This is a genomic window from Stutzerimonas stutzeri, assembly GCF_024448955.1.
Classification (GTDB): Bacteria; Pseudomonadota; Gammaproteobacteria; order Pseudomonadales; family Pseudomonadaceae; genus Stutzerimonas; species Stutzerimonas stutzeri_AQ.
Genome location: NZ_JAMOIH010000016.1, coordinates 56,314 through 112,107, shown reverse-complemented (window position 1 = coordinate 112,107; position 55,794 = coordinate 56,314). Strand labels below are relative to the sequence as shown.

The 55,794-nt window shown below is 60.0% G+C and carries 58 protein-coding genes and 1 other RNA gene (2 of these 59 cut by a window edge); 38 read left to right on the top strand and 21 right to left on the bottom strand.

All coding sequences use genetic code 11. The features are described from left to right. The 8 genes from mreB to tldD form a co-directional block, all read left to right on the top strand. On the top strand, positions 1-651 hold the 3' portion of the coding sequence (mreB, locus tag NA645_RS16880) for a rod shape-determining protein MreB (RefSeq protein ID WP_131649891.1). The gene continues 387 nt to the left of window position 1, outside the view; the window shows 651 of its 1,038 coding nt (coding positions 388-1,038); its start codon lies beyond the left edge, outside the window; its stop codon occupies positions 649-651. Positions 652-779: 128 nt separating this feature from the next. Then, entirely contained in the window at positions 780-1,754 is a 975-nt protein-coding gene (gene mreC / locus NA645_RS16875; protein WP_423836586.1) for a rod shape-determining protein MreC, read from the top strand. After that, positions 1,751-2,239 (top strand): rod shape-determining protein MreD, encoded by a 489-nt coding sequence (gene mreD, locus NA645_RS16870; protein WP_131649893.1) that lies wholly within the window; start codon positions 1,751-1,753, stop codon positions 2,237-2,239. Before mreC ends, mreD begins: the two co-directional genes overlap by 4 nt. Positions 2,240-2,316: 77 nt before the next feature. Then, a complete protein-coding gene (locus NA645_RS16865; RefSeq protein ID WP_256049909.1) occupies positions 2,317-2,907 on the top strand; it encodes a Maf family protein in 591 nt (196 codons plus the stop codon). 248 nt (positions 2,908-3,155) lie between these two features. Beyond that, positions 3,156-4,613 (top strand): ribonuclease G, encoded by a 1,458-nt coding sequence (gene rng / locus NA645_RS16860; protein WP_256049908.1) that lies wholly within the window; start codon positions 3,156-3,158, stop codon positions 4,611-4,613. A gap of 417 nt (positions 4,614-5,030) precedes the next feature. Continuing rightward, positions 5,031-8,831, top strand: a complete 3,801-nt coding sequence (locus NA645_RS16855; protein ID WP_256049907.1) for a YhdP family protein — start codon at positions 5,031-5,033, stop codon at positions 8,829-8,831. Between the two features lie 38 nt (positions 8,832-8,869). Continuing rightward, positions 8,870-9,715: a carbon-nitrogen hydrolase family protein gene (locus NA645_RS16850; protein WP_256049906.1), complete on the top strand. Its 846-nt coding sequence runs from the start codon at positions 8,870-8,872 to the stop codon at positions 9,713-9,715. 2 nt (positions 9,716-9,717) lie between these two features. After that, positions 9,718-11,160: a metalloprotease TldD gene (gene tldD, locus NA645_RS16845; protein WP_256049905.1), complete on the top strand. Its 1,443-nt coding sequence runs from the start codon at positions 9,718-9,720 to the stop codon at positions 11,158-11,160. Positions 11,161-11,220: 60 nt separating this feature from the next. Here the strand turns inward: tldD and yjgA are convergent, their stop codons facing one another. After that, positions 11,221-11,742 (bottom strand): ribosome biogenesis factor YjgA, encoded by a 522-nt coding sequence (gene yjgA, locus NA645_RS16840; RefSeq protein ID WP_131649899.1) that lies wholly within the window; start codon positions 11,740-11,742, stop codon positions 11,221-11,223. 106 nt (positions 11,743-11,848) lie between these two features. Between yjgA and pmbA the strand changes: the two genes are divergently transcribed. Then, a complete protein-coding gene (gene pmbA / locus NA645_RS16835) occupies positions 11,849-13,195 on the top strand; it encodes a metalloprotease PmbA (protein WP_256049904.1) in 1,347 nt (448 codons plus the stop codon). A gap of 160 nt (positions 13,196-13,355) precedes the next feature. On the opposite strand, the gene NA645_RS16830 is transcribed toward pmbA, so the two are convergent. The 10 genes from NA645_RS16830 to NA645_RS16785 all read right to left on the bottom strand — a co-directional run bounded on the left by NA645_RS16830 (position 13,356) and on the right by NA645_RS16785 (position 20,473). Continuing rightward, the gene (locus NA645_RS16830; protein WP_181100083.1) at positions 13,356-13,628 is read right to left on the bottom strand and encodes an HPr family phosphocarrier protein; all 273 of its coding nucleotides are present in this window, start codon (positions 13,626-13,628) and stop codon (positions 13,356-13,358) included. 8 nt (positions 13,629-13,636) lie between these two features. Continuing rightward, on the bottom strand, positions 13,637-14,494 hold the full coding sequence (gene rapZ, locus NA645_RS16825; RefSeq protein WP_181100245.1) for an RNase adapter RapZ: 858 nt from the start codon (positions 14,492-14,494) through the stop codon (positions 13,637-13,639). Between the two features lie 135 nt (positions 14,495-14,629). Next, positions 14,630-15,094 (bottom strand): PTS IIA-like nitrogen regulatory protein PtsN, encoded by a 465-nt coding sequence (gene ptsN, locus NA645_RS16820; RefSeq protein ID WP_256049903.1) that lies wholly within the window; start codon positions 15,092-15,094, stop codon positions 14,630-14,632. 6 nt (positions 15,095-15,100) lie between these two features. Then, positions 15,101-15,409 (bottom strand): ribosome hibernation-promoting factor, HPF/YfiA family, encoded by a 309-nt coding sequence (gene hpf, locus NA645_RS16815; RefSeq protein ID WP_131649903.1) that lies wholly within the window; start codon positions 15,407-15,409, stop codon positions 15,101-15,103. A 68-nt stretch (positions 15,410-15,477) separates the two neighbouring features. Then, positions 15,478-16,986: an RNA polymerase factor sigma-54 gene (locus NA645_RS16810; RefSeq protein WP_256049902.1), complete on the bottom strand. Its 1,509-nt coding sequence runs from the start codon at positions 16,984-16,986 to the stop codon at positions 15,478-15,480. Positions 16,987-17,135: 149 nt separating this feature from the next. After that, entirely contained in the window at positions 17,136-17,861 is a 726-nt protein-coding gene (gene lptB / locus NA645_RS16805; RefSeq protein WP_256049901.1) for an LPS export ABC transporter ATP-binding protein, read from the bottom strand. Then, complete coding sequence (gene lptA / locus NA645_RS16800) at positions 17,861-18,409, bottom strand: lipopolysaccharide transport periplasmic protein LptA (RefSeq protein ID WP_256049900.1); 549 nt, start codon at positions 18,407-18,409, stop codon at positions 17,861-17,863. Before lptA ends, lptB begins: the two co-directional genes overlap by 1 nt. After that, complete coding sequence (gene lptC, locus NA645_RS16795) at positions 18,396-18,968, bottom strand: LPS export ABC transporter periplasmic protein LptC (RefSeq protein WP_256049899.1); 573 nt, start codon at positions 18,966-18,968, stop codon at positions 18,396-18,398. The genes lptA and lptC overlap by 14 nt, the downstream gene beginning before the upstream one ends. A gap of 8 nt (positions 18,969-18,976) precedes the next feature. Then, positions 18,977-19,498: a KdsC family phosphatase gene (locus tag NA645_RS16790; RefSeq protein ID WP_256049898.1), complete on the bottom strand. Its 522-nt coding sequence runs from the start codon at positions 19,496-19,498 to the stop codon at positions 18,977-18,979. Then, on the bottom strand, positions 19,499-20,473 hold the full coding sequence (locus tag NA645_RS16785; RefSeq protein ID WP_256049897.1) for a KpsF/GutQ family sugar-phosphate isomerase: 975 nt from the start codon (positions 20,471-20,473) through the stop codon (positions 19,499-19,501). A 260-nt stretch (positions 20,474-20,733) separates the two neighbouring features. Here NA645_RS16785 and NA645_RS16780 point away from each other — a divergent pair, with 260 nt between their 5' ends. The 11 genes from NA645_RS16780 to hisC all read left to right on the top strand — a co-directional run bounded on the left by NA645_RS16780 (position 20,734) and on the right by hisC (position 29,309). Next, on the top strand, positions 20,734-21,549 hold the full coding sequence (locus NA645_RS16780) for an ABC transporter ATP-binding protein (RefSeq protein ID WP_256049896.1): 816 nt from the start codon (positions 20,734-20,736) through the stop codon (positions 21,547-21,549). Next, positions 21,542-22,339 (top strand): lipid asymmetry maintenance ABC transporter permease subunit MlaE, encoded by a 798-nt coding sequence (gene mlaE, locus NA645_RS16775; RefSeq protein WP_256049895.1) that lies wholly within the window; start codon positions 21,542-21,544, stop codon positions 22,337-22,339. The genes NA645_RS16780 and mlaE overlap by 8 nt, the downstream gene beginning before the upstream one ends. Continuing rightward, positions 22,339-22,797 carry an outer membrane lipid asymmetry maintenance protein MlaD gene (gene mlaD, locus NA645_RS16770; RefSeq protein WP_256049894.1) on the top strand — a complete coding sequence of 153 codons (459 nt, stop codon included), beginning with the start codon at positions 22,339-22,341 and terminating at the stop codon, positions 22,795-22,797. Before mlaE ends, mlaD begins: the two co-directional genes overlap by 1 nt. Positions 22,798-22,808: 11 nt before the next feature. Further along, a complete protein-coding gene (locus NA645_RS16765) occupies positions 22,809-23,459 on the top strand; it encodes an MlaC/ttg2D family ABC transporter substrate-binding protein (protein WP_256049893.1) in 651 nt (216 codons plus the stop codon). Beyond that, on the top strand, positions 23,452-23,778 hold the full coding sequence (locus tag NA645_RS16760; protein WP_256049892.1) for an STAS domain-containing protein: 327 nt from the start codon (positions 23,452-23,454) through the stop codon (positions 23,776-23,778). Before NA645_RS16765 ends, NA645_RS16760 begins: the two co-directional genes overlap by 8 nt. Next, entirely contained in the window at positions 23,778-24,260 is a 483-nt protein-coding gene (locus NA645_RS16755; RefSeq protein WP_256049891.1) for a phosphate-starvation-inducible protein PsiE, read from the top strand. Before NA645_RS16760 ends, NA645_RS16755 begins: the two co-directional genes overlap by 1 nt. 99 nt (positions 24,261-24,359) lie before the next feature. Next, complete coding sequence (locus NA645_RS16750; protein ID WP_256049890.1) at positions 24,360-24,599, top strand: BolA family protein; 240 nt, start codon at positions 24,360-24,362, stop codon at positions 24,597-24,599. Between the two features lie 97 nt (positions 24,600-24,696). Further along, complete coding sequence (murA, locus tag NA645_RS16745) at positions 24,697-25,962, top strand: UDP-N-acetylglucosamine 1-carboxyvinyltransferase (RefSeq protein ID WP_256049889.1); 1,266 nt, start codon at positions 24,697-24,699, stop codon at positions 25,960-25,962. Positions 25,963-26,077: 115 nt separating this feature from the next. Further along, positions 26,078-26,707 (top strand): ATP phosphoribosyltransferase, encoded by a 630-nt coding sequence (hisG, locus tag NA645_RS16740; protein ID WP_256049888.1) that lies wholly within the window; start codon positions 26,078-26,080, stop codon positions 26,705-26,707. A 131-nt stretch (positions 26,708-26,838) separates the two neighbouring features. Continuing rightward, a complete protein-coding gene (hisD, locus tag NA645_RS16735) occupies positions 26,839-28,149 on the top strand; it encodes a histidinol dehydrogenase (protein WP_256049887.1) in 1,311 nt (436 codons plus the stop codon). Between the two features lie 104 nt (positions 28,150-28,253). Further along, the gene (hisC, locus tag NA645_RS16730) at positions 28,254-29,309 is read left to right on the top strand and encodes a histidinol-phosphate transaminase (protein WP_256049886.1); all 1,056 of its coding nucleotides are present in this window, start codon (positions 28,254-28,256) and stop codon (positions 29,307-29,309) included. A gap of 183 nt (positions 29,310-29,492) precedes the next feature. On the opposite strand, the gene algW is transcribed toward hisC, so the two are convergent. After that, the gene (gene algW, locus NA645_RS16725) at positions 29,493-30,650 is read right to left on the bottom strand and encodes a Do family serine endopeptidase AlgW (RefSeq protein WP_256049885.1); all 1,158 of its coding nucleotides are present in this window, start codon (positions 30,648-30,650) and stop codon (positions 29,493-29,495) included. A gap of 215 nt (positions 30,651-30,865) precedes the next feature. Between algW and NA645_RS16720 the strand changes: the two genes are divergently transcribed. From NA645_RS16720 to cysN, 3 genes are all read left to right on the top strand, one after another. Continuing rightward, a complete protein-coding gene (locus tag NA645_RS16720; RefSeq protein ID WP_256049884.1) occupies positions 30,866-31,624 on the top strand; it encodes a Nif3-like dinuclear metal center hexameric protein in 759 nt (252 codons plus the stop codon). A gap of 299 nt (positions 31,625-31,923) precedes the next feature. After that, on the top strand, positions 31,924-32,841 hold the full coding sequence (gene cysD / locus NA645_RS16715; protein WP_256049883.1) for a sulfate adenylyltransferase subunit CysD: 918 nt from the start codon (positions 31,924-31,926) through the stop codon (positions 32,839-32,841). A 12-nt stretch (positions 32,842-32,853) separates the two neighbouring features. Then, positions 32,854-34,752 carry a sulfate adenylyltransferase subunit CysN gene (gene cysN, locus NA645_RS16710; RefSeq protein WP_256049882.1) on the top strand — a complete coding sequence of 633 codons (1,899 nt, stop codon included), beginning with the start codon at positions 32,854-32,856 and terminating at the stop codon, positions 34,750-34,752. A gap of 293 nt (positions 34,753-35,045) precedes the next feature. Here cysN and NA645_RS16705 read toward each other — a convergent pair whose 3' ends face one another. From NA645_RS16705 to NA645_RS16695, 3 genes are all read right to left on the bottom strand, one after another. Continuing rightward, complete coding sequence (locus tag NA645_RS16705; protein ID WP_256049881.1) at positions 35,046-35,486, bottom strand: YtoQ family protein; 441 nt, start codon at positions 35,484-35,486, stop codon at positions 35,046-35,048. Between the two features lie 229 nt (positions 35,487-35,715). Continuing rightward, on the bottom strand, positions 35,716-36,279 hold the full coding sequence (locus NA645_RS16700) for an REP-associated tyrosine transposase (RefSeq protein WP_135265933.1): 564 nt from the start codon (positions 36,277-36,279) through the stop codon (positions 35,716-35,718). A 1,093-nt stretch (positions 36,280-37,372) separates the two neighbouring features. After that, positions 37,373-37,822, bottom strand: coding sequence for a pilin (locus NA645_RS16695; protein WP_272892115.1), 450 nt, complete (start codon positions 37,820-37,822; stop codon positions 37,373-37,375). Between the two features lie 310 nt (positions 37,823-38,132). Between NA645_RS16695 and pilB the strand changes: the two genes are divergently transcribed. From pilB to yacG, 5 genes are all read left to right on the top strand, one after another. After that, positions 38,133-39,836, top strand: coding sequence for a type IV-A pilus assembly ATPase PilB (gene pilB, locus NA645_RS16685; RefSeq protein WP_256049879.1), 1,704 nt, complete (start codon positions 38,133-38,135; stop codon positions 39,834-39,836). 1 nt (position 39,837) lies between these two features. Beyond that, the gene (locus NA645_RS16680; protein WP_256049878.1) at positions 39,838-41,055 is read left to right on the top strand and encodes a type II secretion system F family protein; all 1,218 of its coding nucleotides are present in this window, start codon (positions 39,838-39,840) and stop codon (positions 41,053-41,055) included. A gap of 3 nt (positions 41,056-41,058) precedes the next feature. Further along, positions 41,059-41,925 carry a prepilin peptidase gene (locus NA645_RS16675; RefSeq protein ID WP_256049877.1) on the top strand — a complete coding sequence of 289 codons (867 nt, stop codon included), beginning with the start codon at positions 41,059-41,061 and terminating at the stop codon, positions 41,923-41,925. 446 nt (positions 41,926-42,371) lie between these two features. Next, the gene (coaE, locus tag NA645_RS16670; protein ID WP_256049876.1) at positions 42,372-42,980 is read left to right on the top strand and encodes a dephospho-CoA kinase; all 609 of its coding nucleotides are present in this window, start codon (positions 42,372-42,374) and stop codon (positions 42,978-42,980) included. Then, positions 42,977-43,171 (top strand): DNA gyrase inhibitor YacG, encoded by a 195-nt coding sequence (yacG, locus tag NA645_RS16665; RefSeq protein ID WP_256049875.1) that lies wholly within the window; start codon positions 42,977-42,979, stop codon positions 43,169-43,171. The genes coaE and yacG overlap by 4 nt, the downstream gene beginning before the upstream one ends. A 9-nt stretch (positions 43,172-43,180) precedes the next feature. Here yacG and NA645_RS16660 read toward each other — a convergent pair whose 3' ends face one another. Beyond that, positions 43,181-43,873: an energy-coupling factor ABC transporter permease gene (locus NA645_RS16660; RefSeq protein WP_256049874.1), complete on the bottom strand. Its 693-nt coding sequence runs from the start codon at positions 43,871-43,873 to the stop codon at positions 43,181-43,183. 78 nt (positions 43,874-43,951) lie between these two features. Continuing rightward, positions 43,952-44,989 (bottom strand): NADP(H)-dependent aldo-keto reductase, encoded by a 1,038-nt coding sequence (locus NA645_RS16655; RefSeq protein WP_256049873.1) that lies wholly within the window; start codon positions 44,987-44,989, stop codon positions 43,952-43,954. Between the two features lie 391 nt (positions 44,990-45,380). Here NA645_RS16655 and rplM point away from each other — a divergent pair, with 391 nt between their 5' ends. The 7 genes from rplM (at position 45,381) to NA645_RS16620 (ending at position 50,225) form a co-directional block, all read left to right on the top strand. Further along, on the top strand, positions 45,381-45,809 hold the full coding sequence (rplM, locus tag NA645_RS16650) for a 50S ribosomal protein L13 (protein WP_019342644.1): 429 nt from the start codon (positions 45,381-45,383) through the stop codon (positions 45,807-45,809). Positions 45,810-45,823: 14 nt separating this feature from the next. Then, entirely contained in the window at positions 45,824-46,216 is a 393-nt protein-coding gene (gene rpsI / locus NA645_RS16645) for a 30S ribosomal protein S9 (RefSeq protein ID WP_131649936.1), read from the top strand. 262 nt (positions 46,217-46,478) lie between these two features. Next, on the top strand, positions 46,479-47,072 hold the full coding sequence (petA, locus tag NA645_RS16640) for a ubiquinol-cytochrome c reductase iron-sulfur subunit (RefSeq protein ID WP_256049872.1): 594 nt from the start codon (positions 46,479-46,481) through the stop codon (positions 47,070-47,072). Next, positions 47,072-48,283 carry a cytochrome b gene (locus tag NA645_RS16635; protein ID WP_256049871.1) on the top strand — a complete coding sequence of 404 codons (1,212 nt, stop codon included), beginning with the start codon at positions 47,072-47,074 and terminating at the stop codon, positions 48,281-48,283. Before petA ends, NA645_RS16635 begins: the two co-directional genes overlap by 1 nt. Further along, the gene (locus tag NA645_RS16630) at positions 48,283-49,092 is read left to right on the top strand and encodes a cytochrome c1 (protein ID WP_131649939.1); all 810 of its coding nucleotides are present in this window, start codon (positions 48,283-48,285) and stop codon (positions 49,090-49,092) included. Before NA645_RS16635 ends, NA645_RS16630 begins: the two co-directional genes overlap by 1 nt. 89 nt (positions 49,093-49,181) lie before the next feature. After that, positions 49,182-49,799, top strand: a complete 618-nt coding sequence (locus NA645_RS16625) for a glutathione S-transferase N-terminal domain-containing protein (RefSeq protein WP_256049870.1) — start codon at positions 49,182-49,184, stop codon at positions 49,797-49,799. Between the two features lie 12 nt (positions 49,800-49,811). Further along, entirely contained in the window at positions 49,812-50,225 is a 414-nt protein-coding gene (locus NA645_RS16620; RefSeq protein WP_256049869.1) for a ClpXP protease specificity-enhancing factor, read from the top strand. A gap of 154 nt (positions 50,226-50,379) precedes the next feature. On the opposite strand, the gene NA645_RS16615 is transcribed toward NA645_RS16620, so the two are convergent. From NA645_RS16615 to NA645_RS16600, 4 genes are all read right to left on the bottom strand, one after another. Next, positions 50,380-50,958, bottom strand: a complete 579-nt coding sequence (locus NA645_RS16615) for a BON domain-containing protein (RefSeq protein WP_256049868.1) — start codon at positions 50,956-50,958, stop codon at positions 50,380-50,382. After that, a complete protein-coding gene (locus NA645_RS16610) occupies positions 50,955-51,548 on the bottom strand; it encodes a phosphoheptose isomerase (protein ID WP_131649943.1) in 594 nt (197 codons plus the stop codon). The genes NA645_RS16615 and NA645_RS16610 overlap by 4 nt, the downstream gene beginning before the upstream one ends. 97 nt (positions 51,549-51,645) lie before the next feature. Further along, positions 51,646-52,017: a YraN family protein gene (locus NA645_RS16605; RefSeq protein WP_256049867.1), complete on the bottom strand. Its 372-nt coding sequence runs from the start codon at positions 52,015-52,017 to the stop codon at positions 51,646-51,648. Further along, positions 52,014-53,774 (bottom strand): penicillin-binding protein activator, encoded by a 1,761-nt coding sequence (locus NA645_RS16600; protein ID WP_256049866.1) that lies wholly within the window; start codon positions 53,772-53,774, stop codon positions 52,014-52,016. The genes NA645_RS16605 and NA645_RS16600 overlap by 4 nt, the downstream gene beginning before the upstream one ends. A gap of 120 nt (positions 53,775-53,894) precedes the next feature. Here NA645_RS16600 and rsmI point away from each other — a divergent pair, with 120 nt between their 5' ends. The 3 genes from rsmI to mraZ all read left to right on the top strand — a co-directional run. Next, positions 53,895-54,770 (top strand): 16S rRNA (cytidine(1402)-2'-O)-methyltransferase, encoded by an 876-nt coding sequence (rsmI, locus tag NA645_RS16595; RefSeq protein WP_336605272.1) that lies wholly within the window; start codon positions 53,895-53,897, stop codon positions 54,768-54,770. An 82-nt stretch (positions 54,771-54,852) separates the two neighbouring features. Further along, positions 54,853-55,210, top strand: an RNA gene (gene rnpB / locus NA645_RS16590) — RNase P RNA component class A. 295 nt (positions 55,211-55,505) lie between these two features. After that, positions 55,506-55,794: the 5' portion of a division/cell wall cluster transcriptional repressor MraZ gene (gene mraZ / locus NA645_RS16585; protein ID WP_256049865.1), read on the top strand. It continues 167 nt past the right edge of the window; the window shows 289 of its 456 coding nt (coding positions 1-289); it begins with the start codon at positions 55,506-55,508; the stop codon falls past the right edge of the window.

Below are 55,794 nucleotides of genomic sequence, written 5' to 3'. Positions count from 1 at the left end.
GGTGCTGGTGCGCGTGAAGTATTCCTGATCGAAGAACCGATGGCAGCGGCCATTGGTGCCGGACTGCCGGTCGACGAAGCGCGCGGTTCGATGGTTGTCGATATCGGCGGCGGTACCACCGAGATTGCGCTGATCTCTCTCAATGGCGTGGTCTACGCCGAATCCGTCCGTGTCGGCGGCGATCGTTTCGACGAATCCATCGTCACTTATGTACGCCGCAACTACGGCAGCCTGATCGGCGAATCCACCGCCGAACGCATCAAGCAGGAAATCGGCACCGCCTTCCCCAGCACCGATGTGCGTGAAGTCGACGTTCGCGGTCGCAACCTGGCTGAAGGCGTGCCGCGCAGCTTCACACTCAACTCCAACGAGGTGCTCGAGGCCCTGCAGGAATCCTTGGCGACCATCGTCCAGGCGGTCAAAAGTGCGTTGGAGCAATCGCCGCCGGAGCTGGCCTCCGATATCGCCGAGCGCGGTCTGGTGCTGACCGGTGGTGGCGCTCTGTTGCGCGATCTGGACAAACTGCTAGCGCAGGAGACCGGTCTGCCGGTGATCGTCGCCGAAGAGCCGCTGACCTGCGTGGCCCGCGGTGGTGGCCGTGCACTGGAAATGATGGATCGTCACGCCATGGATCTGTTGTCTACGGAGTGATCCTCAAACCGATTAGCTCCAAGCGCAAGCCGAAAGCGGGGTTAGCCCTGCTCTCGGCTTGTCGCGTTTAGTTTGAAGCCTGCAGCTGCGAGGACCCGTCCATCAAACCACTATTCGCCAAAGGACCCCTGCTCGGAGTGCGCCTGCTGGTGCTTGCCGTGCTCTGTGTCGTGTTGATGGTGGTGGATGCACGCTTCGAGACGCTGAAGCCCTTGCGCAGCCAGATGGGGCTGGTACTTACGCCCTTTTACTGGCTAGCCGATCTGCCGGTGCGAACGTGGCAGCGGGCCACCGAGCAGCTCACCAGCAGCACCAGCCTGGTCGCCGAGAACGAGAAGCTCAAGGCCGAGGCGTTGTTGATGCAGCGTCGCCTGCAGAAGCTGGCGACGCTGACCGAGCAGAACGTGCGGTTGCGCGAGTTGCTCAACTCCGCCGCGCTGGTAGATGACAAGGTGATCGTCGGTGAGTTGATCGGACTCGATCCCAATCCTTTCACGCACCGCATTCTGATCGACAAGGGCGAGCGTGATGGTGTGTTCCTTGGCCAGCCGGTGCTCGACGCCAGTGGCTTGATGGGGCAGGTCGTCGAAGTGATGCCCTATGCCGCCAGGGTGCTGTTGCTGACGGACGTGACCCACAGCATCCCGGTGCAGGTCAACCGTAACGGTCTACGGGCCATTGCGGTTGGCACCGGTAGCCCTGACTACCTGGAGTTGCGTCACGTTGCCGAGACGGCTGATATCAAGGAAGGCGATCTGTTGGTCAGTTCCGGGCTGGGGCAGCGTTTTCCCAGCGGCTATCCGGTCGCTCAGGTCACCGAGGTGGTGCGCGGCTCCGGCCAACCCTTCCTGATCGTTCGCGCCATTCCCACCGCCATGCTTAACCGCAGCCGCTATCTGCTGCTGGTCTTCAGCGATTCGCGAACGCCAGAAGAGCGTGCTACCGACGCAGCGCAGGCGCAGGAGACGGCGGATCGCGAGGCGGCCGATTCAGGCGAATCAGCGGCGGCCGCACCCGCCGAGGCTGAATCCGAGGCGCAAACTCCCGATGCCGCCCCGGCCGCGCCGAACGAAACACCGCCGAATGGCGAGGAGCGGCCATGATCAGCGGACGACAGAACAACGGCTGGGTCATCTGGTTATCGCTGGCGCTGGCGCTGCTGCTCAGCGTGGCGCCCATGCCGCAGAGCTTCGGGCTGGCGCGCCCGCTCTGGCTCGGCATGTTCATCGCCTACTGGGCAATTGCCCTGCCGCACCGTGGTGGCATGGCGGCGGCGTTCTTCTTCGGCTTGATGCTTGATGTGCTGTCTGGAACCTTGCTGGGGCAGAACGGCTTGCCGCTGATCCTGATCACCTTTCTGGTGCTGAGCCTGCAGCAACGTCTGCGGATGTTCCCCTTGCTGCAGCAAAGTCTGGTGTTGATGGTGATTCTAGGGATCGGGCAACTCGTGCAGCTGTGGCTCAATACGCTGACAGGCAATCGCCCGCCGACGCTTCTGTTTCTCATACCCGTGCCGGTCAGTGCCTTGCTCTGGCCCTGGGTATTCGTCGCCCTGCAATGGGCGCGGCGGCGCTTCAACGTCTACTGAGCTGCTGGTGCGCGGCTCCGAGCTGCTTCCGCCCGGCGCGGCCATGAGCGAAACGCCAACAGACCCTAGGAGCTGGCATGCCGACATTGTTTCTCGCCTCCGCCTCACCGCGCCGCCGTGAACTGCTGATGCAGATCGGCGTTCCGTTTTCCGTCCTCTCGGTCTCCATCGATGAAACCCCTGGCCCGGCAGAACCGCCGGAGGTCTATGTCCAGCGTCTGGCCCGGGAGAAAGCCTTGGCGGGCCTGGCGTTGCTCAACGATGCCTCGGCCTGCGTGCTGGGCGCCGACACTACGGTGGTGCTGGACCAGCAGATCCTCGGCAAGCCGGCGGACAGGGCCGATGCGCTGAAAACCTTGCTGGCGCTGTCCGGGCGCGAGCATGAGGTGATGACCGCCGTCGCGCTGGCGAGCCCGTCGGGTTGCGTGGTGCGACTGGTTACCAGCAGGGTGTGCTTTCGAACCATTCGACCTGAGGAGGCCGAGGCCTACTGGGCCAGCGGCGAGCCGCAGGACAAGGCGGGCAGCTATGCCATTCAGGGCTGGGGTGCGGTCTTCGTCAGCGGGCTAGAAGGCAGCTACTCGAGCGTGGTGGGGCTGCCGTTATGCGAAACGGCGCAACTGCTCGGCACACACGGGATCGAGTACTGGACTAAAAGCTCCGCCTAGTGGCCTGTACGGCTAGTTGATTAGCTCAAGTTCGAATGACTGAGGTTCTGAGACAAGGCACTGCGACGAGTCATAGCTGGCTATGGTGAGGAGCGGCAACGCAGTATCAGGGCCTCAGGCGCCGAAATTGACTCATTGAACTAGCCACACAGGCCATTACAGCCCTGTGGCTTGAGGGCGTATGCCGTTAGAATCGAGCCAACTCGTCAGCTTCGGCTGGTTCACCTGCCCATCGGCCGAGAACAACAATGAGCGAAGAAATTCTGATGAACATCACCCCCATGGAGTCGAGGGTGGCGGTGGTGGAGAACGGTGTCCTACAAGAGGTGCATGTCGAGCGCACTCAGCGCCGCGGCATCGTCGGCAATATTTACAAAGGCAAGGTGGTCCGCGTGCTCCCCGGCATGCAGGCGGCGTTCGTCGACATCGGACTGGAGCGCGCGGCCTTCATCCATGCATCGGAAATTTCCAGCCGGGAAGGCAATGCGGTCGAGCCCATCAGCGCGCTGGTCCATGAGGGGCAGGCGCTCGTCGTGCAGGTCACCAAGGACCCGATCGGCACCAAGGGCGCGCGCCTTACCACGCAGCTGTCGATCCCTTCGCGCTATCTAGTCTATATGCCCAGAACCAGCCATGTCGGCATTTCCCTGCGCATCGAAGACGAGGCCGAGCGGGATCGTCTCAAACAGGTGGTGGCCGAGTGCGTCGCGGCTGAAGGCATCAAGGAGACCGGCGGCTTCATCCTGCGCACCGCCGCTGAAGGTGCCGGCAGCGATGAAATTCTGATGGACATTCGCTACCTGCGCCGCTTGTGGCAGCAGATAGACGGGCAGATGAAAACCGCCGGCGCGCCAACGATCATTTATGAAGATCTGTCGCTGGCCATGCGCACCCTGCGTGATCTGGTCAATCCGCGCATCGAGAAGATTCGCATCGACTCGCGCGAGAATTTTCAGAAGGTCAGCCAGTTCGTCGATGAGCTGATGCCCGAGCTGAGCGAGCACCTGGAGCATTACCCCGGCGAGCGGCCGATATTCGATTTGTACAGCGTCGAGGACGAAATCCAGAAGGCGCTCGAGCGTAAGGTCATGCTCAAGTCCGGTGGTTACCTGATCATCGACCCGGCCGAGGCGATGACCACCATCGATGTGAATACCGGTGCCTTCGTCGGCCATCGCACCCTTGAGGAAACCATCTTCAAGACCAACCTCGAGTCAGCCACCGCCATCGCTCGTCAACTGCGACTGCGCAATCTCGGCGGGATCATCATCATCGACTTCATCGACATGGAAGACGAAGAGCACCGTCGCCAAGTCCTGCGCACGCTGGAAAAGCAGCTGGAGCGCGATCACGCCAAGACCAACATCATCGGCATCACCGAGCTGGGGCTGGTGCAGATGACGCGCAAGCGTACGCGCGAGAGCCTTGAGCAGGTGCTATGCGAACCGTGCATGTGCTGCCAGGGACGCGGCAAGCTGAAAACCCCCGAGACCGTCTGCTACGAGATTTTCCGCGAGATTCTTCGCGAGGCCCGCGCCTATCAGCCCGAAGGCTATCGGGTGCTGGCGAACCAGAAGGTCATCGACCGGTTGCTCGACGAGGAGTCGGGAAACGTTGCCGATCTCGAGAGCTTCATTGGACGCTCGATCAAGTTCCAGGTCGAGACCATGTATTCCCAGGAACAGTACGACGTGGTGTTGCTCTGACTAGGGTCTGTTGCCGTTTCGCTGCGAGCCGCGTTGCTGCGCCAAATCTCGCCAGGCAAGGCAGCGCCCGCTCCCGGCGGGCCTGCTGCATTCACCACATCCATGTGGATCGCGCGGGGCGCAGGTAATGGTTGCTCCCTTACCAAGTCCCGCAACGCCGCATGGCGAGATTTGCCGCGCAACCCCTAGGGACGGGCCGGTTTTTGTGCGATACGGCGTTTCTCGTCGCTTATTTGGAACGACCAAACTGCGCGACTCGTGCGATCTCCATGGATGGAGTGAATTCCGCAAGCCCGCCGGGAGCGGGCGCGGCCTTGTCTCGCGTAAAAACCAGCTCCGTCGCGGCCGCGACGAAACGGGAACAGACCCTAGGTGCAAGCCTGGCCACCTGGGTTCGGATGAGCGGAGCGTATCCGTATGAGTCGGCTGCTGGCGGTGGTTCTCGTCTTCCTACGTCGTTGCCTTTGGTTGGGCGCGATCGGCCTGATGCTGCTGGCACTCTACGTGAGTCTCGGTCGTCAGCTGGTTCCGCTGGTCGCGGAGTACCGTCTGGAGGTTCAAGACAAGGCGCGTGAGTTGCTGGACATGCCGGTGGCGCTCGGAAAGCTTGAAGGCCGCTGGGATGGTTTTGCACCGCAGTTGCTGGCGCAGGATGTGATTCTGGGAGCGGGCGATGCGGCGGTGCGGCTGGATCGACTGACGCTGGTGCCGGACGTGGTCGCGAGCCTCCTGTCTCGTCAGTTGCACTTCAACGCAGTGGAATTCGCCGGCGTACACCTGAGCCTGGTGCAAAGCGCCGAAGGCAAATGGCGTGTCGATGGGCTGCCCGAGCGCGCCGACCAACCCGCGGCGGACCCACAAAAGCTGCTTGCCGAGCTGCGGAAGATTCGGCACCTACGGCTTTTGGACAGCCAGATCACCTTCGAAGCCCATGCCGAAGCGCCGCTGACCCTGACCTATGCCAATCTCGAATTGCGCACCGTGGACGAAAAACTGCGCCTGGACGGCCGCGTGCTGTTACCGAATGGTCAGCCCTTGAGCCTGCGGGCCCAGGCGCGAGTCGCCGCGAATGACTGGCGTGCCAGCGAGGCCAGGCTCTACCTCAGCCTGCCGCAGAGCGATTGGGCCGCCTGGATACCGGCGAGTCTGACCGGCAACTGGAACCTCGCACAGCTACAGGCCGGCGGAGAGGTTTGGCTGGACTGGCGTGACCGGGGTGTGTCCCGCGCGGTAGCGCGAATGAACGCGCCAGCTCTGCAGGTAGGCCAAGCGCAACGTGAGCTGGTGCAGATTCAGGATCTGGCGGTAAACGCCTATCTCGACCGCGCAAACGAAGGCTATCGCCTGCACCTCGATGGTCTGGCTTTAACTTTCAAAGAAGCTCGCTGGCGGGAGACCGCCGTGGTGTTGCAGCAGAACATCGCTGAGGATCGTTGGCGCCTGCAGGCTGATCACATTGCCATCGCGCCGGTAGCGGCGCTGGTGCATGCCGGAGTCGAACTGCCCGAAGTAGCCTCCGAGTATCTGCTTGGTCTGGCTCCCAGCGGAACATTGCGCAATCTGCAACTCGACTACCGCCCGGCCGCGCCCAGTGCCGAGCGGCTGGCCTTCACCGCCAACCTCGATGAGGTCAGCATCGCTGCGCATAAGTGGATACCAGCTGCGCGTAATGTCAGTGGCGTGGCACAGGGCGATCTTGCCGGAGGCGAGCTGCGTTTCGATAACCGTGATTTCAGCCTGCATCTGGCCGAGTTATTCCCGAACCGCTGGAATTACCCTCGCGCCCGCGGCAGCCTGCGCTGGACGCTCGACGACCAGGCCTTCACGCTTGCCGCGCCCTATCTGCAGATCGATGGAGATGAAGGACGCATCGCCGGCGATTTCCTGATCCGCCTGATGCGTGATCCTGCGGCTGAAGACTATATGGATCTGCGGGTCGGCATCAGCGACGGCGATGCTCGCTACACGCAGAAATACTTGCCGACCCGCTCGCCCGCGTTGAGCCCTGCATTGAGCGAATGGCTGAATACGGCGATACGCGGCGGTATCGTGGAACAGGGTTATTTCCAGTATCAGGGCGCGCTGGGTAAAAGTGCTGACGATAACGCCCGCAGCCTGAGCCTGTATTTCAACGTCAAGGATGCTGAACTCGCGTTCCAGCCCGGCTGGCCGGTGTTGCGTGAAGGGCGTGGCGAGGTACTGATCGAGAACAGTGGCGTGCGGGTACGGCTTGCCGAAGCGCGCATGCTCGACAGCCGTGTGCGTGACGCCACGGCAGACATCCCGTTGGGCAACCCCGCTCCGCCGCGGTTGAATATTCAGGGACGGGTGGACGGCCATCTGCGGGACGCGCTAACCGTGATGCAGGTGGCACCGATCGGCACCGCCGAGCTGTTCGCCGGCTGGGGCGGTGACGGCCCCCTGAGTGGCTCGCTGCAACTGGACATTCCGCTGGGCGGGGGCGGGCGCCCCCAGGTGATTGCTGATTTTTCCAGCACCGATGCTTCGCTGTCGATTACGCAGGCAAAGCTCCAGCTCGAAGCGTTGGCGGGCGAGTTTCGCTATGACAGCGAGCGGGGCTTCAGTGCTAAAACGTTCCGAGGGCGCACGCTGGGTAGTCAAGTGCAGGGAAAGGCCACCGCTACTGGTGAGTCGGGCAAACCTTCCACGCGAATCGAGGCGTCGGGTACCGTGGCCGTGCAGCAGCTGCTGGGCTGGGGCGGGATCGAGCAGTCCATGCCGGTATCTGGACAGCTGCCGCTCAGGCTGAATCTTTTCCTAGGGAGCGAAGGCAGCGAACTGCAGGCGGATTCTTCGCTGCTAGGCGCCGTGCTGGCGCTTCCCGCGCCGTTTGGCAAGACAGCCGAGGAGCGGCGCGACACCACGCTGCGGATGACATTCGGCGGTGAGCGCCAACAGTACACGCTCAGGCACGACAGGCTGGCGGCGCTGACCTTCGTCGCGCCGGGCACCAACTGGGCCGAGGGCGGCGGTGAGCTGGTGTTGGGCGGCGCTGCGGCAAACCTGCGCACTGATCAGGGCTTGCATGTGCGAGGCAGCGTGCCGCGGCTGAACCTAGGGGAATGGCAGGCGTTGCTGGAATCCTATGGCGATACGTCGAAGAGTGAGGCCGGTGTTTCGATGCTGCGTTCGGTTCAACTCGATATCGGCGTCTTTGAAGGTTTTGGCACGCAAATCGACAACCTGGGTATCGAGCTGCAGCCTGCTTCTGCCGGCTGGTTGTTGGGTCTGAATAGCGAGACGATCGCTGGGACCGTCCGCCTGCCGAATACCGACGGCGAGCCCATCGTGCTGGACCTTTCACGCTTGCGGCTTCCGGCAGCCGACCCGAACACGCCACAGGAGCGGCCACGTGATCCGCTGGCCGCCGTTGACCCCAAGGCGCTGCCGGCAATGAATATCGCCGTGGCCGAAGTACTGCGCGGCGAGGAGCCGCTGGGCGCCTGGTCGTTGAAGATGCGACCCACCATCGATGGCGTAGCTTTTTCGGATATCGATCTGAACCTCAAGGGGCTGAGGATCGGCGGCAATGGCGGTTGGAACGATTCACGAACCTGGTACAAGGGCCGGCTGGAAGGCGAGAATCTTGCGGATGTGCTGCTGGCCTGGGGCTTCGCACCCTCGACCACCAGCGAGGATTTTCGTCTGGACGTGGACGGCAACTGGCCAGGGTCACCGGCATTCTTCGGTATGAATCGATTGTCCGGCCGGCTCGACGCCCGTCTGCGCAGCGGGCAACTTCGGGAAGTGGACGGGGGGGCTCAGGCGCTGCGGGTCTTTGGCCTGCTCAACTTCAATTCGATCGGACGGCGACTGCGGCTGGATTTCTCCGATCTGTTCGGCAAGGGGCTGAGCTACGATCGGATCGAGGCTGAACTGCTTGCGGCCGATGGCATCTACACGACCTCGCAGCCGCTGACGGTTACCGGGCCGTCGAGCAATCTCGAACTCAATGGCCGGCTGGATCTGGTCAATGATCAGATCGACGCCAGGCTGTTGGTGACGCTCCCGGTCAGCAACAACCTGCCGCTGGCGGCGCTGATCGTCGGCGCGCCGGCCATCGGCGGTGCTCTGTTCGTCGTCGACAAGCTGCTGGGCGACAAGGTCGCCCGCTTCGCCAGCGTTCAGTACAAGGTCGAGGGCCCGTGGCAATCGCCGAAGATCACCTTCGACAAGCCCTTCGAAAAACCCAACTGAACACCGTTCCAACGCGGCTAAGCCGCCAGAGTATTCCCATGACATTCGCCGTTATCCAGATGACCAGTCAGGCCGACATCCAGGCGAATCTCGCCACTGCCAGGCGGCTGCTGGAACGGGCCGCCGAGGCTGGGGCAAAGCTTGCGGTGCTGCCGGAAAACTTCGTCGCCATGGGGCGGACCGATCTACCAGCAGTCGGAAGGGCTGAAGCCGAGGGCGTCGGCCCGATACTGCCGTGGTTGAAACAGACCGCACGTGACCTCAGGTTATGGATCGTCGCCGGCACGTTGCCGTTGCCGCCGGATGATCAGCCGCAAGCGAAGGCCAGGGCCTGTTCGCTGCTCGTCGACGATCAGGGGCAGCGCGTTGCGCGTTACGACAAGCTGCATCTGTTCGATGTCGATGTCAGCGATGCGCGAGGCCGCTACCGTGAGTCGGACGACTATGCGGAGGGTGAACGGCTGGTGGTAGTCGACACGCCGGTGGGCCGGCTGGGAATGACCGTCTGTTATGACCTGCGTTTTGCCGAGCTGTACTCGGCGTTGCGTCTGGCCGGCGCCGAGTTGATCAGCGCTCCTTCGGCCTTTACCGAGGTGACCGGTCAGGCTCATTGGGAGATGTTGATACGCACGCGGGCCATCGAGACGCAATGCTATATGCTGGCTGCAGCCCAGGGTGGCGAACACCCTGGCGGACGAATGACCCACGGGCATTCGTCTATCGTGGATTTCTGGGGACGCGTGTTGAGCGAGCAGGCAGCTGGCGAGGCGGCATTGATTGCCAAGCGGGATGCGGCCGAACAGGCTGCGACGCGCCAACGCATGCCGGTGCTTAGTCATCGCCGATTCTGCGCGCCCCGTATTGCCTCGGGCACTTTGGAGTAGATATGAGTGAACTGTTGTTACCCGTCACCGAGCGACTGTTAATACCGGGTGGGCTGGGGCTCGATGACCTGCCGGGTTTGCTTGGCGAACTGGCCGGCCCCGGCATCGATGCTGCGGACTTGTATTTTCAGGACCAAGTAACCGAGTCCTGGGTGTTGGAAGATGGCATCGTCAAGGAAGGCAGTTTCCACATCGAGCAGGGCGTGGGCGTCCGGGCGTTGTCCGGCGAAAAGACCGGCTTCGCCTACAGCAACGCGATCACTGCCGATGCGCTGCGCCAGGCAGCCGAAGCGGCCCGCTCGATTTCTCGCAGTGGCCAGCAGGGCCGTGTCGAAGTGCTGTCGAAGGCGGCCTTTGCACCGTTATACGTGCAGGAAAACCCGCTGGATGGGCTCGGGCGGGCGGAAAAGGTCGAGCTGCTCAAGCGCATCGACGTCGCCACGCGGGCGCTGGACCCGCGCATCAAGCAGGTGACGGTGAGCCTGGCCGGTGTTTGGGAGCATGTTCTGGTGGCGGGACTGGACGGCGCGATGGCTGCCGACATCCGCCCGCTAGTGCGTTTCAACGTCAGTGTCATCGTCGAACAGAACGGCCGTCGCGAACGCGGCGGACAGGGCGGCGGCGGGCGTACCGGCTATGACTACTTCCTCAATGAAGACCGCGCTATGGGCTATGCGCGCGAAGCGCTAAGGCAGGCGCTGGTGAATCTCGAGGCCGTGGCGGCACCGGCTGGTACCCTGCCCGTCGTGCTCGGGCCGGGCTGGTCCGGCGTGTTGCTACACGAGGCGGTCGGGCACGGGCTGGAAGGCGATTTCAATCGCAAGGGCAGTTCGGCCTACAGCGGCCGGATCGGCCAGCAGGTCGCCTCCAAACTGTGCACCATCGTCGATGACGGCACCCTGGCCCATCGCCGCGGTTCGCTGAGCGTCGACGACGAGGGCACGCCCACCCAGTGCACCACGCTGATCGAAAACGGCATTCTCAAGGGCTACATCCAGGACAAGCTCAACGCGCGTTTGATGGGCGTTGCGCCTACGGGTAATGGACGGCGTGAGTCCTATGCGCACCTTCCGATGCCACGGATGACCAACACCTACATGCTGGCGGGCGAAAGCGACCCGGAAGAGATCATCCGCTCGGTGAAGAAGGGCATCTACTGTGCGAGTCTCGGCGGCGGGCAGGTGGACATCACCAGTGGGAAATTCGTGTTCTCGACCAGCGAGGCCTATCTGATCGAAGACGGCAAGATCACCGCGCCAGTGAAGGGTGCGACTCTGATTGGTAACGGTCCGGATGTGATGAACAAGGTGTCGATGGTCGGTACCGACCTGGAACTGGACAGCGGTGTCGGCACCTGCGGCAAGGACGGCCAATCGGTGCCGGTGGGTGTCGGACAGCCGACGCTGAGGATCGACGGGATTACGGTGGGGGGAACGGGAGCTTGAAGCTGAGGCCCGAAGCTGAAAGCCAGTCCAGATCACTTCAGCTTCAGGCTTCAAGGCAGCTTATTTCAAACCGCGCTTGGTTTCATCGAGGTCGCGGATGTATTTAAAGATCTTGCGACTGGCCGCTGGCGGCTTGTTTCGCGCCGCTTCGTGCTGGGCGTGGCGGATCAGGCTGCGCAGTTGCTGGCGGTCGGTTTCGGGATATTCGGTGACGAAGGCTTCGAGGGTTTCATCGTTGCCGGCGATCAGGCGATCACGCCAGCGCTCCAAGGCGTGGAAGCGTTCGTTGTACTGGCGGGTGGAGGCGTCGAGCTGGTCGACCAGAGCCAGGATGCCTTCGATATCTTGGTCGCGCATCAGCTTGCCGATGTATTGCAGGTGGCGTTTACGCGCGATGTTTGCCGTGTGCTTGGGCGCATCGGCCAGCGCCTTGCGTAGCGCATCGGTGAGAGGAAGGCGATCCAGCACGTCGGGCTTGAGTGTGGCGAGGCGTTCACCTAGCTCCTGCAGAGCATGAAGCTCGCGCTTGACCTGGGTTTTGCTTTTTTCCTCGAAGCCGTCGAGATCGGAAATATCAGACATGGGGCTGGTCCAGTAGGAAATGCCGCCATGATAACAGCAGCTTTGCTGCGCAGCTCAGCCGAGCGCTGGCGACTGCGATTTGATCGAATCAATGCTTGGAGTGTTTATGAGTGAAGTTGAGGGGATAGGCCCGCACGCGTTACCCGGATTGCGCGACAGGATTGCGCAGATCATCGAAGAGGCGAGCCGCCAGGGTGCCAGTGCCTGCGAGGTGTCCGTCTCGATGGAGCAGGGGCTGTCGACGACGGTTCGTCAGCGAGAAGTGGAAACGGTCGAATTCAATCGTGATCAGGGCTTCGGTATCACGCTGTACGTCGGTCAGCGCAAGGGCTCGGCGAGTACCACCGGCAGCGGCGACGAGGCGATTCGCGAAACCGTGGCGGCGGCACTGGCGATCGCCAGACATGCGTCGGAAGACGAATTCGCCGGGCTCGCCGATCCTGCTCTGATGGCCAAGGATGTGCCGGACCTGGACCTCTACCATCCCTGGAGCATTGCGCCGGACGAGGCGGTGGAATTGGCCTTGAGCTGCGAGGCGGCGGCCTTCGCGGCTGATTCGCGCATTCGCAATGCAGACGGCACCAGCCTGAGCACCCATCAAGGGTGCCGAGGCTATGGCAACAGCAATGGCTTCATCGGCGCCTACTGCAGTACCCGGCACAGCCTTAGTAGCGTGATGATCGCGGAGGCCGACGGGCAGATGCAGCGCGATTACCACTATGACGTCAGTCGCGTCGCCAGCGATTTGGTCTCTGCCGATTCGATCGGTCGTCGTGCCGCAGAGCGTGCCGTTCGCCGTCTCGGCGCTCGTCCCGTGCCGACATGCGACGTTCCGGTGCTGTTCTCCTCGGAACTGGCGACTGGGTTGTTTGGGCATTTCCTCGCGGCGATTTCCGGCGGCAACATCTATCGCAAGTCTTCCTATCTGGAAGATGCACTGGGGCAAACGCTGTTTCCCGAGTGGCTGAGCCTCGACGAGCGTCCGCACCTGCTGCGCGGATTGGCCAGTTCTGCCTATGACAGCGATGGCTTGGCGACCTACGCCAAACCCTTCGTCGAGAATGGCAAGCTGCTTTCCTATGTGATGGGCACCTACTCTGGACGCAAACTGGGAATGCCCAGCACGGCCAATGCGGGTGGCGTGCACAATCTTTTCGTCACCCACGGGGATGAGGATCAGGCTGCACTGATTCGCCGTATGGGACGTGGTTTGCTGGTCACCGAGTTGATGGGGCAGGGCTTGAACTTGGTAACCGGTGATTACTCGCGCGGGGCTGGCGGTTTCTGGGTCGAGAATGGCGAGATTCAGTTCCCGGTACAGGAGGTGACTATCGCCGGCAATCTGCGCGACATGTTCCGCCAGATCGTCGCGGTCGGCTGCGATGTTGAGACGCGTAGCAGCATTCACACGGGATCGGTGCTGATCGAGCGAATGAAGGTGGCGGGGAGCTAAAGCGGCAGGCTAAAAACCGCAAAGACGATAAAAGCGCTGGAGGCTGGAAAGCTGAACGGAAAAGCAGCCGTAAGCCTGACGCTAGGAGTTGAAAAGGGTTGGGCGGGCTCGACACTGTTAGCCTCCAGCCTCCAGCCTCCAGCCTCCAGCCTCCAGCCTGCTATTCTCCTTCCTCGAAATAGTCTTCGATCAGTGCGATCAGCGCATCGACTGCCTCTTGCTCCTGCTCGCCCTCGGTGTGCAGGTGCAGGTTGGTGCCCTTGCTGGCGGCTAGCATCATGACCGCCATGATGCTTTTGCCATCAACGAGGGTGGCAGGACAACGGCCAATGCGGATGTCGCAGGGAAACCGGTTGGCGACGCCGACGAACTTGGCGGCTGCGCGGGCATGCAGGCCCAGCTTGTTGATGATGGTGATTTCGCACGAGGGCATGTGGGGTCCTAAGCCAGGTCGCGATGGCGTACCTGGACATTCTTCAAAGGTTCGCGCAGCGCCTGGCCGAGTCGCTCGGCCAGATAGACCGAACGGTGGTGCCCGCCGGTGCAGCCGATGGCGACCGTGACATAGGCGCGATTGCTGGCGGCGAAGCGCGGAAGCCATTTGCTCAAATAGGCGAAGATGTCTTGAAACATTTCTTCGACATCCGCTTGTGTGGCGAGATAGTCGATGACGGGCTGGTCCAGCCCGGAAAAATCGCGCAGATCGGCCTTCCAGTACGGATTCGGCAGGCAGCGCACATCGAACACGAGGTCGGCATCAACCGGCATCCCACGCTTGAATCCAAAGGACTCGAAGAGAAACGCCGTGCCCGGTTCCGGCTTGTTCAGCAGGCGTAGCTTCAGCGTGTCACGCAATTGATAGAGGTTCAGATGCGTCGTGTCGACCTTGAGGTCGGCGAGGTCGATGATGGGAGCCAGAAGCAGCTCCTCGTCACGGATAGCTTCGGCCAACGAACGATTCTGGTTGGTCAGCGGGTGGCGCCGGCGGGTTTCCGAGAAGCGCTTGAGCAGTGTCTCGTCTGCGGCGTCGAGGTACAGCACGTCACACTGGATATGCCGGGCACGGGCTTCTTCGAGCAGCTCGGGAAAACGCTTCAGCTGGCTGGGCAGGTTGCGCGCATCGATGGATACCGCAACCTGCGGCTGTATCAGCTCCGTATGCAGCAATGCCCGTTCCGCCAGTTCCGGCAGCAGTCCCGCGGGAAGGTTGTCGATGCAGTAAAAGCCGTTGTCCTCGAGCACGTCGAGCGCGGTGCTCTTGCCAGACCCGGAGCGACCGCTGACGATGATCAGGCGCATGGCGGCGCGACGCCCGGCAGGATACGAGCGTGCTGGCATGAGCCTGGCTGCACGCTGTGCTGTCGAGGTGGTTGGTGCAAGGTTAGGGACACGTCTCTTTCCTCACTCGTCGCAGGGCCAGCGAGATGGTTTCCGCTAGTGGCCGCTCTGAATATCAACGACGGTCTGATACAGATCCTGTCCCGTTCTGGCCTGGCGCAGACGCTCGCGAACGTCTTCGCGGTCGAGCATGCTGGCGATCTGGCGAAGCAGCTCGAGGTGTTCGTCAGTCGCCGCTTCCGGCACGAGCAGGACGAACAACAGATCGACCGGAGCGCCGTCGATGGCATCGAAATCCACCGGATCATCCAGCCTCAGCACCGCGCTGAGCGGCGAGGTGCAGCCGGGCATGCGGCAGTGAGGGATGGCGATCCCGTTGCCGAAGCCGGTCGAGCCGAGCTTTTCACGGGCGATGAAGCTTTCGAAAATAGTTTGAGAGTCCAGATCTGGAAGGTCTCGGCCAAGCACCTTGGCGATCTGTTCCAGTACGCGCTTCTTGCTGCCGCCCGGCACGTTCACGAGGGAACGTGCGGGGGTCAGGATGTTTTCTAGTCGGATCATGATGGGCTAGCGAGCTATTGCACCCTGGTTGTGGTCGAGCTGTTTTTCTTTGTGCTTGATGAGCTGCCGATCGAGCTTGTCGGCAAGGAGATCGATGGCCGCGTACATGTCTTCATGCTCGGCATTGGCGACGACCTCGCGTCCGGCGACGTGCAGTGTGGCTTCGGCTTTTTGCTTGAGTTTTTCGACTTGGAGGATCACCTGGACGGCAATGATGCGATCGAAATGCCGTTCCAGTCGGCTGAATTTCTCTTCGACGTAGTTACGCAGGGCTTCTGTGATTTCCAGATGAAGTCCAGTGATGTTGGTTTGCATACTGCATCTCCTTTTTGCCACGTGCGATTGACGGGATGACCCGTCACCGGAAGAAATCGACCTGACATTTACATCAACCGCTTACGTTCGCTGGATGGTGCGATACCGAGTGATTCGCGGTATTTGGCGACGGTACGGCGTGCAACTTGAATCCCCTGTGCCTCCAGTAAACCAGCGATCTTGCTGTCGCTCAATGGCTTTTTCGGGTTTTCCGCGGCCACCAGCTTTTTCAGGATCGCCCGGATAGCGGTAGAAGAGCACTCGCCGCCCTCCGCCGTACTGACATGGCTGGAGAAGAAGTACTTCAGCTCGTAGATGCCGCGTGGCGTGTGCATGTATTTCTGAGTGGTGACCCGTGAGATGGTCGATTCATGCATGCCTACCGCCTCAGCGATGTCGTGCAGCACCAGCGGTTTCATCGCTTCATCGCCGTGCTCGAAGAAGCCGCGTTGATGTTCGACGATCTGCGTGGCGACCTTCATCAGCGTCTCGTTGCGGCTGAGCAAGCTCTTGATGAACCAGCGCGCCTCCTGCAGCTGATTGCGCATAAAGGTGTTGTCGGCGCTGGCGTCGGCGCGTTTGACGAAGCCCGCATATTGAGCGTTTACACGCAGGCGGGGCATTGCCTCCTGGTTCAGTTCGACCAGCCAGCGACCATTATGCTTGCGCACGATCACGTCGGGCACGACGTACTCCGGCTCGCTCGCTTCGATCTGCGAGCCGGGCCGAGGATTGAGTGTCTGGATCAGGTCGATGACCTGACGGAGCTCGTCTTCTTTGAGCTTCATGCGGCGCATCAGCAAGCTGTAGTCGCGGCTGCCGAGGATATCCAGATGGTCGCTGACCAGCCGCACGGCTTCGACTAACCATGGCGTCCGCTCCGGCAGTTGACGCAGTTGCAGTAGCAGGCATTCGCGCAAGTCGCGTGCACCGATGCCGGCTGGCTCGAACTGTTGAATGCGGCGCAGCACCACTTCGACCTCGTCGAGTTCGATTTCCAGCTCGGGATCGAACGACTCGAGTACTTCCTCGAGAGTTTCGTCGAGGTAGCCCTGGGGGTTGATGCAATCGATCAAGGTGGCGGCGATAAGACGGTCCGTATCGCTCATCGGTGCAAGATTGAGCTGCCAGAGCAAGTGGCTCTGCAGGCTTTCACCGGCTGAGGTTCGGGTGGTGAAATCCCATTCGTCATCATCGCTGCTGGGCAGGCTGCTGGCGCTCGTCTGGTAGATGTCTTCCCAGGCGGTGTCCACCGGAAGCTCATCGGGAATACGGTCACCCCAATCGCCTTCCTCGAAATTCTCCACCGTGTTGATGGGTTCCTCGTAGTGATTGTCAGGCTCGCTCTGTTCGGTCGGCGTGCTTTCCGGCTTCTTCTCGATCGACTCGGCCATCGGATCGGAGTGATCGAAATCCTCTCCGTCCTCCTCACGCTCGAGCATAGGATTGGAATCCAGCGCTTCCTGTATCTCCTGCTGGAGATCGAGCGTGGATAGCTGGAGCAATCGTATGGCTTGTTGCAGCTGCGGTGTCATCGTCAGCTGCTGGCCCATCTTCAGGACTAGCGATGGTTTCATGGCAGAGGACTTCGAACCTTGTTTGCCGGCGCAACCGCGCCTGTTCCGATTTCGCTGGCGCTGGCAGGCGCCAATGTAAGCAAATTATATGCCTGCCAACGAAGCCTTTGCCTAGCCCTGGGCGACTGTCTCAGTGGAAAAAAATGGCATCAGAGACGGAATTCGTGCCCGAGGTAAACTTCCTTGACCAGCTGATTGGCCAGGATCGTCTCGGCGTCACCTTCGGCGATCAATTGGCCGTCGTTGACGATGTAGGCGGTTTCGCAGATGTCCAGTGTCTCGCGTACGTTGTGGTCGGTGATGAGTACGCCGATGCCTTTGGCCTTGAGGTGATGAATGATCTGTTTGATGTCGCCGACCGAAATAGGGTCGACTCCTGCAAACGGCTCATCTAGAAGAATGAACTTGGGGGTGGTGGCCAGGGCGCGAGCAATTTCGACGCGCCGCCGCTCGCCACCCGAGAGACTCATGCCGAGGCTGTCTCGGATGTGGTGGATGTGAAATTCCTGTAAGAGCCCTTCAAGCGCTTGCTGACGTCCGTTGCGATCGAGGTCCTTGCGGGTTTCCAGGATCGCCATGATGTTGTCGGTTACCGACAGCTTGCGAAAGATGGACGCTTCCTGCGGCAAATAACCGATACCAGCCCGAGCACGACCGTGCATGGGCAGATGCGTGACATCCTGCTCGTCGATCAGCACGCGCCCCTGATCGGCCTTTACCAGTCCGACGATCATGTAGAAACAGGTGGTCTTCCCGGCGCCGTTCGGCCCCAGCAGACCGACGATCTGTCCGCTTCCAATGGACAGGCTTACATCACGCACGACTTGGCGGCTCTTGTAACTCTTCGCCAGATGCTGGGCCTTGAGGGTCGCCATTACTCGGTCTGCTCCGCTGCCGGCTGATCTTTCTTGCGCGGCTGGATGACCATGTCCACGCGTGGGCGCGGCGTGGTGACATCGGTATCGGTCGCACGGCCGGCGTTGACGATCTGCCGCTGAGTGTCATAGACGATCTTTTCGCCTTCGAAGGTATTGCCTTCCTGAACGACTTTCGCCTGGTCGATCAGGACGATGCGCTCGTTGGCTGCGAAATACTGGATGGTCAGGCCGTAAGCCTTGACGATTTCCTTGTCTACCGCAGGTTTCTGCTCGTAGTAGGCGGGCTTGCCGATAGAGGTGAATACCTCTACATCACCATTTTCATCCTGGGTGATCGTTACCGTATCGCCGGTGATTTTCATGGTGCCCTGAGTGATCACCACATCGCCGCGATATACGGCCACGCCCTGTCGATCGTCGAGTTCCGCGGTATCCGCCTGGACACGGATCGGCTGGTTGCGGTCTTCGGGAAGCGCATGTGCGGTCGTGCCGAGCAGAAAGATGCTCAAGCCGATCAGGAGGGGGAGAGTCTTAACGCAGCTCATGCTGGCCTCTTACATTGGATAGCAGGAGCATCCTGCCTTCATTCAGATACGCTTTCATGCCCGTGGCGGTCGTCACGCCGTTCGCGGCGACGATTCTAACGGGTTGGCGGGTCTCGGCATAATCCTTCTCGGGGAGCACAGTCATCCGGCTGGTGGTGACGATCGTTGGACGTCCCTCGGCGTCGTTGCGTTCGATCCTGACGTTATTGATCAGCTCGACTTCCTCGCCCTTCGGGCCGACTTCTCCACGCTCGCTGGTGACATGCCACGGCAGCTCAGCGCCCCGATAGGAGCGTAGATCGGGGCGGGTCAGCAGGCTGATATCGCTGGCCTTGACGTGCTCGACCTTCTCGGAGAACAACACGTAGTTGCGCTTGCCATCCGGTTGATACTGCACGGTTCGCGAGTTGATGACGTAAAAGTCGATCGGTGATGTCTCGCCCTGTGTCACCGGGGCTTCCTGCATAAAGCTTTCGGGGCGAATGTTCCAGTAGCCGACAGCGACCAGTAACAGCGCAATTAGCAGCAGGACGGCAGGGAGGCGGATTCTGCTCAGCATTGGAACCTCTAGAGATAGGCGGCCTGGGCAGCTTCGAGGCTGCCCTGGGCGCGCATGATCAGTTCGCAGAACTCGCGCGCAGCACCTTCGCCGCCGCGGGCGCTGGTTACGCCGTGAGCATGATCGCGGACGAAGGTATTGGCGCTGGCGACGGCCATTCCCAGGCCGACCCTGCGGATCACCGGCAGGTCCGGCAAGTCATCGCCCAGATAGGCCACTTCAGCGTAGTCGAGCCCGAGTTCGGCGAGCAGTTCATCGAGGACCACCAGTTTGTCCTCGCGTCCCTGATACAGATGCTGGATGCCGAGGTTCTGTGCGCGGCGCTCAACCACGGGTGTTTTGCGACCGCTGATGATCGCGGTACGTACGCCGGAATTGATCAGCATCTTGATGCCATGACCGTCGAGCGTGTTGAACGTCTTGAATTCGCTGCCGTCGGCGAGAAAGTACAGCTTGCCGTCCGTGAGCACGCCATCGACATCGAAAATGGCCAGGCGAATGTCACGGGCGCGCCGCAGTAGATCGTTCACTTACATCACTCCTGCGCGCAACAGATCATGCATGTTCAGCGCGCCGATAGGTCGGTCATTGTCATCGACCACCACCAGCGCGTTGATCTTATTGTCTTCCATTATTTTCAGGGCTTCGGCCGCAAGCATATCGGCGCTGGCGGTCTTGCCGTGGATGGTCATGACCTGATCGATGCTGGCCTGACGCACGTCGACTCCCTTGTCCAGCGTACGGCGCAGGTCGCCGTCAGTGAATATACCGGCCAGACCGCCATCGGCTTCCACTACCGCCGTCATGCCGAGCCCTTTCTGCGTCATTTCCAGCAATGCTTCGCGTAGTGGTGTGCCGCGTATGACCTGGGGCAGGCGGTCGCCTGCGTGCATGACGTGTTCGACCTTGAGTAGCAGGCGCCTGCCGAGCGCGCCGCCTGGGTGCGAGAAGGCGAAATCCTCGGCGGTGAATCCGCGCGCTTCGAGCAGGGCGATCGCCAGGGCGTCACCGAGTACCAGGCTGACGGTGGTCGAGGAGGTGGGCGCGAGATTTAGCGGGCAAGCTTCGATGGCTACGCTCGCGTCGAGGTTGACCGCTGCCGCTTTTGCGAGCACCGACTCGGGATTGCCAGTCATGCTGATCAAGGTAATACCGAGGCGTTTGATCAGCGGCAGCAGTGTCACGATCTCGTTGGTGGTGCCCGAGTTGGACAGGGCCAGCACGACGTCATCGCGGGTGATCATGCCCATGTCGCCATGGCTGGCTTCGGCCGGATGAACGAAGAATGCCGTGGTGCCGGTGCTGGCGAGCGTGGCGGCAATCTTGTTGCCGATATGCCCGGACTTGCCCATGCCGACCACGACGACGCGGCCCTTGCACTGGAGGATGAGCTCGCACGCCTTGACGAACTGTTCATCGATGCGGGCCTTGAGTTGCTCGACCGCTTCAATTTCCATGCGGATGGTGCGCTGGGCAGTCTCGATCAGCTGGCTGCTCTGATTCATGTCTGTTTCATCGCCTGAATGAAAACGCGGGATTATAGCGGCAAACCCATCGCCGCTCACCGAAAAGCTTTCGAGTGGATCGTCGTCTTTCCAGCTGAACTCAAGCTGAACGAATGTGCGCTCGCTCATGTGCCGATACAGACGCTGGCTTGGGAGGCTTCTGGCGCGGTGCTATAGTTCGCGCCGCCAAAACGGCTCTGCGAAGTATCTCCGAAACATCGGAGGGCGTCAGATTTGCAGACCGTATCCAAGGAGATCCGATGAGCGCCGCCAACGCTAACGCCGTCGAGCTGAAGGGGGTCACCTTCAAGCGCGGCGAGCGGAGCATTTTCAATAATGTCGATATCGTCATACCGCGAGGCAAGGTGACGGCCATCATGGGCCCGTCCGGCTGCGGTAAGACCACGCTGCTGCGCCTGATCGCCGCTCAGCTCAAGCCGACCAGCGGTGAAGTCTGGGTGGCCGGCACTAACCTGCCCACGCTGTCGCGCCGCGAGTTGTTCGACATGCGCAAGCAGATGGGCGTGCTGTTCCAAAGCGGTGCGCTGTTCACCGATCTCGATGTCTTCGAGAACGTCGCCTTCCCGCTGCGGGTGCATACAAAGCTGCCGGAAGAGATGATTCGCGACATCGTTCTGATGAAACTGCAGGCGGTGGGTTTGCGCGGTGCGGTGGAGCTGATGCCCGATGAATTGTCCGGCGGCATGAAGCGTCGCGTGGCGTTGGCGCGAGCGATTGCGCTGGATCCGCAGATCCTCATGTACGACGAACCTTTCGCCGGCCAGGACCCGATCGCCATGGGCGTGCTGGTGCAGCTGATTCGTCTGCTCAACGATGCGCTGGGCATCACCAGTATCGTGGTTTCCCATGACTTGGCCGAAACCTCCAGCATCGCCGACTACATCTATGTCGTCGGCGATGGGCAGGTGCTGGGGCAGGGCACGCCGGCCGAGTTGCGCGATTCCGTGAACCCGCGTATCCAGCAATTCATGCGAGGCGCGGCGGATGGTCCGGTGCCTTTTCATTTTCCGGCGCCGGCCTATGCCGAGGATTTGTTGCGAGGCCATGATGCGTAAGCGTTCTTTGATCGAGCGAGTCCGGATTTTCGGCGAGGCCGGGATGAATGTGGTCGCGGCGCAGGGGCGCGCAACGTTGTTCCTGTTCCACGCGCTGTTCGGTCCCAGTGGGCTGGATAACCGTTTCTCTTTGCTGGTCCGGCAGCTCTATTCGGTTGGCGTGCTGTCGCTGGCGATCGTAGTGGTGTCCGGCATCTTTATCGGTATGGTGCTGGCGTTGCAGGGCTATAGCATTCTCAGCAGCTACGGTTCCGAACAGGCGGTGGGGCAGATGGTCGCCCTGACGCTACTGCGCGAACTGGGCCCGGTGGTTACCGCGCTGCTGTTTGCCGGTCGTGCCGGGTCTGCGTTGGCTGCCGAGATCGGCAACATGAAATCCACCGAGCAGCTGTCCAGCCTGGAAATGATCGGTGTCGATCCGCTGAAATACATCGTCGCGCCACGGTTGTGGGCCGGCTTCATTTCCCTGCCGTTGCTGACCGTCATTTTCAACGTGGTCGGTATCTGGGGTGGTGCGATGGTTGCCGTGGACTGGCTCGGCGTCTACGAAGGCTCGTTCTGGGCCAATATGCAGAACAGTGTTGTCTTCACTTCGGACGTGCTCAATGGCGTTATCAAGAGCATGGTGTTCGCTGTCGTGGTGACCTGGATTGCAGTGTTCCAGGGCTATGACTGCGAGCCCACCTCCGAAGGTATCAGTCGTGCCACCACCCGAACGGTGGTCTACGCCTCGCTGGCCGTGCTCGGCCTCGACTTTATTCTGACCGCGTTGATGTTTGGAGATTTTTGATGCGTATCCGCACCCTGGAAATTGGTGTTGGCCTGTTCCTCTTGGCGGGCGTCCTAGCCCTGCTCCTGCTGTCGCTACGGGTCAGCGGCCTGAGTGTCGATAGCGCCGAAACGTACCGGCTGTACGCTTATTTCGACAATATTGCCGGTCTGAGTGTCAGATCCAAGGTAACCATGGCCGGCGTGACGATCGGCAAGGTGACGGCGATAGATCTGGATCGTGAGAGCTATACCGGGCGTGTCACGCTGGAGGTTCAGCAGGACGTCGACATTCTGCCGATCGATTCCACCGCGTCGATTCTGACCGCCGGCCTGCTGGGCGAAAAATACATCGGCATCAGTGTCGGCGGCGAAGAGGAAACCCTGGGTGACGGCGATACGATTCGCGATACTCAGTCTTCCTTGGTGCTGGAAGATCTGATCGGCAAATTTTTGCTCAATTCGGTCAATAAAGAGTGAGGTACATCCCCATGATGAATGCCCTGCGTCGCAGTTTGCTGGTATTGCTGACCGCCCTGCCTATGCTGGCTCTGGCGGCCCCGAGTGCTCACGAAGTGATCCAGAAGACCACCGACGAGTTGCTCGCCGACCTCCAAGCCAATAAGGATCAGTACCGGCAGGACCCGAATGCTTTTTACGAGTCCCTCAACAATATCCTCGGTCCGGTGGTCGATGCCGAAGGGATTTCGCGCAGCATCATGACCGTGAAGTACTCGCGAAGCGCCAGCCCGGAGCAGATGACCCGCTTCCAGGAAAACTTCAAACGCAGCCTTATGCAGTTCTACGGCAACGCTCTGCTGGAATACAACAATCAGCAGATTCGAGTGCTGCCGGCCAGTGGCAAGCAGGACGCCGAGCGCACCAGCGTTGGTATGGAAGTAACCGGTCGCCAGGGTGAGATCTATCCGGTGTCGTACACCATGGTCAATCAGGGCGGCGAATGGCGGGTGCGCAACGTAATCATCAACGGCATCAATATCGGCAAGCTGTTCCGTGACCAGTTCGCCGACACCATGCAGAAAAATGGTGGTGATCTGGACAAGACCATCGACGGCTGGGGCGAAGTCGTCGCGCGCGCCAAGGACACCGAGGCCGGCCAGCAGGCGACAGGCGATGAGTGAAGGGCGTGTCGAAAGCGGCGCCAACGGTGAGTTGCGGCTCTCTGGCGTGCTTGACTATCAGACCGGGCCGGCCTTGCGTCGGGCTGGTCAGGCCGTGATCCGTGGTGCCAAAGGACAGCCGTTGCTGATCGATTGCTCATCGGTGGAAAAATCCAGCAGCGTCGGGCTGTCGCTGCTGCTGGCCTATACCCGGGACGCAATCTCATCAGGACGCGAAGTGACCATTGCCGGCATGCCCAGCGACATGCGGGAAATCGCCAGGGTGTCCGGTCTGCTGGACGTCCTTTCGCTAGCTGACGAAGCGAGAGGAGCGGTCTGATGACACTGCGCTGGGCAGAAGCGGCGCGCGGCAAGGTGCATGCCGTCGCCGAGTCGCTGGGTAATCTACTGGTCGAGACCTTTCATTACCTGGCGCTGTTCGGCATCGGCGCGGTCACCGCCTGGGCCGGGTTGGTGGCCTTTCTGGGCATGATCGAAAAGGGCAGCATCAGTGTCGACGACATCCTGTTGCTGTTCATCTACCTCGAACTCGGCGCGATGGTGGGTATTTATTTCAAAACCAATCACATGCCGGTGCGCTTCCTTATCTACGTGGCAATAACCGCGCTGACTCGCTTGCTGATCTCGGACGTTTCGCATCATCACCGTCCAGACATGGGAGTTGTCTATATTTCCGGGGCCATTCTGCTGCTGGCGGTGGCGATTCTCGTAGTACGCTTTGCATCTTCTAGATTTCCTGCAGTAGAGGCGGGCAGCCATCACCGGCGTCCGCACAGCAGCGAGGCAGAAACGCTCGAGTAGCGAAGGCTGCTTCAGCTCGAAGGGCTTCGGGGTTCGCAGCCTTCGGGCTTTTTTGTATGATGGCCGGCCGCGCGCGTCCGGCGCCGATAGAGGTTGAACATGCAGGCCTTAGAAGTTAAGAATTTTCTGGAAGAGAAGCTTCCGGACGCACAGGTGGAAGTTGAAGGCGAAGGCTGCAATTTCCAGCTGAACGTGATCAGCGATGAGTTGGCTGGCCTGGGTCCGGTCAAGCGTCAGCAGCAAATCTACGCTCACCTGAACCCCTGGATCGCCGACGGCAGCATTCATGCCGTCACGATGAAGTTCTTCAGCCGTGCCGATTGGCTGGCGCGCAGCTGATAGCTGGTCACGACAGACTTATTCGAGCCGCGCGCTGCACTGACTGGGCGCGGCCCCTCCTCGCAAGCGCTTCGAGCGTGCGGGTTACAGGAATATCATGGATAAATTGATCATTACTGGCGGTGCCCGCCTCGATGGCGAGATTCGCATCTCCGGTGCAAAAAACTCGGCCCTGCCAATCCTGGCGGCCACCCTGCTTGCCGATACCCCGGTAACCGTCTGCAACCTGCCGCACCTGCACGACATCACGACCATGATCGAGCTGTTTGGCCGCATGGGCGTGCAACCGGTCATTGACGAAAAGCTCAGCGTCGAAGTCGACGCCAGCAGCATCCAGACGCTGGTCGCGCCTTACGAGCTGGTCAAGACGATGCGCGCATCGATTCTGGTGCTCGGCCCCATGGTTGCGCGCTTCGGCGAGGCGGAGGTTGCCCTTCCTGGTGGTTGCGCCATTGGCTCGCGCCCGGTGGATCTGCACATTCGCGGCCTGGAAGCGATGGGCGCGCAGATCGACGTCGAAGGTGGCTACATCAAGGCGCGGGCGCCAGCTGGCGGTCTACGCGGCGCGCACTTCTTCTTCGACATCGTCAGCGTGACCGGCACTGAGAACATCATGATGGCCGCGGCGCTGGCCAACGGCCGCAGCGTGTTGGAAAACGCCGCGCGCGAGCCGGAAGTGGTCGATTTAGCGAACTTCCTCAATGCCATGGGCGCGCAGATTTCCGGCGCCGGCACCGACACCATCATCATCGACGGCGTGAAGCGTCTGGGTGGCGGTCGCTACAGCGTAATGCCGGACCGCATCGAGACGGGCACCTATCTGGTCGCCGCTGCCGCAACCGGCGGACGCGTGAAACTCAAGGACACCGACGCCACCCTGCTCGAGGCCGTACTGCACAAGCTCGAAGAAGCCGGTGCCCATATCGATACCGGTAGCAACTGGATCGAGCTGGACATGAAGGGCAACCGGCCGAAAGCGGTGAATATCCGCACCGCGCCGTACCCCGCTTTCCCCACCGACATGCAGGCGCAGTTCATTGCCCTGAACGCGGTTGCCGAAGGCACTGGTACCGTTATCGAGACGGTATTCGAGAACCGCTTCATGCACGTCTATGAAATGAACCGCATGGGCTCGCAGATTCTTGTCGAGGGCAACACCGCCATCGTTACCGGCGTGCCGAAACTCAAGGGCGCTCCCGTCATGGCGACCGACCTGCGTGCCTCGGCGAGCCTGGTGATTGCCGGTCTGGTGGCCGAAGGCGATACGCTGATCGACCGCATCTACCACATCGATCGTGGTTATGAGTGCATCGAAGAAAAGCTGCAGTTGCTGGGCGCCAAGATTCGCCGCGTACCGGGCTAGCTATCGGCAATGGGCCGAAGCCACCAGCTCTTGAGTCGGCGGCTTCGGCTGAGACTGCGCATGCTCGCCCTGCCTGCGCCAGGTCGCCATCAACAGGCTTCAAGGAAAACCGTCCATGCTCACCATTGCCCTTTCCAAAGGCCGCATCCTCGACGACACGCTGCCGCTCCTGGCATCGGCGGGTATCGTTCCCACCGAGAATCCGGAAAAAAGCCGCAAGCTGATCATCCCGACCACACAGGATGACGTGCGTCTGCTGATCGTGCGCGCCACGGACGTGCCGACCTACGTCGAGCATGGCGCGGCGGATCTTGGCGTGGCTGGCAAGGACGTGCTGTTGGAGTACGGTGGCCAGGGACTGTACGAGCCGCTGGATTTGAAAATCGCCAACTGCAAGCTGATGACGGCCGGCAAGGTCGGTGCGCCGGAGCCCAAAGGGCGGCTGCGCGTTGCGACCAAGTTCGTCAATGTCGCCAAACGCTACTACGCCGAGCAGGGCCGTCAGGTCGACATCATCAAACTCTATGGCTCGATGGAGCTGGCGCCGCTGGTGGGGTTGGCGGACAAGATCATCGACGTGGTCGATACCGGTAATACGCTGCGCGCCAACGGGCTGGAGCCGCAGGAACTGATCGCCATGATCAGCTCGCGCCTAGTGGTCAACAAGGCGTCGATGAAAATGCAGCATGCGCGTATCCAGACGCTGATCGATGCGTTGCAGAACGCCATCGAACAGCAGGATTGATCTTCCGCCGGCTGCTGCGCGGCCGGCTCGCCTATTCGTGTCATAGCCTATTTCTCAGGTGCCCGCACGCTTGGCTTGTTAATCTACGGGCGCCTGCAAACCGCTTCGACGTACTCCTCATGAGGCCCGTTATGACCGCTCCCATCGACATCCGCCGACTCAACGCCGCTGATCCCGAGTTTTCGCGACACCTGGATCATCTGCTGAGCTGGGAAAGCGTGTCCGATGACGGTGTTAACCAGCGCGTGCTGGAGATCATTAAGGCGGTGCGCGAGCGCGGCGATGCGGCACTGGTCGAGTTGACGCAGCGTTTCGATGGGTTGGAAGTGGCCTCCATGGCCGATCTGATTCTGCCGCGCGAGCGCCTTGAATTGGCGCTCGAACGCATCAGCCCGGCGCAACGTCTGGCGTTGGAAGCCGCGGCCGAGCGTGTTCGTCGCTATCACGAAAAACAGAAACAGGATTCCTGGACCTACACCGAAGCCGACGGCACCGTGCTGGGTCAGAAGGTCACGCCGCTTGATCGTGCGGGACTTTACGTGCCGGGAGGCAAGGCGTCTTATCCCTCGTCGGTGCTGATGAACGCCATTCCTGCGAAGGTTGCCGGTGTGCCGGAAGTTGTCATGGTCGTGCCCACACCGCGCGGTGAAATCAACGAGCTGGTGCTGGCCGCGGCCTGCATCGCCGGTGTTGACCGCGTGTTCACCATCGGTGGCGCCCAGGCGGTCGCCGCGCTGGCCTACGGTACCGAGAGCGTACCGCCAGTGGACAAGATCGTCGGGCCCGGCAACATCTATGTCGCCACGGCCAAGCGTCACGTATTCGGCAAGGTCGGGATCGACATGATCGCCGGGCCGTCCGAAATTCTGGTGGTCTGCGACGGCCAGACCGATCCCGACTGGATCGCCATGGACCTATTCTCCCAAGCCGAGCACGACGAAGATGCGCAATCGATCCTGGTCAGTCCGGACGCGGCGTTCCTCGATCAGGTCGCGGAAAGTATCACGCGTCTGCTGCCGAGCCTCGAGCGCAACGAGATCGCCCGTGCGTCGCTGCAGAGCCGCGGTGCGCTGATCCAGGTTGCCGACATGCAACAGGCCATCGAGGTCGCCAATCGCATCGCCCCCGAACACCTCGAACTCTCCGTTGCCGATCCGGACCGATGGCTGCCAGAGATCCGCCACGCTGGCGCGATCTTCATGGGGCGTTACACCGCCGAGGCGCTGGGTGATTATTGCGCCGGCCCGAATCACGTGCTGCCCACTTCGGGAACGGCGCGCTTCTCGTCGCCGCTGGGTGTTTACGACTTCCAGAAACGCTCGTCGATCATCAACTGCTCGGCTGAGGGGGCCTCCGAACTGGGCAAGATCGCCTCGGTGCTGGCGCGCGGCGAGTCGCTGACTGCGCATGCGCGTAGCGCGGAATACCGGATAAAGCAGTAAAGCCGTAAAAGCGCTGGAGGCTGTAGGTGGGACGAGGCACTCGATGCCTTTCGGCCAGCCTTCGGCCTTCAGTCTTCAGCGATTTTTGAGAGGAGAGAAGGGCTGTGAGCAAACTCTGGAGCCCCTTCGTCAAAGACCTGGTGCCTTACGTACCGGGTGAACAGCCGAAGCTAAGCAAGCTGGTCAAGCTCAACACCAACGAAAACCCCTACGGCCCCTCGCAGAAGGCTATTGCCGCGATGCAGGCGGAGATCGGTGACAGCCTGCGCCTGTATCCCGATCCCAACGGCGAGCGCCTCAAGCAGGCGGTGGCTGACTATTACGGTGTGCAGCCGGGCCAGGTCTTCCTCGGCAATGGCTCGGACGAGGTGCTGGCGCACGCCTTTCACGGCCTGTTCCAGCACGGCAAGCCGCTGCTGTTCCCTGACGTGACCTACAGCTTCTATCCGGTCTATTGCGGGCTCTATGGAATCGGCTACGAAGCCATCCCGCTGGATGCGCAGTTCCAGATCGACGTGGCTGACTACAGCCGGCCGAACGGCGGCATCATCTTCCCCAATCCCAACGCGCCCACCGGGTGCCTGCTGGCGCTGGAGGCGATCGAGCGGCTGCTGCAGGCGAACCCCGATTCGGTCGTTCTGGTGGACGAAGCCTATATCGACTTCGGCGGTACATCGGCCATTGCGCTGGTGGATCGCTATCCGAACCTGCTGGTCACTCAGACCTTGTCGAAGTCCCGCTCACTGGCCGGGCTGCGCGTTGGTCTGGCCGTTGGGCATCCGGATCTGATCGAGGCGCTGGAGCGCATCAAGAACAGCTTCAATTCCTATCCGCTGGACCGCATCGCCATCGCCGGCGCGGCGGCTGCGTTCGAAGATCGCGAATATTTCGAGCAGACCTGTCAGCAGGTGATCACCAGTCGCGAAGCGGTGGTGACCTCGATGCAGGCGCTGGGCTTCGAGGTGTTGCCGTCGGCGGCGAACTTCATTTTTGCCCGTCATCCGCAGCGCGACGCTGCCGAGCTCGCCGCAGGGCTTCGGGAGCGGGGCGTCATCGTGCGGCATTTCAAGCATCCGCGAATCGACCAGTACTTACGGATCACCATCGGCACGCCGGAGCAGAATCAGGCGCTGCTCGACGCATTGAAAGGCAACGATTAAGCAGCCAAGCGACAGGTTGCTTGCGGCTTATTGGCAACCTCGTTCACTTAAGCAGGTTCGCCCCGAAGTCGGACCTCCTGTGAGTGCAGCATGTGCGCGCCACATATGCGGGCGCGCGCCCTTGAGGCGATTGCAGGGCTGTCCGGAATTCACGGGACCCGGATCGTCAGTGATCGATATTGCTCATTGGGGGCTTTTCTCTACCGGCGGCCGCATGCCGACCTCGGCGGTAAGCGTCAGCGGTTTCCCGTTGCGCAGAATATCGATATCGATCTCATCGCCCGGCCGCACGCGCGCGACCTGATTCATCGAGGTGCGACCATCACTGGCCTGCTGCCCATCGATGCTAAGGATCAGATCCCCTGGCCGCAGGCCGGCGCGTTCAGCCGGTCCATCCCGATAAACCCCCGCGACCACTATTCCTGGCCGGCCTGCCTGGCCAAAGGATTCAGCCAGTTCCTGAGTCAGCGATTGCACCTCTACACCGAGCCAGCCTCGAATTACCTGGCCATGCTCCACGATGGATTTCATCACATCCATGGCGAGCTTCACTGGTATCGCGAAACCGATGCCTTGCGAGCCGCCGGATTCGGAGATGATCGCTGTGTTTATGCCAATCAGGTGCCCGGCGGTGTCGACCAGCGCGCCACCGGAATTTCCACGGTTGATCGCCGCGTCGGTCTGAATGAAATCTTCATAGGTATTGAGACCGAGCTGGTTGCGCCCGGTGGCGCTGATGATGCCCATGGTCACGGTCTGGCCGACGCCGAACGGGTTGCCGATCGCCAGCGTCACGTCGCCAATGCGGATGCTGTCCGAGCGGCCAATAGTGATCGCCGGCAGGTCCGCTAGATCAATCTTCAGCACCGCAAGATCGGTCTCCGGGTCGCTGCCAATGACCCGTGCGAGCGTTTCCCGGCCATCGCGCAAGGCCACCACGATCTGCTCGGCATTGGCGGTGACGTGGTTGTTGGTCAGTAGATAGCCTTCGGGGCTCATGATCACCGCGGAACCCAGGCTTGATTCCATGCGGCGCTGGCGTGGCAGGTTGTCACTGAAGAATCGCTGGAACAGCGGATCGTCCTTGATCATCGGCGGCTGGCTGGAGCGGTCGATCACCTTGGTGGTGTAGAGGTTGGCTACCGCTGGTGCTGCGCCGCTGACCGCATTGGCATAGGAATAAGGGCCTTGCTGCGGTATGCCCACAAGCGGTGCCTGACGCAGCGTGTATTCCGGCTCGGTACTCAGGCCTACCAGATGCGGATAACGCTGAATGATCAGCAGGGCCACGAGCAGGCCTACCAGCAACGGCCAGCCAAGAAAACGCAGGGCATTGAACATCGCGATTAGAAATCCGGACAGGTTGCGGAGGGCGGTTGCGCCCCTTAAGGTGGCGGCATTATACGAAGCTGGCTGCGAATTGCAGCCTTGCCGATGGCGATTCTACGCCGAGCCGGTGAGGTGGTTTCAGCCATGTCGTTTCAGGTCGTTCATCGCGCGGTCATCCGTACACCGCAGTCGGCCCGAGACCCTGAATTTGCCAAGAGGATGTACGCATGGCCGTTGCGCTGAGCACGCTGGTCGAAGAAGCCGACCGCTATCTGAACGTCGCCAAGATAGCCGACTATTGCCCCAACGGCTTGCAGGTAGAGGGCCGGCCGCAGGTAAGCCGCATCGTGAGCGGTGTGACCGCCAGCCAGGCGCTGCTCGATGCCGCAGTCGAGGCGCAGGCCGACGTAGTGCTGGTGCATCACGGCTATTTTTGGAAGAACGAAGACCCGCGCGTCGTTGGCATCAAGCAACGCCGGCTAAAGACGCTGCTCAGCAATGGCATCAGCCTGCTTGCCTATCACCTACCGCTCGACGTGCACCCGGAGGTGGGCAATAACGTGCAGCTGGCGCGGCTGCTCGGCCTCACCGTTGAAGGGCCTCTGGAACCCGACAATCCTCGCTCGGTCGGTCTCGTCGGCTCGCTCGACGTACCGCTTGCGCCTGCTGATTTCATGCAGCGAATAAAGGTCGCGCTCGGGCGTGAACCGCTGATGGTCGAAGGTCCGAGACCGATCAGACGCATCGGCTGGTGCACGGGCGGCGCCCAGGGCTACATCGACAAGGCGGTGACAGCAGGTGTCGATGCCTACCTGACTGGGGAGGTTTCGGAACCCACGGTGCATATCGCACGTGAAAACGGCTTGAGCTTCTTCGCCGCCGGCCACCATGCCACCGAGCGTTACGGCGTTCAGGCGCTGGGTGATTACCTGGCGAAACGGTTTGCCGTCGAGCATCTGTTCATCGATTGCCCCAATCCGGCTTAGGTCGCTAGAGACGCTGCCTTGGTGCGCAAAGCGCACCCTACGATAAGCGCACACTGCCTATGGCAATTGAACTCGCTCTGTGCACCGGCAGCGCTGTATCAGCGGACGGCTTGTTCTGGGCCATGAGCTTGGCCTCGCAGCTGAAAGAACCCATGAGCCGCTCCCGTTTGCCAAGTTGCTGCGGCATAAATTTAGTCAATTTCGTTCTAAGCAGCGGCCTGATTAGAATTTTGTGCCGTGTTAAAGTTGCGCCCTCGCTCCGGCCCGCCGGCCGTCCATCTGCCAATTCGTGAGTAGCTATGGTCGACAAACTGACGCATCTGAAACAGCTGGAAGCGGAAAGCATCCACATCATTCGTGAAGTGGCCGCCGAATTCGATAATCCGGTAATGCTCTATTCCATCGGCAAAGACTCCGCCGTGATGCTGCATCTGGCACGTAAGGCTTTCTTTCCCGGTCGTCTGCCGTTCCCGGTGATGCACGTCGACACGCGCTGGAAATTCCAGGAAATGTACAGATTCCGCGAGAAAATGGTCGCGGAAATGGATCTGGATCTGATCACCCACGTCAATCCGGATGGTGTCGCGCAGGACATCAATCCGTTCACTCACGGCAGCGCCAAGCACACCGACATTATGAAGACCGAGGGCCTCAAACAGGCGCTCGATAAGCACGGCTTCGACGCTGCTTTCGGCGGGGCCCGCCGCGACGAAGAGAAGTCCCGTGCCAAGGAGCGCGTCTACTCGTTCCGCGACAGCAAGCACCGCTGGGACCCGAAGAACCAGCGCCCAGAGCTGTGGAATGTCTACAACGGCAACGTGAAGAAGGGCGAGTCCATCCGCGTTTTCCCTTTGTCAAACTGGACCGAGCTGGACATCTGGCAATACATCTATCTGGAACAGATCCCGATCGTGCCGCTGTACTTCGCTGCCGAGCGCGAAGTCATCGAGAAGAACGGCACCCTGATCATGATCGACGACGAGCGCATCCTCGAACACCTCACCGACGAGGAAAAGGCGCGCATCGAAAAACGCATGGTTCGCTTCCGCACCCTCGGCTGCTACCCGCTGACCGGTGCAGTGGAATCCACCGCCTCGACCCTGCCCGAGATCATCCAGGAAATGCTCCTGACCCGTACTTCCGAGCGCCAGGGCCGTGTCATCGACCATGATGGCGCCGGGTCGATGGAAGAAAAGAAACGTCAGGGCTACTTCTAAGGATTCCGCACCATGTCTCATCAGTCTGATTTGATCAGCGAGGACATCCTCGCGTACCTGGCCCAGCACGAGCGCAAGGAGTTGCTGCGCTTTCTGACCTGCGGCAACGTCGACGACGGCAAGAGCACCCTGATCGGGCGCCTGCTGCACGACTCGAAGATGATCTATGAAGATCACCTCGAAGCGATCACCCGTGACTCGAAAAAGTCTGGAACCACCGGCGATGACGTGGACTTGGCACTGTTGGTCGACGGCCTGCAGGCCGAGCGCGAGCAGGGCATCACGATCGATGTCGCCTACCGCTATTTCTCTACCGCCAAACGCAAATTCATCATTGCCGATACGCCCGGCCATGAGCAGTACACCCGCAACATGGCTACCGGCGCCTCGACCTGCGACCTGGCGATCATCCTCGTCGATGCCCGCTACGGCGTGCAGACCCAGACCAAGCGCCATAGCTTCATCACCTCGCTGTTGGGCATCAAGCACATCGTCGTCGCCGTTAATAAGATGGATCTGATGGATTTCGATCAGTCCGTTTTCGAGCGCATCAAGGCTGATTATCTGAACTTCGCCGAGCGCATCGACTTGCAACCGTCTTCGCTGCACTTCGTGCCGATGTCGGCGCTCAAGGGCGACAACGTGGTCAATCGCTCCGAGCGTGCGCCCTGGTATGAAGGTCAGTCGCTGATGGAAATTCTCGAAAGCGTCGAGATTGCTGGCGACCGCAACTTCGAAGATCTGCGCTTCCCGGTGCAGTACGTCAACCGTCCCAACCTCAACTTCCGCGGCTTCGCCGGCACGCTTGCCAGTGGCGTCGTGCGCAAGGGTGATGAGGTGACGGTCCTGCCGTCCGGCAAGCGCAGCAAGGTCAAGTCCATCGTCACCTTCGATGGCGAGCTGGAACAGGCCACGCCGGGCGAGGCGATCACCCTGACGCTGGAAGATGAGATCGACGTGTCCCGTGGCGACATGCTGGTTCACGCCGACAACCAGCCACGCATCGCCGACGGCTTCGAGGCCATGCTCGTATGGATGGGCGAAGAGCCGATGCTGCCGGGCAAGAAATACGACATCAAGCGCGCCACCAGCTATGTGCCGGGCTCGATAGCCAGCATCACCCATAGCGTCGACGTCAATACTCTGGAGCATGGTGCGTCGAGCAGCCTGCAGCTCAACGAAATCGGTCGCGTCAAGGTCAGCCTGGATGCGCCGATCGCGCTGGATGGCTACGCGCAGAACCGCACCACTGGCTCATTCATCGTCATCGACAGGCTCACCAACGGCACCGTTGGTGCCGGCATGATCATCGCTGATCCGCTTGCTCATGGTTCTACTGGGCATCACGGTGCGCTGGCTCACGTATCGACCGAAGAGCGCGCGATCCGCTTTGGCCAGCAACCTGCCACTGTGCTGTTTACCGGGCTGTCCGGTGCCGGCAAGAGCACCTTGGCCTACGCCGTGGAGCGCAAACTGTTCGATATGGGGCGGGCTGTTTACGTACTGGATGGCCAGAACCTGCGCCACGACCTGAACAAGGGCCTGCCGCAGGACCGTGCCGGTCGCACCGAGAATTGGCGCCGTGCCGCCCAAGTGGCGCGCCAGTTCAACGAGGCGGGTCTTTTGACCCTGGCGGCCTTCGTCGCACCGGATGCCGAAGGCCGCGAACAGGCCAAGGCGTTGGTAGGTGCGGATCGCCTGCTTACGGTTTATGTCCAGGCTTCGCCGCTGACCTGTCAGCAACGCGATCCGCAAGGCTTGTACGCTGCTGGCGATGACAACATTCCCGGCGAGTCCTTCCCCTACGATGTGCCGGGCAATGCCGATCTGGTGATCGACACTGAGTCGCTGACGGTGGAAGAGGGTGCCAAGCAGGTCATCGATCTGCTGCGTCAGCGCGGCGCGATCTGATCTAGTACCGGTAACGACAACGCCCTGCAGTTTGAACTGCAAGGCGTTTTGTTTTGCCGCATCAGAAACCGGACTTTTGTAGGGTGCGCTCCGCGCACCGGAAAATGCTGAAGCCAGTAGACGTGACGCCAGGTATGGCTTGTTCCCGTCCTGATACCGCTCGGTGCGTGGAACGCACCCTACGATCAATGTGGTGCTTCGCTTTCCTCCGTCTTGGCAAGGCCAATTCCGGGCTCGCCGAAAAACATCCTGTGGGGAATACAGGCCATCGCTCAGCCTGCAAACCAGCCGTATCAGTCGCGCACCACGTATTTCAGAATCTCCACGACCTGCTCGGTGGTGGTCGCCCAAGCCATGGCGGCTGCGTCGACTTCCTTCAGGGGATGCACGATGTCGTCGCCATGGAGCGTCACATAAGGCTTGCCCAGGGCTGCGCAGTAACCGGCGTCGAATGCGGCGTTCCATTGCTTGTACTTGTCGCCGAAGCGCACCACCACCAGATCGGCTTGTTGAATCAGCGTCTTGGTGCGGATCGCGTTTACCTTGGACGACTTATGGTCGCGCCAGAAGCCATTAGGCTCGGCGCCCAGGCAATCGCCGGCGGCATCGCTGGCTTCGTGATCCGTTACGGCGGAAGTAAAGACTACATCCAGTTCGGCGGCCTTGGCGCCACGCTCGATTTCAACGCGCCAGTCGGTATGGATTTCCCCGGACAGGTAAACGGTAAAGGGCATGGTTCCTCCTGAAAAATCGGTATCGCCTGCGACATGTCTCGCGGCAAGAAGGGACCGATGCTAGCCCAGCAGGCTGCGTGAGGGCCAGCGATAGCCCGTCAATGCCTTACGTAGGTTGCATTAGCCGAAGTCGTAATCCGACCTTCGGAGGGTGGGTGCGGTTTCGACGTTGGGCGATGGATGCAGCCGGTTCGGGGTAAACGACGGAAGCGCCTTCGGCGATTCCATCCTACGGAGAAGGATGCATCAGGCCGCGAGTAGAACGCTTGGCTCTTGGCAATACAAGCTCCGGATCGCCCGCCCAGTCGGCAGGGTACAGCCCGGCACGAACGTCGCGGTGAAAGCTCGAATAGGGCCAATCCCCAACGCGCCGAACCAGGCCATGCTTGAGTGGGTTTACATACACGTAATCCATATGCCGCCGGAAATCGGCTTCGTTACGGATGAGGTGTTCCCAATAACGGCGCTGCCAGATACCCCGCTCGCCGCGATGCAGGCGTACAGCCGAACGGTATTCGTCCAGGGGCAAGGCGCGGCTGAAGAACGTTTTGATCAAGCGCCAACGCAGCGAATAGTCCGCATCACCCGGCGGTAGTGTCCAGACGCAATGCATATGCTCGGGTAAAACCACCCAGGCATTGATAGTAAAGGGATGGAGTCGATGCACGCTCCGGACGGCAGTCCGCAGAACATCGATGTGTTGCACCAGTAAATCATTGCCGCGCCGCTCAAGAAGATTCACCGTAAAAAACCAGCTCGCCCCTGGAACCAGGGCGCGACGATAGTTAGGCATCCTTGCCCCCTCGACGTATTAATGAGCCAAAAGTGTAAGTTGGATCAGCCGTTGGAGGTGTGGCCCAGTCGCGGTAAACGACGGAAGCGCCTTCGGCGATTCCATCATACGGACGCCGATCCGCCACACCGCGATGTTCAGTCGAGTAGGTTGGATTAGCCGAAGGCGTAATCCGACGTTCGAGTGAGTGGGTGCGGTTGCGGTGTTGGGGCGGTGGATGCAGTTGGTTCGCGGTAACCGATGGAAGCGCCTTTGGCGATTCCATCATACGGACGCCGATCCGCCGTACCGCGATGTTCAGTCGAGGTAGGTTGGATTAGCCGAAGGCGCAATCCGACGTTCGAGTGAGTGGGTGCGGTTGCGGTGTTGGGTGGTGGATGCAGTTGGTTCGCGGTAACCGATGGAAGCGATTTTGGCGATTCCATCATACGGACGCCGATCCGCCGTACCGCGATGTTCAGTCGAGGTAGGTTGGATTAGCCGAAGGCGTAATCCGACGTTCGAGTGAGTGGGTGCGGTTGCGGTGTTGGGTGGTGGATGCAGCCGGTTCGCGGTAAACGATGGAAGCGCCTTCGGCGATTCCATCATACGGATGCCGATCCGCCATACCGATCCGCCGCAATAAGCGGTATTACCACACCCAAACAGCAGAACGCCCCGCACGATGGCGAGGCGTTTAGTTTGCAACGGCGGAGGCAGTAGGTTCGCGGTGAACGACGGATTACGCTTCGCTAATCCATCCTACGAATTGATCCGTCTTACGGCGTTCATGGGAAGCCGGTCCGCCGCGCCGAAAATGTTCAGCCAACGTAGGTTGGATTAGCCGAAGGCGTAATCCGACATTCGAGTGGGTGGGTGCGGTTGCGGTGTTGGGACGAAGGATGTCGCCGTTTCGTGGCAAGCGACGGAAGCGCCTTTGGCGATTCCATCATACGGAAAGCGATCCGTCATACCGCGATAAACAGTAAAACGCCCCGCACGAAGGCGAGGCGTTTAGTTTGCAGCGGCGGACAGCAGGTTCGCGGTGAGCGACGGATTACGCTTCGCTAATCCATCTTACGAATTACGAAAAGTGATCCGCCGTAGCGAAATATTATATTCCAGTGCAGGTTGTTGGCAGATACTTCTGTTCTACGTTCGTAGAGGCGCAGGCGAAGTCGAACGAGGTTGGATCGGTGTTCAGGGCAGGAGGGGTCAGCGTGATGATGCCCCCCGCGATATTCGCATTGACGGTACCAGCAGCACCCATGGTCACGGTAATAACGCCGGTATCGGCGGTTACCGCAGCGTTAGAATACTGACCGGCTACCGCGAGATCGGTTATTGATGGGGCTGTAGCGGCTCCTGGATAGATGCCATTAGTTTGACCATATTCTGCGATAGCAGTTTTCATTCCTGCAGTCATCGAGAACGCTTCCGAAATTTGAGAGCGTGCGATGTAGTCTTGGTAAGCCGGAATCGCCACCGCCGCCAAAATTCCAATGATCGCCACAACGATCATCAATTCAATAAGCGTAAAACCCTTCTGCATCTGAGCTTTCATTTGTATCTCCTTTAAGTGTTAAGGCTTTGAGCCTGTCAGACCTAAAGCAGTTGGCGTGCCAGCTCTCGTTTGGCTGGAGCGCAGCGGTCAAGACTGTGAAGTGCCTCAATCTCTTGCTGCCACCGAGCGCTATTCCCCGAGCGCAACCCGCTTCTCTTGGCTCCATGTACCGATACCAAGTCGCTACGTTGCACCTCAAGCCTGACTCTTTGCCGGCGATATGTGACCAAGAACGTCACTCGCCGCTGACCTTGTTTGCAGCCACCGGCATCTAGGCTATAAGGCGGGCATAGATTGGAGCGAGGCCGCCATGAGCGAACACATTTCCCTATCCGGACTGGCACGGCAGATGGTCGTGGCCGGTGTGTTGGACGAAAAAACAGCCCAGCAGGCGCAGGCGCAGGCGATTCGCGGCAAAACACCCTTTGTTACTTATGTCGTGCAGAACAAGTTGGCCAAAGGCCGCGCCATAGCCGAGCTTGCGTCCGATCAGTTCGGTGTTGCATTGCTGGATTTGTCCGCGCTAGATAAAGACTCGCTACCGAAAGATCTGGTCAGCGAGAAGTTGGCGCGGCAGCACCGTGTTCTACCGCTCTCCAGGCGCGGCACCAAGCTCTACGTTGCCATCTCCGATCCCGCCAACCATCAATCGATCGCCGATATCCAGTTCAGCACCGGTTTGACCATCGAGTCGATCCTGGTGGAAGACGACAAGCTGGGCGAGGCCATCGACAAGCTGTACGAGAGCGGCGCGACCGGGTTGGAAGACCTGGGTGAGGTCGATCTGGATGGCGTGGATGTCGAGACCGTCAACGAGGATGGAAAAACAGATGAGGGCGGCGAGGCTGCCGATGACGCCCCGGTCGTCCGCTTCGTCAATAAGATGCTGCTCGATGCCATTCGCGGCGGCTCGTCGGACCTGCACTTCGAACCCTACGAGAAAGCCTATCGTGTGCGGCTTCGCACGGATGGCATTCTGCATGAAGTCGCTCGCCCACCGATCCAACTGGCGCCCCGCATATCTGCACGCTTGAAGGTGATGGCCGGGCTGGATATCTCCGAGCGCCGCAAGCCGCAGGACGGGCGGATCAAGATGAAGCTGTCCAAGACCAAGGCCATCGACTTTCGGGTGAACACGCTGCCGACGCTGTGGGGCGAGAAGATCGTGATGCGGATTCTCGATCCATCCAGTGCACAGATGGGCATCGATGCGTTGGGGTATGAGGAAGATCAGAAGGCGCTGTATATGCAGGCGCTGCAACAGCCGCAGGGCATGATCCTGGTGACCGGCCCTACCGGGTCGGGCAAGACGGTCTCCCTTTATACCGGCCTGAACATCCTTAATACGGTGGATGTGAATATTTCCACAGCGGAAGATCCGGTGGAGATAAACCTCGAGGGTATCAACCAGGTCAACGTCAATCCTCGGCAGGGCATGGATTTTTCGCAGGCGCTGCGGGCGTTTCTGCGCCAGGACCCGGACATCATCATGGTGGGGGAAATCCGAGACCTGGAAACCGCCGAAATTGCCATCAAGGCCGCGCAGACCGGGCATATGGTGATGTCGACGCTGCACACCAACAGCGCAGCGGAAACCCTGACGCGGCTGCGCAACATGGGCGTCGCGGCATTCAATATCGCGACTTCGGTGAACCTGATAATCGCCCAGCGGCTGGCGCGCAAGCTGTGCAATAGCTGCAAGAAAGAAGTGGAACTGCCAAGGGAGGCCCTACTGGAAGAAGGCTTCCCTGCCGATAAAATCGGTACCTTCAAAATCTACGGCCCGGTCGGCTGCGACAATTGCAAGGGTGGATACAAAGGCCGTGTCGGTATTTATGAAGTGGTTAAAAACACGCCGGCACTGGCCAGGATTATCATGGAGGACGGTAATTCCATCGATATTTCCACCCAGATGCGTAAAGACGGCTTCAACGATCTGCGAACTTCGGCTTTGGTGAAAGCCATGCAGGGCGTGACCAGCCTGGAAGAAGTCAACCGGGTGACCAAGGACTAACATGGCGCAGAAAGCGGTAAAAACCAGTGTTTTCACCTGGGAAGGCACCAACAGGCAAGGCGCAAAGATAAAGGGCGAGCTGAGCGGCGTCAGCCCTGCGTTGGTCAAGGCGCAACTGCGCAAGCAGGGTGTCAACCCACAGAAGGTCCGCAAGAAGTCGGTGTCGCTGTTCAGCGCCGGCAAGAAGATCAAGCCGATGGACATCGCCCTGTTCACCCGGCAGATGGCAACCATGATGAAAGCCGGCGTGCCGCTGCTGCAGTCGTTCGACATCATCGGCGAGGGTTTCGATAACCCGAACATGCGCAAGCTTGTAGACGACCTGAAACAGGAAGTCGCGGCGGGTAACAGCTTTGCTGCGGCGTTGCGCAAGAAGCCGCAGTACTTCGATGATCTGTATTGCAACCTGGTCGACTCGGGTGAGCAGTCCGGCTCGCTGGAAACCTTGTTGGATCGCGTTGCGACTTATAAGGAAAAGACCGAGGCGCTCAAAGCCAAGATCAAAAAGGCGATGAATTACCCCATCGCGGTTGTTCTGGTGGCGATCATCGTGTCGGCGATTCTGTTGATTAAGGTGGTGCCTCAGTTCCAGGATGTGTTTGCCAACTTCGGTGCCGAACTGCCTGCGTTTACGCTGATGGTCATCGGGATTTCTGAGGCGTTGCAAGCCTGGTGGCATCTGGTATTGCTCGCTCTGTTCGGGGCTGCTTATGCGTTCAAGACGGCGCACGGCAAGTCCGAGCGGTTTCGCAACTGGTTCGACCGGGTGCTGCTCAAGGTGCCGGTCGTAGGCGACATTCTTTATAAATCCGCCGTGGCGCGGTTCGCTCGAACGCTTTCGACGACCTTTGCCGCCGGTGTGCCGCTTGTGGATGCGCTGGATTCGGTGGCGGGCGCTACCGGTAACGTGGTGTTCCGCAACGCCACGATGAAAGTGAAGAGCGACGTCTCCAGCGGTATGCAGCTGAATTTCTCCATGCGGACCACCGGCACTTTTCCCAGCATGGCCATTCAGATGACGGCCATTGGCGAAGAATCCGGCTCGTTGGATGAAATGCTCGCCAAAGTGGCGACCTTCTATGAAGACGAAGTCGACAATATGGTCGATGGCCTTACGGCGTTGATGGAGCCGATGATCATGGCCGTTCTGGGTGTACTGGTGGGTGGCTTGATCATTGCCATGTACCTGCCGATCTTCCAGTTGGGCGCTGTGGTTTGAATAATGAACATAGTTAGTTTTCTGGCCAGCAATACGCTGGCCTTTGTTTTCTGTGTGTTTGTGTTGGGGCTGCTGGTCGGCAGTTTCCTCAACGTTGTGATCCACCGCCTACCCATCATGATGCAGCGCGATTGGCGCGCTCAGGCTCGTGAGTTTCTCGAGTTGCCTGGCGAGCCTGCCACGACGTTCAATCTGGTTCTCCCTCATTCCCATTGCCCGCATTGCGATCACGAAATTCGGCCGTGGGAGAACATCCCATTGGTGAGTTGGCTGGCGCTGCGCGGCAAATGTTCGTCATGCAAGGCGCCGATCAGCAAGCGCTACCCGTTGGTTGAGCTGGCGTGCGGGCTGCTCTCGGGCTACGTCGCCTGGCATTTCGGCTTCACCTGGCAGGCTGGAGCGATGTTGCTGCTGACCTGGGGGCTGCTGGCGATGAGCATGATCGATGTCGATCACCAGCTGCTGCCAGACTCCATCGTGTTGCCACTGCTGTGGCTGGGATTGCTCGTCAATCTGTTCGGCTTGTTCACTACGCTGCCTGATGCGGTGTGGGGGGCGGTTGCTGGCTATCTCAGTCTCTGGTCCGTGTACTGGTTGTTCAAGCTGGTGACCGGCAAGGAGGGCATGGGCTATGGCGACTTTAAGTTGCTGGCGATGCTCGGCGCCTGGGGTGGGTGGCAGGTTTTGCCGTTGACCATTCTGCTGTCCTCTGTTGTTGGGGCAGTGCTGGGCACCATCATGCTGCGTGCGCAGAAAGCCGATAGCGGCACAGCCATTCCGTTTGGGCCTTATCTGGCAATCGCTGGCTGGATCGCCCTGCTGTGGGGTGACCAGATCACGTCTAGTTATTTGCAGTTCGCCGGGTTCTAGATCCGAGCGTTGTGCTTGCCGAGAGGCAGGCGCGGAGCGTAAGTGCGATCAATCCTAAGCGAACCCCGCTGCCTCGTAGGAGCGAGGGGGACGCCGAGTCCTTGCTCGCGAACCCAGGCCACGCAAAAGCTTCGCGAGCAAGCTCGCTCCTACAGGTGGGACCATCTGCCGTGGTGCTTTGCCTAAACGCCTAAGTGAACAGCATTTCGCCCTGAGGCGGGCCTTCCACAAAACGGCTCATCCGTAGAGGGCTCGCGCTATACCGCTTCGGTGGGAGGCGCGCCCCGCGGCGAAAAGGCTTGTTGCCGGCTCGAAGCCCGCAATTCTTCATTCCAAAGGCAGGCCTGCATCGATCACGATTTTTGCTGTCCATGAGCACCGTCAACTTGCATCCACGCTGATCAGGCGTTACTACTGCGCGTCGTTTCTGGTCTGGGCGGTGCGTGATGAAGCCATGGGTGCTTGGTTTGACTGGCGGTATCGGCAGCGGCAAAAGCGCTGTGGCGGAAGAATTCGGGCGGCTCGGGGTGCACTGGGTGGATGCCGATCATGCCGCGCGCTGGGTGGTGGAGCCTGGCAAGCCGGCGTTGAGGTTGATCGCCGAGCGCTTCGGCGAGGCGGTTCTTGCATCTGATGGCAGTCTGGATCGTGCAGTGCTGCGTGAGCGGATATTCCAGGACCTGGCTCAGCGCAAGTGGCTTGAAGAATTACTTCATCCGCTGATTCGCCAGGAAGTCGCTGACCACCTCGCCCGGGCAGCCTCTCCCTACGCCATCATGGTATCGCCGCTGCTGGTGGAGTCCGGCCAGTATCGTCAGGTCGACCGCGTGCTGGTTGTTGATGTGCCCGAAGCGGTGCAGGTCGAGCGTGCCGTCCGGCGAGATCAGTCCAGCGAGGCGCAGATCCAAGCCATCGTCAAGGCCCAGGTCAGCCGCGAGGAGCGTTTGCGTCATGCGGACGACGTGCTGTCCAACGACCGCGATCTGATTTGGCTAGGCGCCGAAGTAGAGCGGTTGCACAATTTTTATCTGACGTTGCGAGGAGGTCAGGAATGAGCACTACGGTTGAATGCCCTACTTGTGGCGCGCCAGTCGAGTGGAGCGTGAAGAGTCCGAATCGTCCGTTCTGTTCCGAGCGCTGCAAATTGATCGACCTCGGCGCCTGGGCATCCGAAGAGCATGCGATTCCAGGCAATGAGCTGGAGGATGACCTTTTTTCCGGTGACGTACCGCCTCGTCAGCACTGAGTATGCGGCTCACGCCTGCTTGTTCCCGTCGTCTTTCCAAGGGGCTTGCAGGTAGCGGCTGCGGTTGAAGGTTTCCATCCAGTCCGGATAGAAGACGACCAGAGCGCTGACGACGGTTCCGTTGATGAATGCTTCGGGAAACATCACCAGCCAGATGTAGCCGGCAAAGTCTTCCAGCCAGGGAGGCATTGGGTAGCGACCATCGATCAACAGGATTCCCAGTCCGGCCAGAATGCAAAAAAGCGCTGCCAGGCCGGCGGCAAAGAACCCAGAAAAGAAGATGTAGACGAAAAGGTTTCGCGGCTGGGTGCGTTCGACGGCAATGGCGCAGAACTCTGTCACCGCCACCGGTATAAGCACTAGCAGCATGCCGTTCAGGCCGAGCGCTGCCAGCTGTTGATGGCCCGTAACGGTCAGTCCGAGCTGGGCAACGAAGGCGGCAAGGATTGCCAGTGGCCAATCCAGCAAGAGTGTTACGGCTGTCAGTCCGATGAAGTGGAAGGACAGCCCGGAATCGAAGTCTCGACGCACTAGCCAAAGTAGAAATATCGCCAGAACGGCGCCGAACACTAGATGCTGGCGCCGGGTATCGCTGAACAGTTCCACCCAGGGCGCCCGCGCGCAGGCCCAAAACAGCCCGGCGGCATAAAGCAACCAGCCCAGAAAAAGGCTGGATGGTGCGAGCAGTTCGGCGGCAATCATGTTCGGGCTCTTCGCTTTTGCGGGCTGGGTTTGGCGATCATGGCGATACCAATATTCTGGTTCTCTTTTGTGTGTTCCTCAGGGCGCGGGATTGGGTTGTTCGGTGTGAATCGCCTCTATGCCTTCAAGCACCTCGGCTGACAGTCGCAACTCGGCGCTGGCGAGATTGCTTTCCAGCTGCTCGAGTGACGTGGCGCCGATGATATTGCTGGTGACGAAAGGCTGCTGCGTGACATAGGCCAGCGCCATCTGGGCCGGGTCCAAACCATGCTCGCGAGCGAGCGCCACATACCGCGAGCAGGCGGCTTGCGACTGGGGATTGGTATAGCGCGCAAAGCGGCTGAACATCGTGATCCGCGCTCCGGCCGGTCGAGCGCCTTGTTCGTATTTGCCGCTAAGCATGCCAAAAGCCAGGGGCGAGTAGGCCAGCAGCCCGCATTGTTCGCGAATGGCCATCTCGGCCAGGCCGACCTCGAAGGTGCGATTGAGCAGGTTGTAGGGGTTCTGGATCGAAACGATGCGCGGCCAGCCTCTGGCTTCGGCGAGCTGCAAAAACCTCATCGTGCCCCAGGGTGTTTCGTTCGACAAACCGATGTGGCGGATCTTTCCGGCCTTTACCTGCTCGTCCAGGGCTTCGAGCGTTTCCTCGATGGGCGTAAAATCCTGATCCTGATGGCGGTAACCGAGTTGGCCGAAGAAATTGGTGCTGCGTTCTGGCCAATGCAGTTGGTACAGGTCGATCCAGTCCGTCTGCAGGCGCTGAAGGCTCGCATCGAGGGCCGCAACGATGTGCTGCCTGTTCATCTTCAATTGGCCGTCACGGATGTGACTGATTCCATTGCCGGGTCCGGCGATCTTGCTAGCTAGAATCCACTCGGCACGATTCCCGCGAGCTTTGAAATAGTTGCCAATGTAGCGCTCGGTGGAGGCATAGGTTTCCGCTCGCGGCGGCACTGGATACATTTCGGCGGTATCGAGGAAGTTGATGCCTGCGGCTCTGGCGCGATCCAGCTGAGCGAACGCTTGGTCCTGATCGTTCTGTTCGCCCCAGGTCATGCTGCCCAGGCACAGCGCGCTGACATTCAATTCGGTGCGGCCAAGTTGGCGCAGTTCCATGCGGATTCCCCTTGTCTGTTGAGTTGGTGGATCGGATTATGGGGCCGGACGATAAGTTTCGTTTCAATCAACAAGCTGAGATGGTTCACGGCTGGCACGCAATTATGCCGCGGTGACGATGGGGGCACGATGCGTGATGATTCGGCTTCGAACGTGCTTGCTATTTTGCGCGTAATCCGGATAATTCCGCAGCCTGTCGCCGGGGATGCCTAGCCCGCTGACGCAAAAACCAAGGTAGGGGATGCCTAGCCTGCCGAACACTGCCGTAGCGGACGCGCTGACCCGAGCCCCCGATAGCGTCTGTTTCCGGCTGTCCTGGCCTTGCCAGGGCGAGCACCATTCAGTAAGATTCGCCGTCTTATTTTCAGGGCGGCCCCTGAGGCTATAACGAATGAAGACTTTTACTGCTAAACCGGAAACCGTCAAGCGCGACTGGTTCGTCGTCGACGCTGCCGGCCAGACCCTGGGTCGTCTGGCAACCGAAATCGCTAGCCGCCTGCGTGGCAAGCACAAGGCGGAATACACCCCTCACGTCGATACCGGTGACTACATCGTTGTTATCAACGCTGAGCAAGTGCGTGTTACCGGTGCGAAAACCACCGACAAGATGTACTACTCTCACTCCGGCTTCCCGGGTGGCATCAAGTCGATCAACTTCGAGAAGCTGATCGCCAAGGCGCCAGAGCGTGTGATCGAGACCGCGGTCAAGGGCATGCTGCCTAAGAACCCGCTGGGTCGCGACATGTATCGTAAGCTGAAGGTGTACAAGGGTGCCAATCATCCGCACACCGCTCAGCAGCCCCAAGAACTGAAGATTTAACGGAATAGTTCATTATGTCGGCGACTCAAAATTACGGCACTGGCCGTCGCAAGACTGCAACCGCGCGCGTGTTCCTGCGCCCGGGCACTGGCAAGATTTCCATCAACAACCGTGAGCTGGACAACTTCTTCGGGCGCGAAACCGCTCGGATGGTCGTACGTCAGCCGCTGGAATTGACCGAAACCGTCGAGAAGTTCGATATCTACGTTACCGTTCTTGGCGGTGGTGTAAGTGGTCAGGCTGGTGCCATCCGTCACGGCATTACTCGTGCGCTGATGGATTACGACGAAACACTGCGTCCTGCTCTGCGCAAAGCTGGCTTCGTTACTCGCGATGCTCGCGAAGTTGAACGTAAGAAAGTCGGTCTGCGTAAGGCGCGTAAGCGTCCGCAATACTCGAAGCGTTAATCCGCTTCACAAAAAACGCCCAGCTTTATACAAAGTTGGGCGTTTTTTTTTGGGCTGATTTTTATCCATGCGACAGCGTGTCGCGTTTAGAAAGTCCCGACTTTCGGGGCTTAGCGCCTGGTTGTGTCCGGTTATTACCTTGTCATGCAAGGGGCTTTTCTTTACCATTTGGCGAATTTTTTCGCGGCCTAGTTTTACGGTAGACGCACGTAGTAGACGCCTGCTTTCGGTAGGCCATAAGAAACTGATGGGAGACGACTGAATGAGCAATGACGGCGTGAATGCTGGCCGGCGTCGCTTCCTCGTAGCCGCTACTTCGGTAGTAGGTGCTGCAGGAGCGGTGGGTGCCGCGGTCCCGTTCGTGGGATCGTGGTTCCCGAGTGCCAAAGCCAAGGCGGCCGGTGCACCGGTTAAGGTAAATATCGGCAAGATCGAGCCAGGTCAGCAGATGGTTGCCGAGTGGCGCGGTCAGCCGGTGTTCATCGTGCGTCGTACCGAGGAGGCGTTGGCCAATCTGGGCAAGCTCACCGATGCGGTCGCTGATCCGAATTCCGAGGCTTCCGAACAGCCAACTTATGTTGATCCGGCGGTTCGCTCAATCAAGCCGGAAGTGCTAATTGTGGTCGGGCTTTGTACGCACCTCGGCTGCGCTCCGTCCTTCCGTCCTGAAGTCGCGGCGCCTGATCTGGGTGCCGACTGGCTCGGTGGCTATTTCTGCCCGTGCCATGGTTCGAAATATGACATGGCTGGCCGCGTCTACAAGGGGCAGCCTGCGCCCTTGAACCTGCCGGTTCCCCCTCACACCTACGAGACGGACTCTTTGGTCGTCATCGGCGTGGATCAGGAGAGCGCGTGATGAGCAAATTCATGGAATGGGTCGACGCGCGCTTCCCCGCGACCAAGATGTGGGAAGACCATCTAAGCAAGTACTACGCGCCGAAGAACTTCAACGTCCTGTACTTCTTCGGTTCATTGGCGTTGTTGGTTCTGGTCAACCAAATTCTCACCGGCATCTGGCTGACGATGAGCTTCGAGCCGTCCGCAGAAGGTGCATTTGCATCCGTCGAATACATCATGCGTGACGTGGAATACGGCTGGATCATCCGGTACCTCCACTCCACCGGCGCATCGGCGTTCTTCGTCGTCGTCTATCTGCACATGTTCCGGGGCATCCTCTACGGCTCCTACCAGAAGCCGCGGGAGCTGGTGTGGATCTTCGGCATGATGATCTATCTGGCACTGATGGCCGAGGCTTTCATGGGCTACCTGCTGCCTTGGGGTCAAATGTCCTACTGGGGCGCCCAGGTGATCATTTCGCTGTTCGGTGCGATTCCTGTCATCGGTGCCGACCTGACCCAGTGGATTCGCGGTGACTACCTGATCTCCGGCATCACGTTGAACCGCTTCTTCGCGCTGCACGTCATCGCGCTGCCAATCGTGATCCTTGGCCTGGTGGTTCTGCACATCCTGGCACTGCACGAAGTGGGTTCGAACAACCCGATGGGTGTGGATATCAAGAAGACCAAGGACGAGGCTGGCGTGCCGCTCGATGGCATCCCGTTCCATCCTTACTACACGGTCAAGGATATCGTCGGGGTGGTAGTGTTCCTGTTCGTGTTCTGCGCCGTCGTGTTCTTTTTCCCCGAGATGGGCGGTTACTTCCTCGAGAAGCCTAACTTCGAGGCAGCGAACGCTTTCAAGACGCCTGAACACATCGCACCGGTTTGGTACTTCACGCCTTACTACGCGATCCTGCGCGCCGTTCCGGACAAGCTGCTGGGTGTAATCGCTATGGGTGCGGCGATCGCGGTGCTGTTCGTGCTGCCATGGCTGGATCGCAGCCCGGTCAAGTCCATGCGCTACAAGGGCTGGATGAGCAAGGTAGCGCTGGTGCTGTTCTGTATCTCCTTCGTCATCCTCGGTGTGCTTGGCGTGCTGTCTCCTACTCCTGAGCGCACATTGGTATCTCGGATCTGTACTGCTATCTACTTCGGTTACTTCATCCTGATGCCGTTCTACACCAAGATCGAGAAGACCAAAGTAGTTCCGCAAAGGGTGGCTGGCTGATGAAAAAGCAATTTGCTGCATTGATTCTTGCACTGGTGCCGGCATTTGGTTTCGCCGCGGGTGGCGGCGTTCACCTTGATGAAGTCGATATCGACCTGACTGACAAGGTAGCGCTGCAGGACGGTCTGAAAACATTCACCAACTACTGCATGGGTTGTCACAGCGCGCAGTACCAGCGCTATGAGCGAGTTGCGACGGATCTGGGGATTCCAGAAGAAGTCATGCTCGACAATATCGTCTTCACTGACGCCAAGATTGGCGATCACATGAAAATCGGCATGAAGCCGGATGATGCCAAGGGCTGGTTCGGTGCGGCTCCGCCGGATCTGACGCTGGTAGCGCGAGTGCGTGGCAACGACTGGCTGTACTCCTACATGCGTAGCTTCTACGAAGATCCGGCGCGCCCGTATGGCGTCAACAATACGGTCTTCCCTAACGTGGGCATGCCGCACGTCCTGGCGCCGCTGCAAGGCCGTCAGGTCCTGCCGAGCAAGTTGCCGGAAGGGGAGTCGGTTGCCTGCAAGCAGGTCCAGGTTGTCGAGGATGGCCGCAAGCAGTTTGATCCGCTGACGGGGACGCCGATCACGCATGAAGACTGCAACGCAATGACGGTTGTGCCGGGCACCGGTGAGCTGACCGAAGCGGAGTACGACGAGAAGATCAAGAATCTGGTGACCTTCCTGGCCTACTCGGCCAACCCGGTCAAGCTGGAGAGCCAGCGCATCGGTACGTACGTGCTGCTGTTCCTGGCGGTCTTCTTCGTATTCGCCTATCTGCTCAAGCGGGAATACTGGAAAGACGTCCACTAATCCTTCGCTGTTATGCGGTACCCTGCGCGCGCCCTTTTGGGCGCGCGTTTTTTTCTGCTGCGCCATAAATTTCAATGAGGAGGGACCCCATGGCCGTGACCAATCGGTTGGCCTGCTATTCCGATCCCGCCGATCATTATTCGCATCGGGTGCGCTATGTGCTTGCTGAAAAAGGTGTCGACGCCGAGATAATCGACGTCGATCCGGTGCGTTGTCCTGTCAGGCTGACAGAGGTGAATCCATACGCCAGCGTGCCTACGCTGGTGGATCGTGATCTGGCTTTGTATGAGCCAGGCGTAATCATGGAGTACTTGGAGGAGCGCTATCCGCATCCGCCGTTGCTTCCGGTGTATCCCGTGGCAAGAGCCAATACCCGTCTGCTAGCGCATAGAGTTCAAAGGGACTGGTGTGCTCTGGTGGACCGAATTCTCGATCGCCGCACTACAGAGGCGGTTCGGGTACAGGCTCGTAAGGAGCTGCGCGAGAGTCTTACAGGCGTATCGCCCGTGTTCGCCGAAAAGCCCTATTTCATGAGTGAAGAGTTCAGTCTGGTGGATTGCTGTCTGTTGCCTATCCTGTGGCGTTTGCCCAAACTCGGTATCGAGTTGCCCCGGGCTGCAAAGCCGCTGCTCGATTACATGGAAACCAATTTCGCTCGCGAGGCCTTCCAGGTCAGTCTATCCGCCGTTGAGCGCGGCATGCGCTAAGAGAGGCTGCATATGACTTCAAGTCGTCCCTATCTGGTTCGGGCGTTGTATGAGTGGATCGTGGACAACGATTGCACTCCGCATCTGCTGGTCAATTCCGACTATCCAGGTGTTCAGGTGCCTGATGGCTTTGCCAGCGATGGCCAGATCGTGCTGAATGTTGCACCCAGTGCAGTTCGTGGCCTGCAGATGAGCAACCAGACGATTACGTTCGAAGGCCGATTTGGTGGCGTTCCGCATAGTCTGCATGTCCCTTCCGCGGCGGTCATGGCGATCTATGCGCGGGAAAACGGGCAGGGCATGGTGTTCGAGATTGAGCAGACCCCGCCGGATGACGATGCGCCCACCGATGATGCCTCGGTTGGAGCAGGCGCACCATCACGTCCGGCCTCTGGGGGCCGTCCTAGTTTGAAGGTCGTTAAATAGAGAAGCCGGAAGGCGCGCTTGAGGCTGGCTGAAAGGCTGAACGAAAAGCAGACCTGGCTGGGTCAGAGCGATGGTGGATTGCAAAGGCAATATCCATCATACGCTTGGCTTCCAGCTTCCAGCTTCCAGCTTCCAGCTTCCAGCTTCCAACTCTCTAATCGATATATTCGAACAGTTTAACGATACGTTGTACGCCGGAAACGCCCTGCACCACGTTTGTGGCACGGTTGCCTTCCTGACGAGTGACGAGCCCCAGCAGATAGACAATGCCGTTCTCGGTGATGACTTTTATGCGCGAGCCCGGAACATTTTCGTCACCAAGCATCTGCGCTTTGATCTTGGTCGTCAGCCAGGAGTCGTTACTGCGAGCCAGGGCGGAAGAGGGCGTTAGCACTTGCAGCTCGTTGTGTACTCGTTTGACGCGCTGTACCGAACTGGCGGCCTGCTCGGCCATTTGCTTCAGCTCTTCCCGTGGCGTCTGGCCGGCCAGCAGCACCACTCCGTTATAGCTGGTAACGACGATATGTGATGCCTTATCCAGGTCGGGATGGGCCTTGGCGATATTCACGGCTGCTTTTGTTTCGATCAGCGAATCGTCGATCTTGCTACCGATCGTGCGGGTTCCACGGTTGTCGTTGATGGGGTCGTTGCGCGTGGCGGTGAGAACCGAGCTGCAGCCGGTTACGGCCAGGCTCAGTGCAAGCGTGAGTACAGGCAGTCGAACCGATTTCATTCTTCGCTCCCGAACAGTTGGTTGTCGATCAGATCGCACAGACAGTGAATAGCGAGCAGGTGAACTTCCTGGATACGGGCGGTCACTTTCGCCGGAACGCGAATCTCGACGTCCTCTGGCAGCAGCAGAGACGCCATTCCTCCTCCGTCGCGTCCGGTGAGCGCGACGACAACCATTTCGCGATCATGCGCAGCCTGGATCGCCTGGATGACGTTCGCGGAATTGCCGCTGGTGGAGATCGCCAGCAGCACGTCGCCCGGCTGACCCAGCGCGCGGATCTGCTTCGAGAAAACTTCGTTATAGCTGTAGTCGTTGGCGATGGAGGTCAGCGTTGAGCTGTCGGTCGTCAGGGCTATCGCGGGCAGGCTGGGGCGCTCCCGCTCGAAGCGGTTCAGCAGCTCGGATGAGAAATGCTGCGCATCGCCCGCCGATCCACCGTTGCCGCAAGTCAGGATCTTGCCTTCGCTGAGCAGCGTGTTGACCATTACCTGTCCGGCCTGCTCGATACTGGGGGCGAGCACCTCCATGGCGTTCTGCTTGGTTTCGATGCTGGCCTGGAAGAGCTGACGTATACGGGATTGCATGTCCATCGGAGTTTAACCTTCAGGTGACGGGCTGGGCTGCTTGGGCCGCGCCGTAAGGAAATTGGTCAGATGCGGTTTGGCGATGCGCGGCGGAGCGTCCTAATCAGCTGTCGAACGCATTTCGGATCCAGTTGGGCTTTTCCGAGGCGTTCGCTGTCGCCCCTATGGCGACGACGTCAAAGCGGCATGGGTGCCTCGCCCAGCGGGGCTCCTTCTGCAGGAACAGCTGGGCTGCCTTGATCAGCTTCTGCTGTTTACGCAAGTCGACGCTTTCGAGAGCGCCACCCCATGCGGCGTGGCGCCTGTAGCGAACCTCGACGAATACTACTGTATCGCCATCGAGCATGACCAGATCAAGCTCGCCGCTGCGGCATGTCCAGTTTCGACACAGCAGGCGCAGTCCATGATGTTGCAAGTGGCGCTGTGCGAACTCCTCGGCGAGCTGTCCGCTGATCTGTTTGCTGGTTGCACTCAATAGGGAGTGTCCGCGAGCGGTTGGACTTCACCATCGTGGAATTCGGCCCATGGCAGGCGCCGCTCGATTCGCTGATCGGGGGTGATACTGAGCGTGCCGGACAGGCCGTCGAGTTGGGTTTCCGGCAACGCCAGCAGTTGGTTCAGGCGCGGTGCGAGCAGATAGGCGTCAGCGCCCATGGCGTATAGCCTGCCCAGGCTTCCTCGTGCTTGTGGCCATTTACGTTCGATTTCCTGGCGTAGGGGTAGCTGGGCATTCAGTAGCCAGGGTGTCTCGGTGAATCGAATGCCTTCGAGGTCAAGGTATTGGGTGCGATTGTCGGTTGCGGCGTGCAGATGCGAGGTCGCGTATACGGGCAAATCCCCGGCATATTGGAATATCAGCGTGGGTTTGACCTGCTGCGCCTGCTGCGGTGTCGCCGCAAGGAACAGGAAGTCGACGTCCTGGCGGCGCGATGGTTGTGATGCGGCGCCGCTGCTGCGTACCTGCAGCAGGTCGGCAATTTGATTGGCCAGTTCGACGGGTTCGGCCAGCGGCGCGGCGGCAACCACGGTTCCCCCTTGTTCCTGCCACTCCTGGCGAAACGCCTCATAGACGCGATTGCCCCAGTCGCCCCGCGGCGTCAAAGCTATTGCACGGCGATGCCCATCGGCCCAGGCGCGGCGCGCAACCTCGCGTGCTTCATCCTCTGCAGCGAGGCCGAACTGAAACAGCTGAGGCGGCGCCTTCTGGTTCGCGTCGCTGTAATTGAGAGCAAGGGTGGTTATCGGAAGCTGCTCGCGGTCGGCCAGCTGGTGCACCATCTTCTTGTCCAGCGGGCCAATGACCAGCTGGACTCCCGACGCCTCTGCCTGTCGGTAGAAGTCATCGAGCGAAGATAGGCGGGAGCTGTCGAACAGCTCGATTTTCAAATCTTGCTGTGCTTCCAGATGCGCGGCGAGAAAACCGTCACGCAGTGCACGCGCTACGCTGGCCAGCGGGCCATCCATGGGGAGCAGTAACGCTACGTGCGTCAGCGGTTTGTCTGCCAGCTCTCGGAGTTTTACCAGCGACTCGGGCAGGCGTCGTGCGGCGGGATGGCTGGGGTTCTGCTGCACCCAGGCATCGATCGCCCGCTGCTGCTGACTTATGGTTCCGGCCTGTTTTACCGTCGCGGCCAGCGCTAACCAGCCGGAAAGATCCACGTCTGCGGTCGGTTGTAGCTGATCTGCCGGCAGGCTCGAAACCAGCGACCAGATCGTTTCATGATTCCGCTCCGCTGCTTCGCCGCTTAGGAGTGGTGCGATGAAAGTGCGCTCGCGCGCCGCGTCGAGGGGCTGGGCGTTGGCTTCAAATGCTTGCGCGCGCGCCAGTTGGGTGCGCAGCTGCTGATCTACCGGCAGCTCTGCGAGGCGTTGGAAGGCGGGATGTTGCAAGGCTTGAAGGGCGCGCTGTGGCTCTCCGTTCGCTATTGCCAGCTCCGCGTCCAGGGTTTTGGCGAACATCTGCTGAGCCGGCATCAACTGCTCGATATCGATTTGTTCGAGTATCTGCCGAGCCAGCGCCTGGTTGCCTTGCTGGATGCTCTGGTCGGCAGCCGACAAACGCAACAGTGCAGCTTCGGCCGGGTCGCTGGCATCGGCTTCCTTCAGCAATTGTTGTGTCGACGCCTGGGGAGTGCGCGGCAGCTCGCCCAGGGTAGAGGACGGCGAGCTGGCGCATGCCGAAAGCACGGCGGCAATGCATAAGAAGAGAAGCGGGCGAAAGCGAGCCATCATGTGATCATTCCTGGAGGCGCTGCGAGTGTCGGCGGATTGTACCCAAGGGTTGCAGGGGCTGCGATGTCGTGACCGCTAAACGGGCTACAATGCGCGTTTTCCGTGATTGAGGTACGCCCTGTGACTGCGCCAGATGATGTGAATTCCGCTGCAGGCACGCTCTATGTCGTCGCCACGCCTATCGGCAATCTCGAAGATATCAGTGCACGGGCGTTGCGCGTGCTGACCGAGGTGGCGCTCATCGCGGCAGAAGATACGCGCCACTCGGCTCGTCTGTTACAACACTTCGGTATCTCCACTCCATTGGCTGCGTGTCATGAGCATAACGAACGGGACGAAGGTGGTCGCTTCATCAAGCGGCTTCTGGCCGGTGAGGATGTGGCGCTGATTTCCGATGCCGGCACGCCATTGATCTCCGATCCCGGCTATCACCTCGTCAGACAGGCGCGTGCGGTCGGTATAAGAGTTGTTCCGCTGCCTGGCGCTTGCGCACTTGTTGCAGCGCTTTCCGCTGCGGGTTTGCCATCTGACCGTTTCATCTTCGAAGGTTTTCTGCCGGCAAAGCAGGTCGCGCGTCGTGCTCGTCTTGAGCTTCTGAGAGAGGAGCCGCGGACGCTGATCTTCTACGAGGCGCCACATCGTATTCTCGATTCCCTGACCGACATGGAGGAAGTGTTTGGTCCAGAGCGGCCTGCTGTTCTGGGGCGTGAGCTGACCAAGACATTCGAGACGCTGAAAGGATTGCCATTGGCTGAATTGCGCGCCTGGGTGGCGTCCGATAGCAATCAACAACGTGGCGAATGTGTGCTGGTGCTGGGCGGCTGGCAGGTGCCACAGGGCGAAGAGGCGGTCGATGCGAATGCGCTTCGTGTGCTGCGTTTGTTGTTGGCGGAGTTGCCCGTAAAGCGTGCAGCAGCCGTGGCCGCCGAAGTTACCGGTGTCAGAAAGAACGTGCTTTACCAGCTCGCGCTGCAGGAAAAGGGTTCGGAACAGTAGTCGCCCTCACCTTCGCACGGAGCGGGTGGACAGTATCTGTCAGCTTGCAGGCTGGGGTTGCGCAAAGTACCCTAGAGCCCGGAGAGTCGATTGGACAGTCGCTGTTCCTTTCTGTTCGCAGAAAGGGAGGGAGGAAAGTCCGGGCTCCATAGGGCGAAGTGCCAGGTAACGCCTGGGAGGCGTGAGCCTACGGAAAGTGCCACAGAAAATAACCGCCTAAGCGCTTCGGCGCCGGTAAGGGTGAAAAGGTGCGGTAAGAGCGCACCGCGCGGCTGGCAACAGTCCGTGGCTAGGTAAACCCCACTTGGAGCAAGACCAAATAGGGATCCATTGGCGTGGCCCGCGCTGGATCCGGGTAGGTTGCTAGAGGCAGTCAGCGATGGCTGTCGTAGAGGAATGACTGTCCTCGACAGAACCCGGCTTACAGATCGACTCTCCGACTTCTTCCCCCGTAATCCCCCTTCTTGTTAGTCCAAAATATTATTGCTCTTAACAAAGTACTTTAACTTTGTAAGGCAGGGTTTTGGTTTGCCTGTAAAAGGCCGTCTCGCAAGTTCATCGCTTTACCGTTCATCCCCTTCCCATTCGCTAAATTGCCGTTCCGTAAGGCTTTTTCCGTTCAGGCTCACCTTGACGGTGGGGCTGCTGCATTTCTATAGTGCGCACGAGTGGTAAAAAGTGGAGCGAAGTGGGTAATTATGGATACGGATAGCTAAATTCAGAGGAAGCGCAGCCGTGTTTCGCGGAGCAAACGCCATTAGTCTCGATGCCAAAGGGCGGCTAGCTATGCCCAGCCGGTATCGCGACGAGCTCGTTTCGCGCTGCGAGGGCCAGTTGATCATCACTATCGACGCCGTGGACCGCTGCCTCTGCATTTATCCACTTCCAGAATGGGAGCAAATCGAAGCCAAGCTCCGCGAGTTGCCATCGCTGCATGAGGAAAGTCGCCGGTTGCAGCGTTTGCTCATTGGTAACGCAGTGGATCTTGAAATGGACGGTAGCGGGCGTGTGCTGGTGCCGCCAC

Bases quoted from the DNA above. Each gene is read 5' to 3' on its own strand.
- mreD (WP_131649893.1), top strand. From the start codon at position 1,751: ATGATCAGCGGACGACAGAACAACGGCTGGGTCATCTGGTTATCGCTG.
- NA645_RS16865 (WP_256049909.1), top strand. From the start codon at position 2,317: ATGCCGACATTGTTTCTCGCCTCCGCCTCACCGCGCCGCCGTGAACTG.
- rng (WP_256049908.1), top strand. From the start codon at position 3,156: ATGAGCGAAGAAATTCTGATGAACATCACCCCCATGGAGTCGAGGGTG.
- NA645_RS16855 (WP_256049907.1), top strand. From the start codon at position 5,031: ATGAGTCGGCTGCTGGCGGTGGTTCTCGTCTTCCTACGTCGTTGCCTT.
- NA645_RS16850 (WP_256049906.1), top strand. From the start codon at position 8,870: ATGACATTCGCCGTTATCCAGATGACCAGTCAGGCCGACATCCAGGCG.
- tldD (WP_256049905.1), top strand. From the start codon at position 9,718: ATGAGTGAACTGTTGTTACCCGTCACCGAGCGACTGTTAATACCGGGT.
- yjgA (WP_131649899.1), bottom strand. From the start codon at position 11,742: ATGTCTGATATTTCCGATCTCGACGGCTTCGAGGAAAAAAGCAAAACC.
- pmbA (WP_256049904.1), top strand. From the start codon at position 11,849: ATGAGTGAAGTTGAGGGGATAGGCCCGCACGCGTTACCCGGATTGCGC.
- NA645_RS16830 (WP_181100083.1), bottom strand. From the start codon at position 13,628: ATGCCCTCGTGCGAAATCACCATCATCAACAAGCTGGGCCTGCATGCC.
- rapZ (WP_181100245.1), bottom strand. From the start codon at position 14,494: ATGCGCCTGATCATCGTCAGCGGTCGCTCCGGGTCTGGCAAGAGCACC.
- ptsN (WP_256049903.1), bottom strand. From the start codon at position 15,094: ATGATCCGACTAGAAAACATCCTGACCCCCGCACGTTCCCTCGTGAAC.
- hpf (WP_131649903.1), bottom strand. From the start codon at position 15,409: ATGCAAACCAACATCACTGGACTTCATCTGGAAATCACAGAAGCCCTG.
- NA645_RS16810 (WP_256049902.1), bottom strand. From the start codon at position 16,986: ATGAAACCATCGCTAGTCCTGAAGATGGGCCAGCAGCTGACGATGACA.
- lptB (WP_256049901.1), bottom strand. From the start codon at position 17,861: ATGGCGACCCTCAAGGCCCAGCATCTGGCGAAGAGTTACAAGAGCCGC.
- lptA (WP_256049900.1), bottom strand. From the start codon at position 18,409: ATGAGCTGCGTTAAGACTCTCCCCCTCCTGATCGGCTTGAGCATCTTT.
- lptC (WP_256049899.1), bottom strand. From the start codon at position 18,968: ATGCTGAGCAGAATCCGCCTCCCTGCCGTCCTGCTGCTAATTGCGCTG.
- NA645_RS16785 (WP_256049897.1), bottom strand. From the start codon at position 20,473: ATGAATCAGAGCAGCCAGCTGATCGAGACTGCCCAGCGCACCATCCGC.
- NA645_RS16780 (WP_256049896.1), top strand. From the start codon at position 20,734: ATGAGCGCCGCCAACGCTAACGCCGTCGAGCTGAAGGGGGTCACCTTC.
- mlaE (WP_256049895.1), top strand. From the start codon at position 21,542: ATGCGTAAGCGTTCTTTGATCGAGCGAGTCCGGATTTTCGGCGAGGCC.
- mlaD (WP_256049894.1), top strand. From the start codon at position 22,339: ATGCGTATCCGCACCCTGGAAATTGGTGTTGGCCTGTTCCTCTTGGCG.
- NA645_RS16765 (WP_256049893.1), top strand. From the start codon at position 22,809: ATGATGAATGCCCTGCGTCGCAGTTTGCTGGTATTGCTGACCGCCCTG.
- NA645_RS16760 (WP_256049892.1), top strand. From the start codon at position 23,452: ATGAGTGAAGGGCGTGTCGAAAGCGGCGCCAACGGTGAGTTGCGGCTC.
- NA645_RS16755 (WP_256049891.1), top strand. From the start codon at position 23,778: ATGACACTGCGCTGGGCAGAAGCGGCGCGCGGCAAGGTGCATGCCGTC.
- NA645_RS16750 (WP_256049890.1), top strand. From the start codon at position 24,360: ATGCAGGCCTTAGAAGTTAAGAATTTTCTGGAAGAGAAGCTTCCGGAC.
- murA (WP_256049889.1), top strand. From the start codon at position 24,697: ATGGATAAATTGATCATTACTGGCGGTGCCCGCCTCGATGGCGAGATT.
- hisG (WP_256049888.1), top strand. From the start codon at position 26,078: ATGCTCACCATTGCCCTTTCCAAAGGCCGCATCCTCGACGACACGCTG.
- hisD (WP_256049887.1), top strand. From the start codon at position 26,839: ATGACCGCTCCCATCGACATCCGCCGACTCAACGCCGCTGATCCCGAG.
- algW (WP_256049885.1), bottom strand. From the start codon at position 30,650: ATGTTCAATGCCCTGCGTTTTCTTGGCTGGCCGTTGCTGGTAGGCCTG.
- NA645_RS16720 (WP_256049884.1), top strand. From the start codon at position 30,866: ATGGCCGTTGCGCTGAGCACGCTGGTCGAAGAAGCCGACCGCTATCTG.
- cysD (WP_256049883.1), top strand. From the start codon at position 31,924: ATGGTCGACAAACTGACGCATCTGAAACAGCTGGAAGCGGAAAGCATC.
- cysN (WP_256049882.1), top strand. From the start codon at position 32,854: ATGTCTCATCAGTCTGATTTGATCAGCGAGGACATCCTCGCGTACCTG.
- NA645_RS16705 (WP_256049881.1), bottom strand. From the start codon at position 35,486: ATGCCCTTTACCGTTTACCTGTCCGGGGAAATCCATACCGACTGGCGC.
- NA645_RS16700 (WP_135265933.1), bottom strand. From the start codon at position 36,279: ATGCCTAACTATCGTCGCGCCCTGGTTCCAGGGGCGAGCTGGTTTTTT.
- NA645_RS16695 (WP_272892115.1), bottom strand. From the start codon at position 37,822: ATGAAAGCTCAGATGCAGAAGGGTTTTACGCTTATTGAATTGATGATC.
- pilB (WP_256049879.1), top strand. From the start codon at position 38,133: ATGAGCGAACACATTTCCCTATCCGGACTGGCACGGCAGATGGTCGTG.
- NA645_RS16680 (WP_256049878.1), top strand. From the start codon at position 39,838: ATGGCGCAGAAAGCGGTAAAAACCAGTGTTTTCACCTGGGAAGGCACC.
- NA645_RS16675 (WP_256049877.1), top strand. From the start codon at position 41,059: ATGAACATAGTTAGTTTTCTGGCCAGCAATACGCTGGCCTTTGTTTTC.
- coaE (WP_256049876.1), top strand. From the start codon at position 42,372: ATGAAGCCATGGGTGCTTGGTTTGACTGGCGGTATCGGCAGCGGCAAA.
- yacG (WP_256049875.1), top strand. From the start codon at position 42,977: ATGAGCACTACGGTTGAATGCCCTACTTGTGGCGCGCCAGTCGAGTGG.
- NA645_RS16660 (WP_256049874.1), bottom strand. From the start codon at position 43,873: ATGATTGCCGCCGAACTGCTCGCACCATCCAGCCTTTTTCTGGGCTGG.
- NA645_RS16655 (WP_256049873.1), bottom strand. From the start codon at position 44,989: ATGGAACTGCGCCAACTTGGCCGCACCGAATTGAATGTCAGCGCGCTG.
- rplM (WP_019342644.1), top strand. From the start codon at position 45,381: ATGAAGACTTTTACTGCTAAACCGGAAACCGTCAAGCGCGACTGGTTC.
- rpsI (WP_131649936.1), top strand. From the start codon at position 45,824: ATGTCGGCGACTCAAAATTACGGCACTGGCCGTCGCAAGACTGCAACC.
- petA (WP_256049872.1), top strand. From the start codon at position 46,479: ATGAGCAATGACGGCGTGAATGCTGGCCGGCGTCGCTTCCTCGTAGCC.
- NA645_RS16635 (WP_256049871.1), top strand. From the start codon at position 47,072: ATGAGCAAATTCATGGAATGGGTCGACGCGCGCTTCCCCGCGACCAAG.
- NA645_RS16630 (WP_131649939.1), top strand. From the start codon at position 48,283: ATGAAAAAGCAATTTGCTGCATTGATTCTTGCACTGGTGCCGGCATTT.
- NA645_RS16625 (WP_256049870.1), top strand. From the start codon at position 49,182: ATGGCCGTGACCAATCGGTTGGCCTGCTATTCCGATCCCGCCGATCAT.
- NA645_RS16620 (WP_256049869.1), top strand. From the start codon at position 49,812: ATGACTTCAAGTCGTCCCTATCTGGTTCGGGCGTTGTATGAGTGGATC.
- NA645_RS16615 (WP_256049868.1), bottom strand. From the start codon at position 50,958: ATGAAATCGGTTCGACTGCCTGTACTCACGCTTGCACTGAGCCTGGCC.
- NA645_RS16610 (WP_131649943.1), bottom strand. From the start codon at position 51,548: ATGGACATGCAATCCCGTATACGTCAGCTCTTCCAGGCCAGCATCGAA.
- NA645_RS16600 (WP_256049866.1), bottom strand. From the start codon at position 53,774: ATGATGGCTCGCTTTCGCCCGCTTCTCTTCTTATGCATTGCCGCCGTG.